Source organism: Paraburkholderia nodosa (assembly GCF_001718195.1).
GTDB lineage: Bacteria > Pseudomonadota > Gammaproteobacteria > Burkholderiales > Burkholderiaceae > Paraburkholderia > Paraburkholderia nodosa_A.
Genome location: NZ_MCNV01000019.1, coordinates 1 through 57,671, shown reverse-complemented (window position 1 = coordinate 57,671; position 57,671 = coordinate 1). Strand labels below are relative to the sequence as shown.

The window sequence follows — 57,671 nt, the reverse complement described above, 5'->3', positions numbered from 1 at the left end:
ACCTTCACAGCCGTTCTACTACCGACTATTGAGCAAGTTCATCGCACACGACAATCCTTTCCTTCAAACTCGAAAGGCAGGCGGACGTGCGGCGACACCGCGATGCGCAACGCATCCGGCCGCGCGCCGCCACTCAGCTTCGACAGGAGCCCGACGATGAGCAAGACGATGCAAGCCGCGGTAGTCCGCGCATTTGGCAAACCCCTCGTGCTGGAGGAAGTGACCGTCCCCACGCCGGGGCCAGGCGAGCTGCTGGTGAAAATCGAAGCCTGCGGCGTGTGCCACACGGACCTGCACGCCGCGCACGGCGACTGGCCCGTGAAGCCGCAGCCGCCGTTCATTCCCGGTCACGAGGGCGTCGGCTATGTGGTGGGTGTGGGCGCGGGCGTCACGCACGTGAAGGAAGGCGATCGCGTGGGCATTCCGTGGCTCTACTCGGCATGCGGCCATTGCGAACATTGCCTCGGCGGTTGGGAAACGCTTTGCGAGCAGCAGCAGAACACCGGTTATTCGGTCAATGGCGGCTTCGCGCAGTACGCCAAGGCCGACGCGAATTACGTTGGCCTGCTGCCGAAAAATATCGACTTCATCGAAATCGCACCCGTGCTCTGCGCCGGCGTGACGGTCTACAAGGGCCTGAAAGTCACCGACACGCGCCCCGGCAACTGGGTCGTGATTTCCGGCGTGGGCGGCCTCGGCCACATGGCCGTGCAATACGCGCGCGCGATGGGGCTCAACGTCGCAGCCGTCGATGTCGACGATACGAAACTCGAACTGGCGAAACGCCTCGGCGCGACCGTGACGGTCAACGCGAAAACCACCGACCCCGCGGCGTATCTGAAGAAGGAGATTGGCGGCGCGCACGGCGTGCTCGTGACCGCGGTCTCGCCCGTTGCGTTTTCGCAGGCGCTTGGCATGGTGCGCCGGGGCGGCACGGTGTCGCTGAACGGCCTGCCGCCCGGTGACTTTCCGCTGCCGATCTTCGACATGGTGCTGGGCGGCGTGACGGTGCGCGGCTCGATCGTCGGCACACGGCTCGATCTCGAAGAGTCGCTGATGTTCGCGCAGGAAGGCAAGGTCAAGGCGACCGTCTCCACGGAAAAACTGGAGAACATCAACGACGTGTTCGCGCGCATGGAGCGCGGCGCGATCGAAGGCCGCGTCGTGCTCGATATGGCGGGCTAGGCGGCGCGCGGCCGCTCAATGAGAAACGCGCCGGACACCGCTGCGAAGCGATATCCGGCGCGTTAATGGATCGCCGCAACGATTGCGGCAAGAAGCGCGGCCTCAGTCCGCGACGTCCACGCCCTTCAGCAGCTTCACTTCGGGCGGCTCCGTCACCCACGCACCGATCTTCGCGCGGTACGCCACGAAATGCGCGCTATCGCGATGCGCCTGCACCGCGGCCTCGTCGACATAGGTCTCGTAAAGGTAAAAGCCCGGTGCGCCATCGGCGCGGCGCAGCAGGTCGTAGCGCAAGTTGCCCGGCTCCTTGCGCGTGTGCGAGACCATGTCGCGCATCAGCGTCTCCACTTCGGCGACATGCTCGGGCTTGGGCGTAATGCTCGCGAATAGATAGACGGTCATCGGTATTCCCTCATCGTCAACGGTTGAACCGGTCGGCACATTTCAGCCGACCTTGTAGCGCTCGAGCCAGTGCGCGTAAGGCGCCGGCAAGGTCCATGCGGCGCGTTCGACACCCAGTTCCTGAGCCGCGAAATACGGCCAGTGCGGATTCGCGAGATGCGCGCGCCCGACCATCACGATATCGAGTTGCTCCTTCGCCACCGAGCGCTCGGCCAGTTCCGGCGTGCCGATCCCCCATGCCGACGACACCGGCAGACCGCTTGCGCGACGCACCTTTTGTGCGATCGGCGCAAGGAACGCGGGCGCCCACGGAATCTGCGCGGCGGGCGTCGAGAAACCGACGCTCACACCCAGCATGTCGAGGCCTTCGCGCTTGAGGCCCTTGGCCAGTTCGATCGATTCGGCGAGCGTCTCCTCGTCGCGGCCATCGTACTCGATCACGCCAAAGCGCGCCGTCAGCGGCAGATGCTCCGGCCAGACCTTGCGCACCGCGGCCAGCGTTTCCAGCAGGAAACGGCTGCGGTTCTCGAGGCTGCCGCCATAGATATCGTCGCGCTGGTTCGAATGCGTCGAGAAAAAGCTCTGGCCGAGATAGCCGTGCGCAAAGTGCAGTTCGAGCCATTCGAAGCCGGCTTCGAGCGCGCGCTTCGCCGCGGCCACGAAGTCCTCGCGCACGCGCGCGATGTCGTCGATCGTCATCGCCATCGGCACCTTCGGCAGATGCGCGCCGAACGCCGTTGCCGAGGGCGCGATGGTCTGCCAGCCGCGCGCGTCGCCTTCGGCGATGTGGTCGTCGCCTTCCCACGGGCGGTTCGCGCTCGCTTTGCGCCCCGCGTGCGCAATCTGGATGCCGGGCACGGCGCCCGCTGCCTTGATCGCCGCGACGGTGGGCTTGAACGCCTCCGTCTGCGCGTCGTTCCACAGGCCCGTGCAGCCCGGCGTGATGCGGCCTTCGGGCGAAACCGCCGTCGCCTCGACGATCACGAGACCCGCGCCGCCGCGCGCGATTTGCGCGTAGTGGACGTGGTGCCAGTCGTTGATCACGCCATCGACGGCCATGTACTGGCACATCGGCGGCACGGCGATGCGGTTGCGCAGGGACACGCCCTTGAGCTTGAACGGTTCGAACAATGCGGACATCTACAGCTCCTTTCTTGGCACGGGTCGCGCGTCGCGCGGCACCTGCGCCGGTTGGCAAAAACGCGATTTCCTTGCGGCAACGCGCAGCCGCGCACGCGCTGCGAGCGCGCCTCGCAGCGTTGCCGAAAGGAAATCGAGGGAAGCGAACGCGCTCGCCAAAGACGCGCGCGTTCGCGCAACATCAAGCGCGTCGCAGCGCCGCGAGCAGGGCTTCGGCAACCGGCTCCGACGAAGCCGGGTTCTGGCCCGTGATGAGCAGGCCGTCGGTTGCGACATGCGGCTGCCAGTCGGCGGCCTTCGAGTACTGGCCGCCGTTGGCCTTCAGCATGTCCTCGACGAGGAACGGCACGACGTCCGTCAACTGCACGGCGGCTTCTTCGTCATTCGAAAACCCGGTGACCGACTTGCCGGCCACGAGCGGCTTGCCGTCTGCCCCCTTCACGTGACGCAGCACGCCCGGTGCATGGCAAACGGCAGCGACAGGCTTGCCCGCGGCGATCGTCTTTTCGATCAGCGCGATCGAAACCGGATCTTCGGCCAGGTCCCAGAGCGGGCCGTGGCCGCCCGGATAGAAGACGGCGTCGAACGCGCTCGCGTCGATCTCGGCGAGACGTTTCGTATTGGCTAGCGCCGTTTGCGCTGCGGTATCGGATGCGAAACGCCGTGTCGCATCGGTCTGCGCAGAGGGATCGCTGCTCTTCGGATCGAGCGGCGGCTGGCCGCCCTTGGGCGACGCGAGCGTGAGCTCAGCGCCCGCGTCGCGCAGCGCGTAGTACGGCGCGGCGAACTCCTCGAGCCAGAAACCCGTCTTCTTGCCCGTGTTGCCGAGGTCCTCGTGCGAGGTCAAAACGATCAGTACCTTCATCGGCGTTCCTTTTTTGCGTTAGGTTCGGGCGCTCGCACGCCCTTCGGAAACCGGTCTCTTCATGCTCTATTAGACCGGTCGTCTAGTACTTCTGCGCAAAACGCGACAATCGCGCGCACTTCACACGCCGCCGCGGCTTCGCGTTCGGTTAGTTGCCCGGAGGCAGGTTCAACAGGATGCGCGTGGTCGCCATAGCCGCGTCGAGCGGCTTGCGGTCGCGGTGGATCTTCTCGAGCAGCGTCGCGCCGAGCCAGAGTTCGTAGAGCGTCACCGCCATGGTCGCGGCGTCGTTTACACCTGCGAGCGAGCCATCCACGCGCCCTGCTTCGAGGCACGCAGCAATGCGCGAGATCGTCGCATCGGTGCCAAGACGCAGCGCCTCGCGCATCGCCTCGGAAAGGTCGCTCACCTCCGCGCCCAGCTTCACCGCGAGACATTTGCCTACGGGATCGTCGGCGCACTGGATCAGGCGCCACTCGTCCCAGTAGCGCATCAGCTTCTCGGCCGCAGTGCCCGGCGCCCGCACCAGCAGATCGTCGAGACGCTCCGCATACTCGTCGAAATACGACGTGAGCAAGGCTTCGCCGAACGCTTCCTTCGAGCCGAAATAGTGATAGAACGACCCTTTAGGCACACCGGCGGCCGCGAGGATCTCATTGAGACCGACTGCGGAAAAGCCCTTGCCCAGCAGAATGGGCATGGCGGTATCGAGGATGTGTTGCCGCACTTCGACGGCTGCCGCTGCATTCATGAGGTGACATGGTACAGAGCGATTAGACCAGTCGTCTAGTAATCTCCCACGATGAGTAATGGCATTGCATCGCACCCCGCAACCAGCTAACCAGTAACCAGGAAGAGGCAACCCATGACGTCACGCACCCTGCTCTGTTACGGCGATTCCAATACGCACGGCACGAAGCCGCTGACCGTGCCCGGTGTGTCCGAGCGATTCGGCCCCGCCGACCGCTGGCCCGGCGTGCTGCGCGAGGCGCTGGGGCCGGGCTGGGCGATCATCGAGGAAGGCCTGCCCGCGCGCACCACGGTTCACGACGATCCCATCGAAGGCCGGCACAAGAACGGTCTCGCCTATCTGCGCCCATGCCTCGAAAGCCAGTTGCCCATCGATGTGGTCGCGCTGATGCTCGGCACCAATGACCTCAAGACACGCTTTTCCGTCACGCCCACCGACATTGCGAACTCGGTCGATGTGCTGCTCGAAACGCTCGTCGCGTGCCGCGCGGGTCCGGGCGGCTCGACGCCGCATGTGCTGCTCATGTCGCCGGTGCCGATCGAAGAGATTGGCTTTCTCGGCGATATCTTCACGGGGGGCGCCGCGAAATCGCGCCTGCTTGCGCCGCTCTATGAGCGCGTAGCCGTCAAATACGGCTCGGCGTTTCTCGACGCCGGCGAATTCGCCACTGTTAGCCCCACCGACGGCATTCACTACGAAGCCTCGCAACACCACCGGCTCGGCAAAGCCGTCGCGGAAGTCGTGCGTCAGCGCTTCGGCGCATAAGCGCACATCGGGCCGCAAAAATAGAAACGCCGCCGGCCTGAAGGCCTGGCGGCGTTTTTCTTTTGCGCTTCACCCGCAGCGGGCGAAGCGCATGCCCAGCAACGATGAACGCTTAACGCGACATCATGTTCATGCTGACGTTGTGCATGACCCACAGCGTGCCGACGACCACGATCAGGACCGTCAACACCGTGAAGCCAAATGCCGTCACGTTCCAGCGCTGGCCCGACGACGTGTTCATGTGCAGGAAGAACACGAGGTGAACCAGGATCTGCACGACTGCCAGCACGGCGAGGCCGAGCAGCGCGGTTTCGCGCGAAAAGCCGCCATGCAGCACGAGCCAGAACGAAGCGGCCGTGAGCACCACCGCCAGGACGAAACCAACCAGGTAGCTGCCTACGCTGCCGTGGCTTTCTTCTTCATGGATAGGATGAGCACTCATTTAGATCACGCTCGCAAGATAGACAAAGGAGAACACGCAGATCCAGACGATGTCCAGAAAGTGCCAGAAAAGGCTCAGGCAGGTCAGGCGGCGAATTTCACGCTCGCCCAGAACCGGCGCCTTCAAGGCCTGAACCATCAGGACGACCATCCAGATCATGCCCATCGTCACGTGGATACCGTGGGTGGCAACCAGCGTGAAGAACGACGAGAGAAACGCGCTGCGTTGCGGACCGTTGCCCTCCGCGATCATGTTCGCGAATTCGTGCAGTTCGAAATACAGGAACGTTGCGCCGAGCAGGAACGTGATCGCCAGCCAGACGAACACTTGACCCTTGCGCTGCTTGTGCGCGCCGATCATCGCGAAACCGTACGTGATGGACGACAGCAGCAGCACTGCCGTTTCCATCGCGACGCCCTGAATGTCGAACAGGTCCTTGCCCGTCGGGCCGCCTGCGAACTGGTTCTGCATCACGGCGAACACTGCGAACAGCGAGCCGAACAGAATACAGTCCGTCATCAGGTACAGCCAGAAGCCGAACACCGAGTGTGACGGCGGGTGATCGTGGTGATCGTGCTCCGCGTGTGCGGCCGCACTAGTATGCGTCGACATCAGTTGGCCTCCAGTGCTGCTTCAACCTTGCCATTGCGTTGCTTGTCGGCGAACGCCTTGACCAGTGCGCGCTCGCGCGCTTCTTCGTCTGCCCGAACCTTGGCGGCCGGGATGTAATAGCCTTCGTTCTTCTGGAAGCTGTAGCCAATAGCCGTCGCGAGAATGCCGACGAAGCCAGCGATCATGAGCCACCAGATGTGCCAGATGCCAGCGAAGCCGAGCACCAGGCTGAAGAGACCGATGAACAGACCCGCGCTCGTGTTCGAGGGCATGTGGATGTCGGTGTACTTCGTGTTCGCGACGTCCACGGTTTCGCGGCCGGTGTCCTTCAGGTGCTGGAACTCGTCGAGTTCGCTCACGTGCGGAATGATCGCGAAGTTATACGACGGCGGCGGCGACGAGATCGCCCACTCCAGCGTACGGCCACCCCACGGATCGCCCGTCAAGTCGCGGTTTTCCGGCAGGTTGCGGTCGCGGATCGAGACGTACAGCTGCAGCAGCTGATGTGCGATACCGATTGCCACGAGCACGGCGCCAACCCACGCGATGATCATCCACGGATGCCATGCCGGATTGTCGTAGTGGTTCAGACGGCGGGTTGCGCCCATGAAGCCCAGCACGTACAGCGGCGTGAAGGCGACATAGAAGCCCGAGAGCCAGAACCAGAACGCGCGCTTGCCGAGCTTTTCGTTGAGCTTGAAGCCGAACGCCTTCGGGAACCAGTAGTTCATGCCGGCGAGATAGCCGAACACCACACCGCCGATGATCACGTTGTGGAAGTGCGCGATCAGGAACAGCGAGTTGTGGAGCACGAAGTCCGCACCCGGGATCGCCATCATCACGCCGGTCATGCCGCCGATGGTGAAGGTGACCATGAAGCCGATCGTCCACAGCACCGCCGAGTTGAACTCGAGGCGGCCGCGGTAGATCGTGAACAGCCAGTTGAAGATCTTCACGCCCGTCGGGATCGAAATGATCATCGTGGCGATACCGAAGAACGCGTTCACATCGGCGCCCGAACCCATCGTGAAGAAGTGGTGCAGCCACACGACGAACGCCAGAACCATGATCGCGCAGGTCGCGTAGACCATTGCCTTGTAGCCGAACAGCGGCTTCCTGGCATACGTCGCGACAACTTCCGAGAAGATACCGAACGCCGGCAGGATCAGGATGTACACCTCGGGGTGACCCCAGGCCCAGATCAGGTTCAGGTACAGCATGGCGTTGCCGCCGCCGTCATTCGTGAAGAAGTGCGTGCCGATGTAGCGGTCGAGGCCGAGCAGCGCGAGCGTCACCGTCAGGATCGGGAACGCGGCCATGATCAGCACGTTCGTGCACAGTGCCGTCCACGTGAACACCGGCATCTTCATCATCGTCATGCCGGGGGCACGCATCTTGATGATGGTGACGAAGAAGTTCACGCCGGTCAGCAGCGTGCCGACACCGGAGATCTGCAGCGCCCACAGGTAGTAATCCACCCCTACCCCCGGACTGTACGCAAGCTCCGAAAGCGGCGGATACGCGAGCCAACCCGTCATTGCGAACTCACCCACGACGAGCGAGATCATCAGCAGGATGGCGCCGACTGCGGTCATCCAGAACGACAGCGAGTTCAGGAACGGGAACGCGACGTCGCGTGCGCCGATCTGCAGCGGAACGATGATGTTCATCAGGCCAACCATGAAAGCCATGGCCATGAAGAAGATCATGATCACGCCGTGAGCCGTGAAGATCTGGTCGTAGTGGTGCGGCGGGAGGTAGCCCGGCGCGTTGTACGCAAGCGCAAGCTGGGTACGCATCATGATCGCGTCGGCGAAGCCGCGCAGCAGCATGATGAGGGCGAGCACGATGTACATCACGCCCAGACGCTTGTGGTCGACGCTCGTCAGCCACTCCGTCCAAAGATATTTCCACTTACCGAGGTAAGTGATGCCACCGAGCACGAATGCGCCGATGACGGCCATACCGATCATCGTGCCGAGAATAATCGGCTCGTGATACGGAATGGCGTCCAGTGTAAGTTTTCCGAACATGCCTGGTTTACCCCTTGGTCACGCACGACGGGTCACTGAAATTCGTGACGTGGCCGTTGTTGTACTTCGCGATGATGTTGTTGAAGAGCTTCGGGTCGACCGTCGAGAAGTACTCCACCGGAGCCTTCTCGCTCGGCTGTGCGACCGTCGCGTATTGATCCATCGAAAGCTGCGTCTGCGACGCCTTCACCTTCTGGACCCACGCGTCGAAGTCTTGCTGGCTGGTGGCGAGGGTGCGGAACTTCATGTCCGAGAAGCCCTTGCCGCTGAAGTTCGCCGAGAGGCCGGCGTAGTCGCCAGCGTGGTCGGCGATCAGGTGCAGACGCGTCTGCATGCCGGCCATCGCGTAAACCTGGGTGCCAAGCTGCGGGATGAAGAACGAGTTCATCACCGAATCCGACGTGATGCTGAAGTTCACCGGCGTGCCAACGGGCACGGCCAGCTGGTTCACCGTCGCGATACCGAGATCGGGGTAGATGAACAGCCACTTCCAGTCGAGCGCGACAACTTCGACGTTGATCGGCTTGACGTTCGATTCGAGCGGCTTGTAGGGGTCGAGCTCATGCGTGGTCTTCCACGTGAGCACGGCGAGGAACAGAATGATCAGCGTCGGAATGGTCCAGACGACGACTTCGATCGCCGTCGAGTGCGACCACTTCGGGTCGTACGTGGCGCTACGGTTCGACGCGCGGTAGCGGTACGCAAACCACAGCGTCAGGACGATCACGGGGATCACAACAATCAGCATGGCCCATGTGGAGGTCGCAATCAGCTGCTTTTCCGCCACGCCCACACTTCCCTTGGGGTCAAGGAGCTCCATGTTGCATCCGGAAAGACACAAGGCCAATCCGGCGCTGATGGGAAGCAGTAACCTTTGAAAGGTCGTTCTTTTCATCACGTTTGCCTGAAATTCATTCATTGAATAGTTCCGGACGCGTCCCCTGACATCCGACAAAGGAAGCGCGCCCGCATCATACAGCCGCTTTGATATTTCGCAATCAATGAATGTGGAAAATGACCTTTGTCAAAAGAAGATTGAGACACTTTGTCGCATGTGTTCGCGAGGTTTGTCGCGCCTCGGAAACACACGCACGTCGCGCCCTGCTCTGCCCTTGACAGCGGCCCGCCGCGGCTACTTCTCGAATCTCAAAATTCGAAAACCCTTGGACGCAACAACGCGCCGCAGCGCCCGGAGGCGATGCGGCGCGTTGGTTGCGCCGTCAATCTTCAGCGATCACGTCGGCGAGTGCTGAGCACGAACGTCCGTGCCTGCACGCACTGCGTCAGCAGGCGCTGCTTCGTCGACGGGTTGCTTGTTGCGACCGGCCTGGGTGACGAGGTTCGCCGCCGACAGTTCGATCGCGTCGGTCATCGGCTTCGGGTAGAGGCCGATTGCCAGCACGAACGCTGCGAGCGAAGCGAAGATCAGCGTTTCGCGGCGGCCGATGTCGGCCAGCTTCGCAACGCCCTTGTTCGCCACAGCGCCGAAGATCACGCGCTTGTACATCCACAGGGTGTACGCCGCGCTCAGAATGACGGTCGTCGCGGCGATCGCGCCGACCCAGAAGTTCACGCGGATCGCGCCCATGATGACCATGAACTCGCCCACGAAGCCCGACGTGCCCGGCAGGCCGAGGTTGGCCATGCAGAACAGCATCATGAAGGTGGCGTAGCGCGGCATCACGTTGACGACGCCGCCGTAAGCCGAGATCGTGCGCGTTTTCGTGCGGTCGAACAGCACGCCAATCGAGAGCAGCATCGCGCCCGAAACGAAACCGTACGAGATCATCTGCACGATCGCGCCTTCGGTGCCGATCTGGTTGAAGAGGAAGAGGCCCAGCGTGACGAGACCCATGTGGGCGACCGTCGAGTACGCGAGCAGCTTGGTCATGTCGGTCTGCGCGAGCGCGAGCAGGCTCGAGTAGACCACGGCCACGAGCGAGAGCGTGATGATCGCCGGCGCGAAGAAGTGCGCAGCGTCGGGCGTGATCGGCAGCGTGAAACGCAGGAAGCCGTAGCCGCCGAGCTTCAGCATGGCCAGCATCACGGTCGCGCCGGTCGGCGCTTCGAGGTGGACGTCGGGCAGCCACGTGTGAAACGGCCACATCGGGACCTTCACCGCGAAGGCCGCGAAGAAGCCGATGAACACGAGGATCTGCGGGATGAAGCCGAGCGTGAGGTTGTGCCACACCGACATGTCGAAGGTGTGCGACTGGCTGTAGAGGTACAGCATCGACACCAGCATCAAGAGCGAGCCGGCGAGCGAGAAGAAGAAGAACTTGACCGCGGCGTAGGTGCGGCGGGCATTGCCCCACGTGCCGATCAACAGGTACAGCGGGATCAGCGTGGCTTCGAAGAACACGAAGAACAGCATGCCGTCGGTCGCGGCGAAGGTGCCGACCATCAGGCCCGAGAGAATCAGGAACGCGCCGAAGTACTGGGCGACGCGCACCGTGATCGATTCCCACGAAGCGATCACGATCACGAGCGTCGTGAACGCGGTGAGCACCACGAGCCACATCGAAATACCATCGATCCCGAGTCGCCACGCCACGCCGAACTCAGGCAGCCAGTCGCGGAATTCGACGAACTGCATGCCGGCCGCGTGGTTGTCGAAGCCGGCGATGAGCGGGAGGGTCAGCAGCAGACCGACGACGGCGCCAACCAGCGACAGCCAACGGGCACGCTGCGGATGACGATCCGACCCGAGGCGCAGCACGGCCACGCCGAACAGGATGGGAATCCAGATCGCCAGACTCAGGAATGGAACGGATTGCATTTCAACAGGACCTCAAAAATGCGGAGCAAATAGCTTCCACGGCGCACGCTCAGGTACGCAAGCAACTTGAAAGATTGACGCGGGGTGAAAATCGAACCAGGCTGGCTGTAATGTATTTGTCAGCGACGAGGCGAAATGCAACACACGTTCAAGGGTTAACGAGGGTAAACGGAATACGGAAGTTTTGCAGCGCAACAACACGGGCCGGATCTAAGATTGACGCAAGTCATTGTTTTTATTCAAGAACGTACTAAGAGAAAAAACAACAAACGGGCTGTTACCACCCATTTTTGATCGCGAAAGCAGCGCTTTCGACCTTCTGGGCGCCATGACGCGCGGCACGCTGTCACGCTGCGCGGCCGAAATAATACCTTACTTGTTTCTTTCGGTTCAATGACTTATGCATCGAACTCAGGTCCCCGGCGCCCTCCACAACGCGTGCCAGGCCCGCCCCGCGCGCCCTTGCGCGGTGCAAAAAAAAGCCCCGGCCTTCATGGGGCCGGGGCCAACTCTCACGTTGCGCCAGAACACTGGAACACGCATGGCCGGCACTTTAACGGCTTGTGTCCCCGCAATTAAGGGCGCTGGATGGAACAGCCCCTTACTGGGTGTGCGAGGCCGCCTTTGCGCAGCGGCTCATTTTTACAAATGAGAATCATTTGCATTTAGCCACCATTTGTCCCAGAATACAGCCCATGCCGGACGACCCGGCACCACCCGAATGATTTGTGCGGGACCGGAGGCTCCATGAACTACACCACCCCTTTCGCGAGAAATGACACGCTGATCGACGACACCTTCGTCCATCATCCCGACACCGCCGAGCAGACCGTCCTGCGGGCCGTGCGCACCTGGCTGCGACCGCATTGCGACGCCTACGGCAAGGCCGAAAGCTGGCGCGGCGTGCTCGCCGACGCGGGGCTCGGCGGCGAAGGCTTCGGCTACTTCGATCTGCTGATGGGCACCCTGTGCCGCGCCTCGTGCCGCCCGCTCGATACGCGCTGCCGCTGCGCCTCCGAACTCGCGAAGGACGAAGGCTCGCTGCTGCAGGTGATCGCGCTCCTGCAGTCCACGCGCAGCGAGGCCGCCGTGCAACTGCTCAACGACTGGCTGCCGATGCCGAGCGTGAGCGGCATGCTCAAGACCGCGCGCTGGTTCGCCATCGCGCTGCTCGACGCGGGCGTGCGGTTGAGCGACCGCTCGCGCCGCGTCACCTACATGCACTGACACAGGCACTGACTGGGCCGCACGGCATGAATCAGTCCCGCTTGCCTGAACGCTCACGCAGATAACGCCGCACGGCACGCGCCATCTTCGGATACTGCTCGCCGGGTACGGCGAACAGCACCAGCGCGCACAGCGCGAGCGCGCCGCAAACAAGAAACGTGCCGCGATAGCCGAACGCCTGCACGAGCATGCCGGAAAGCACGCCCGACAGTATCGAGCCGAGCCGCGACGCGTTGAAGAACAGCGCCGTTGCGCGCCCCGGCGACGACGGCATCAGATCCTGCACGAACGTCATGCCGAGACACGACGTAACGGCCACCACGAAGGCGTTGAGGATCTGCATCGGGATCAGCGCGTGCACGCCCGGCGCCAGCGACATCGCGACGAAGTAGACGGCATGCACCACGGCGCAGGCGGCCAGCCACCATGACTTGTCCAGCACCGAGGCGCGCGCGCCGAGCGCGAGCATCATCGGTATCTCCATGAGCGCGCCGAGGCCGAGCATGATCGACACGTCGATGCGCGTGCCCTGCAGGCCATGGACGATGTAGAGCGGCAGCACGATCATCGTCGCATTGGCGGCCAGGCCGATGAGTGTGAGCGCAACGATCGCGCGCATGATGTCTTTCTGCGAACCCTCGGCGGCGGGCACCGGCGCGCGCGCCGCTCTGACCTTCGCTTTTGCCGTTGCCTTAGCCGCCGGAAGCGTTGCGGGGTCGCGTGGTGCACCCGGCTGCACTTCGGCCTGCGTGAGCGGTTGGCCCTCGTACTGCGCCTCGCTCTGAGCATCGATCTCCTGCGCGACTTCGCCGGCGGTGGGACGCGCCATCAGATGCTGCGTGGCGTGTTCGTCAGGGCGCGGCTCGCGCATGCGCCAGACGATCGTGCCGCAAGCCGCGAAGCTCGCCGCCGCGAACAGGAAGAGCCCGTAGAAGTTCGTGGCCGCCAGCACGAGCGCGCCGACCGCGGGCCCGAACACCCACGCGGCGGAGAGGATCGTGCGCAGCGTCGCGCTCGCGAAGGTCCGCTCGGCGTCGTCGCTCGCGGGCAGCGCCGCACGGCTGAACGAGAACACGAGCGAGAGCGCGCAACCGCCCGCGCCGATGAACGCAATGCCCACGAGCAGCAGAAGCCGGTAATCGCGCACGACGCACAGGCAGAGATAGCCGAGCGTGGCCGCACACAGCGAGACGAGCAGCAGGGTTCGGTGCTTGCCGGTGGCGTCGCTCCAGCGGCCCGCCGCGGTGCTCGCGATCACGCCGCTCGTGGCAATGGCGGTCATGAACACACCGAGCCGGAACGGCGTCATGCCGGCGCGCTCGACGCCGAAGAGCGAGAGATAAGGCGCGGTGAAGGACATCGCCACGCCGAGCATCAGGGTGGCGCCGGCGAGTGGCAGAAAACCAGGAATACGCAGAAGACCGGCAAAGCGCGAGTTTTTGAGCACGGCGCGGCGGGTAGTGGCGAGAAGAGAGTTGCCCGTGCACGCGCGGTCACGCGACGGCCATATCGACGGCGATTATCGGGCCGAACTCCCACACTGTGCAAGGTTGAGCCCGCAGCGATCAACATCTGGGTGCGCTATCCACAACTTTGGGGGACAGCCTTGTGCGTAACCCTGGGACGACTGCACCAAGTGCTTGATGCGATTCGGATTGTGCGCAGCGTTGCCGTTTGTTGCAGCGGCGGCGTTTTGGGGGGAAACGCGCGGAGGGTTTTCCACAGATTTTGTTGAGAGCCCTGTTAGCAAGTTCTGGACATCCGCATCAACTCCTTGAATGGAAACGGGAAGCTCGCAAACGACATGAAAAATGCATGTTTTTTGCGCAGCAAAGTTGTCCACAGTTTTTGGTGACAAACCTGTTGATAACCGCCTGGCGAGCGCGCCAACTCATTGATCGGATAGAGAGTTCGTCGCTTGTGTCGCGGATGCATCAAATTGCGTTCCGGATGGGCAACCCGGGCGGCGGCGCAAACGTTTCGCGACGGCCGCCGCCCGTTCTCCCTCGATGCATCCGTGCGTGCAGCACTCAGGCCAGATCGAGTGCCGCCGTGAGATCGCCGGGCGGAGTCTGCTCCCGCGAGAGGAACGTCTGATCGCGCGCGGCCACGCCGTCGAGCGGCGCGAGGCCATGCACGCGGCTGATGAAGCGCAGGATCGAGACCGTGTCGTAGAACGTGTGATCGACATAGCCCTTCTTCGCGAACGGCGCGATCACGAGCGCCGGGATGCGCGAGCCCGGACCCCAGCGGTCGCCCAAGGGCGGCACGACCGGGTCCCACCAGCCGCCGTTCTCGTCGTGCGTCACGACGATCATCGTGTTCGCCCATTGCGGGCCGCGCTGGATGTGCTCGATCACGGTCGTGATGTGGCGGTCGCCCGACTCGACGTCCGCATAGCCGGCGTGCATGTTCAGGTTGCCCTGCGGCTTGTAGAACGTCACGGCAGGCAAGCGCCCTGCGTCGATATCCGCGAGCAGACGGTTGGTCGACGGATCGTCGCCGAGGCCCGCATCGCGCAGGTGGCGCGCGCGTGCGGACGTGCCCGGCGCGAAGTTGGCAAAGTAGTTGAACGGCTGGTGGTGATACTGGAAGTCGGGCACCGCGCCCGTGTCCTGATGGTCCAGCGCAAACTGCCAGGCGCCGCTGTACCAGGCCCAGTCGACGCCCTTCGCCGATAGCCGGTCGCCGATCGTCGCGTACGTCTGCGGGCGCAGCACGCGCGGATTGGCCGGATCGGCGAGCGCCGGGTTGCCGTCTTCCGACGGGCGCACGTTGCTCGGCTGATACGGCGGCGCCATCGTGTTGACGGCGTAGCCGTCGGGCGTGAAGAGGCCGTCGTTCACGAACTTCGGCGGCCCGTCGAGCGCCGAGGCCGGCGAGTTCGGCGCGACCTTCAGGCGCGTACCGGTGGGATCGTCGCCCTCCACGACGGAGGCGAGATGCCTGGCGGCGCTCGTCTGGATATCGGCGTATTGCGGCACCTGCGCGGAGATCAGGAAGATGTGGTTGAGCCACGAGCCGCCGAACGCGGCCATGAAGAAGTTGTCGCAGAGCGTGTACTGCTGCGCGATATTCCAGAGCCGCAGCGTCTGCGCGGAGTTCTCGTAGAAGCCCATGACGAGGCCGCCCGAGTCGCCCCACGCGGCGAACTGGTCGTTGCGCCCCGCATTGATCTGCATCTGGTTCTGATAGAAGCGATGGATCAGGTCGCGCGTGATGATGCCGTTCGGCAACGGATTGCCGTGCGTATCCACAATCCGGAACGGACGGTTGGACAGACCCGTGATCTGATGCTCCGCGATCATGTAGCGCTTGCCATCCAGCTCCTGCGCCTGGGGCACGAGGCCGCCCCAGATCTTCGGCAACTGCGGCAACGGGGTCTTGCCGTCGCGATCGAGCTGCGCGTAGCGCTCGGCGCTCACATTCGCGAGCGGCGTCTGCACGCCGGGATAGTTGCCGTACAGATTGACGAAGCTGCGATTCTCGGCGTAGATCACGACGATCTGGCGCACCTGGTCGCGCAACGCGGCATCGACGCGCGCGTCGGCAGCGCTGCGCGGCGCGCCCGCCGCACTCTGCGCCGGCGTCTCGCAGCCGCCCAGCGCGAGGCCCACGCCAACCGCCGCCAGCCCGCCGAGCACACGGCGGCGCGCGGGATCGTCCGGACCGGCGGGAATGGAAGGTTCTTCGGGACGCCCGTTCCTGGGTTCGTCGTTCTGCTTCATCAGCCTGCCTCCAGTGTCGAGGGGACGCGCATTGCGCGCGGCGTACCGCGAATATTACGCAGCAGGATACCGGTTCCGCAGTTGGCCAGGCAAAAAGGAAGCGCGCTCGAGCCGCCCTTTTAACCGTCGCGCGGCATACGCGGCGCGCTTGCGGCGCCTTGCGGCTGGGCTTGCGCGAGCGTTTGTGCGGGACGCGGTTCGCTCGCGTGCCCCTCATGCGCGGCGCGCGGGGCGCTGGGCAACGTCGTGCGCTCGCGGCGCGGCACATCGCCTTCGTCGGTCCAGAGCGGATCGGGAATCTCACCGAAGACCTGGCGCAGCCGCTCGCCCCACGTCGAATGGATCATCTGGAAATACGCATTCGACTGGTCGAGCGCCGCGTATCGCGTGACACGGAGCGCGTCGCGCTCGTACACGAGCAGGTCGAGCGGCAGGCCGACCGAGAGGTTCGAGCGCAGTGTCGAGTCCATGGAGATGAGCGCGCACTTCGCGGCCTCGTCGAGCGGCGTGTCCGGTGTCAGCACGCGGTCGATGATCGGCTTGCCGTACTTCGATTCGCCGATCTGGAAATACGGATTGACGCTCGACGTCTCGATGAAATTGCCGGCCGCGTAGATCTGGAACAGCCGCATGGCATGGCCGCCGATCTGGCCGCCGAGAATGAAACTGCAGTTGAAGTCGACGTTGAAAGTCTTGAGCGCTTCCGCGTCGCGCCGGTGCACCTCGCGTACGGCTTCGCCCACCACGCGCGCAGCCTCGACCATGGAAGGCGCGTTCCAGAGCGTGGCGCGCCCCGCGTCCTGCGGCTCGGTCAGCACCTGCAGCGTCGCCTGCGTGATGGCCAGATTGCCCGCGACGAGCAGCACGAGCACACGCTCGCCGGGCTCTTCGAACACGGCCATCTTGCGCGACGTGCTGACGTGATCGACACCCGCATTCGTGCGCGTGTCCGCGAGAAACACGATCCCCTCATCCACTGCCATTGCCACACAGTACGTCATGCGCCTCCCTGACCTCGCCGCTCTTTTTGTTATAGCGGCAAAACTATTGCTGCGACTGTTGCGCGCTCACGTGCACGCTGACATCGAGCGTTTCACCGGCGCCGCCCACGCGGCGGCCGCGAACCGGCGCGGCTGCGTCATAGTCGCGCCCCACCGCGATCCGGCAATATTTTTCGCTTGCGAAACATGCGTGCGTGACGTCCACCGTCACCCAGCCGTTGTCGAGCCACACGTCGACCCATGCATGGCTCGCCATTTCGGGCACGTCGCCGGGGTCGATATATCCGCTCACGTAACGCGCCGGTACGCCGCGCGCGCGGCAAACCGCCAGCATCACATGCGCATGGTCCTGACACACACCACGGCCGAGCGCCAGCGCGTCCGCCGCGGTGTGTGTCACATCCGTGACGCCGGATTCGTAGCGCACGCGCTCCGTGATGCGCGACGCCGCGTCGAGTACGGCCGCGGTGTCGTCCAGCGACGGCAGGCTAAACGCGAATTCCGTGAGTGCCTCGTCGGCTTCGGTGAGGCGTGTCGGCGAAGTGAAATGGTGCATCGGCACCATGCCCTCGCCTTCGGGCAGCCGGCCATCGGGCAATGCCACGGTCTCGACTTCGCCGCGCACGCGCAGACGAATTTCCTTGTGCGGACGCGTGAGCACCAGCGTCATCAGCGCGTTGCCGTAGGCGTCGCGGCACGCATCGAGCTTGCCCGGCGCTTCGACCTGCCATTGCTTGACAATCTGCGTGGGCGTGGTGAGCGGCGACAGCCGCAACTGCTGGATCGAATAATGCACGGGCGCTTCGTAGCGGTACACCGTGTCGTGCCGGACCGCGAGTTGCATGACGTCAATCCTCCATCGAGGCGATTGGGAGTTCGATGAGCGCGGGATCGCGCTAACCGACCGGCAACATCAGATAGGTGCGCGCCACCTGATTGCCCAGCTCGTACACGCGCGCGAGAAACTGCGTAAGAAACGTATGCACGCCAAGGGAGAAGATCTGCCGCAGGTCCGCATAAAGCAGCTCGGCGCGCAGCTTGCCCGCAGTACGCTCCACTTCGCGAGAGCCATCGGTGCGCAGCATCGCGAGATTCGTGCAGACGCCATCCAGCGACGCCAGCAGCGAGCGCGGCATTTGCTGGTTGAGGATGAGCAGCTCCACCACGCGCGCGGGCGTCACCACGTCGCGGTAAACCTTGCGATAGATTTCGAGCGCGGAAACCGAGCCGAGAATCGAGGTCCAGTAGTAGAAGTCCTCGAGCTGACGCGCGGCCGAGCGCGAGTCGGCGTTTTCCACGTCGACGAAACGCACGTCGAGAATGCGGGCCGTGTTGTCCGCGCGCTCGAGGAATGTGCCGAGCTGCGTGAAGAAGAGCGCGTCGTCCTGCAGCGCCGTGCCAAGGCGCACGCCGCGCGACAGATGCGAGCGGAACTTCACCCACTCGAACAGCGCATCGGGACGCGCTTCCAGCTCACCGCCGCGCAACAGCTCGACGAATTGCAACCACGTGTCGTTGATTGTTTCCCACCATTCCGTGGTGAGCGTGCCGCGCACCGCGCGCGCGTTCTCGCGCGTCGCCTGCAGGCACGAGTAGATGCTCGACGGGTTCGTTGGGTCCGCGACGAGAAATTTGAGCACGTTGCTGCTGGTCGTTTCCTCGTGTCGCGCATCGAAGGCGGGCTCCAGTTCCGAGATCCGCAGCATCGCGCGATGCGTGCGCGCCTCGGCGTCCGCGCTGCCGGGCAGCAGGAGCGCCTTCAGATTGATGTCCAGCATGCGCGCGGTATTCTCCGCGCGCTCCATGTAGCGGGCCATCCAGAACAGATGATCGGCGGTGCGGCTCAGCATGGTCGAACCTCTTGGTGTGCGTGTGGTAGGGCCAGTGGAATCATTCGAGCACCCATGTGTCCTTGGTCCCGCCGCCCTGCGACGAGTTGACGACGAGCGAGCCCTCCTTGAGCGCCACGCGCGTGAGACCGCCGGCCGCCATCTGGATCGTCTTGCCGGAGAGCACGAAGGGCCGCAAATCGATATGGCGCGGCGCGATGCCCGCTTCGACGAAGGTTGGGCAAGCGGAGAGCGACAGCGTGGGCTGCGCGATGTAATTGCCAGGCCGCGCAAGCAGCCGGGTGCGAAACGCCTCGATTTCCTCGCGCGTGGCAGCGGGACCGACCAGCATGCCGTAGCCGCCGGCGCCGTGCACCTCTTTCACGACGAGATCCGGCAGATGTTCGAGCGTCCAGGCGAGATCGTCGGGCCGGCGGCATTGCCACGTCGGCACGTTCTTCAGGATCGGCTTTTCGCCGAGATAGAACTCGATCATGTCGGGCACATACGGATAGATCGACTTGTCGTCTGCCACGCCCGTGCCCATCGCATTGGCGAGTACGACGCGGCCCGCGCGGTAGGCCGTGAGCAGCCCCGGCACGCCGAGCGCGGAGTCGGGGCGAAACGCCAGGGGATCGAGAAAATCGTCGTCCACACGCCGGTAGATCACGTCTACGCGACGCGGCCCTTGCGTCGTGCGCATGAATACGTAGTTATCCTCTACGAATAGATCCTTGCCCTCCACCAGCTCGACGCCCATTTGCTGCGCGAGAAACGTATGCTCGAAATACGCGGAGTTGTACATGCCGGGCGTGAGCAGCACGACGGTCGGATCGTCCACGCCTTCGGGAGCCACCGAGCGCAGCGTATCGAGCAGAAGATCGGGATAATGCGCGACCGGCGCCACCTTGTGCTGAACGAACAACTCAGGAAAGAGCCGCATCATCATCTTGCGGTTCTCGAGCATGTACGAGACGCCGGAGGGCACGCGCAAATTGTCTTCGAGCACGTAGAACGCGCCGTCGCGCCCATCGCGCACGATGTCGATGCCCGCGATATGCGCATACACGCCCAGCGGCAGGTCGATGCCCTGCATCTCCGGCCGGTACTGCGCATTGGTGTAGACCTGCTCGGCCGGAATCACGCCGGCGCGCACGATGTTGCGCTCGTGATAGACGTCGTGCAGGAACAGATTTAGCGCCTGCACGCGCTGGCGCAGTCCGCGCTCGAGCAGAACCCATTCGTCTGCGGGAATGATGCGTGGAATGAGGTCGAAGGGAATGAGCCGTTCGGTGCCGGAGAGGTCGCCGTTCACCGCGAACGTGATGCCGACCCGCCTGAACAACAGGTCCGCCTCGGCGCGCTTGCGCGCCATCGTCTCGCCAGTCTGCCTCTCCAGCCACTGCTGGAAGCGTTCGTAGTGCGGGCGCACCGCGCCCTCGTCGCGCATTTCGTCATGGACTTGCATCGGTTCGTTCTCGCGCGTGAGTGCAACTCGGTCAGCGGGCGCCGCCGCGTTTCGTCTCATGAATGAGGCGAGACGATGCGTTGCGCGCTGCGGTACAGGAAAAAGCAAGGCGTATGCCATCGGCCCTGGAGCGCGTTTCATGCGCTCGATTGGTGCAACGCGGGGCGGTTCGGCGGCGTCGAAACGGGGCATGCCAATGCGGCGCCGATTTTGCGCTTCAAGGTGGTGCAATGCGCTCGCGCGGCACGCTATATGCAGACGCGGCACGCAACTGGAGGGCCTTGAGTTCCAATGACCGAAGCGACCTGCGTGAACGAGCGTCGTACGAAAATTGCTGCGTGGCAAGCGCTTTGCGCAATCGTGCCCGCGCTCGCACTCGGCGCATGTACGAACATGGCCGGTCCCTTGCCTGCCGCGCTCGAACCGGCGGCCGGCGACGGCCCAACGCGCACGTCTGTTGCCGTCGTGCAGCGCGACTGGCACACCGATATCTGCCTGCGGGTGCGCGACGCCGATGCCTGGGTCGACACACTCGCGCGCGGCTTCGACGACGCAACCGTCCTGTGTTTCGGCTTTGGAGAGAGACAGTTCGTGGTGGAACGCCGCCACGATCCGCTGACGATGATCGGCGCACTCATACCGAGCCAGGCTACCGTTCTGATGACAGTACTGCGCGCGGCCCCGGAGGCGGCCTTCGGCCCGCAGAACGTCGTGGAGGTGCCGGTGGGCGACGCCGGACTTGCCAGCGTTCAGCGCTATCTGCGCACTTCGCTGGAAACCGACGCGGATGGCGCGCCGCGCCGCCTCGCCGACGGACCCTATACGGGCAGCGTCTATTTCGCGGCGTCAGGGACTTACGATGCCTTGCATACCTGCAACACGTGGACCGCGCGAGCGTTGCGCTCGGCGGGTCTCGACGATGTACCGGACGTGCTGTTCGCGGGCAGCCTGATGCGCGAAGTGCGGCACGCGCTGGAGGCGAAAGCGCCGGACGGCGCAATGCACAACGCTGCCGCAGGTCAGTGAATCGATCAGCAAGGCGCAACACAAGCCGCACCCGGCGGGGGTGGCGGCGCCTCGGTGGCCGGCTGCTGCGGCACGACGACGGTACGCGGCGGTGGCGGGTTGGGATCGCTGCTGCTGAACGACAGGCAGCCTGAGAGTGCGAGCGGCAATAGTAAAGCGAGGACGCTGATTCGATGCATTTGATTCTCCCTGACCGGTTAAAGGCCGGAACCGCGCGCGTGGCGCGGCCCTTTTAACCTGGGAGCAAGTCGAATGCCACGGAAATCAGATCATTGAGACGTCGCGCTCTCGCGGTTGCGCGCCGCCGCCAGCCCGGTGCGGCTCTGCACGCCCCACTTGCGCCGCCCGAGCAGGAAATGCAGCCATCCGAGCGCCGCGCCTCCGTGGCGCATCAACTGGAACGAAAACGGCTCGAAGATGGCGGCAAGAAACGCCATGCCGAAACTCGAGTGCGTGCGGTCGCCGCTCCAGCGCCGGTAAAGATGTACGGAGTACAAATGAAACGCGAGGTCGATCGCGATCTTGCCGACGATTACGCCCAGCACCGGCAGCACGATCGTAAAGCGGCCGTCGAACAAAAAGGCGATCAACAACGCGAACGCCGTCAGTCCATAAATGGGCTGCACGGTGTCGAACGCCTTCACGGGCAGCATCACGAGGCCGAGCTTGCCGTACTTGCGGTTGCCCGTCATGTCGCGATACCAGTACTGCGTTTGCAGGAAGCCCGCGAACCAGCGGCGGCGCTGACGCAGGAAGGTCGTCAGCGTACCGGGCGCATCGGTACGCGCGCGGGCGGTGCCCAGCACACGCACATCCCAGCCCAGGCCCTTGCGCGCCGAATAACGGCGCAAGCGGTGAATCAGTTCGTAGTCCTCCACGAGACAATCCGCATCGAAGCCGCCCACGGCCATCACCGCATCGCGGCGAAAGCCCGCAAACGCGCCCGAGATGAGCAGCAGGCTGTCGGCGCGCATCCACGCGAAGCGCGAGATGAAATTGCGGATGTACTCGTAGGTCTGGAACCACTGGAAAAAACGGCCGCTCAACGTATGGTCGCAAACCGGCGTGAGCAGGCCCGCCGCCGCGACGAGGGCCGGCTCGCGGCCAAACGCGCTCGCCATCTCAGCGCATGCGTCGGGTTCGAGCAGCGTATCGGCGTCCACGGTCATGACCGTTTCCGTTGCGATCGCAAGCAAGGCCGCATTGAGCGCGCGCGCCTTGCCGCCGTGCGCGAGCTTCAGCCAGCGCAGATTCGGATACTGCGGCGAAGGCGCGCTCAGCTTGCCGACGCCTGGGTCGGCCAGGCCGTAGCGCTGCGCGAGCAAGGCAGCCGTGCCGTCGGTCGAGCCGTCGTCGGCAATTAAGATCTGCTGCGGCGCGCGGGTTTGCGCGAACAGCGCGTCGAGCGTGATCGGCAGCACGGCCGCTTCGTTGTGCGCGGCGACGATCACGCCGAGCGTCGGCAGCTTCGCCGCGCCTGCGTCCGCGGGTGCTGCCGCAGGCGCAAGCAGCACGCGCGCCTTCCAGGCGACGAACAGCAGCAACACCGTGTCGTAGACGACATAGGCAATGCCCGTGGACCACGCGACCACGCCTTGCAGGAAGAACGCGCGCGCGAACAGCACGAACCAGAGCGCCATGACACCGAGGTGGATGGCGATGCTCGCGAATGGCGTGGGAGGCGGCACGAGGCGCGGCGACGTGCGTGCGAGCGCATCTTCAAGCGTGTTTTTCAAGTCGTACCCTTACCTGTTGCTCACGGCATCATCCGGCGCAGCACCGAATGACGGTCGATCCATTGATGCTTGAGCGCGCCCGCAATATGCAGCGCGAGCACGCCATAAAGCGCATAGCTGCACGCCGTGTGCAGCGCACCGAACTGGCTGTGCAACTGTTCCTTCGTGGCCGCATCGAGATTCATGATGAAGCCGATGCGCGGCCATTGCACGAGGCCGAAGAGATACATCGGATGCGAGGCGGCGGCGACCCAGGCGGAGTCGTGCAGCCAGCCGGAAAGCGGCATCGCGAAGATCAGCACGTAGAGCGCAACGTGCGCGGCGTGGGCCGACGCGCGCTCCCAGCCCGGAAATTCGGCGGGCAGCGCCGGCGGCCGATGCGTAAGACGCCACAGCACGCGCAGGATGGCCAGTCCGAGCACGGTAATGCCGATCGATTTGTGCGTATCGATCACGAAGCGGATGGCGGTGTCCGAAAGCGCGCCGTCGGGCAGCAGCGCGGCAGTCAGGCCGAGGGCGACGTTCGTGAGGATCAGTAGCGCGATCAACCAGTGCAATAGCACGGCAACGCGCGTGTATTTCTGCGCGCCGGCGTCGGCACCGACAAACGGGGATTCGGCGGAAAGGGAAGTTTTCACGTGGACTTGGCCGTTGCGGATCAGTAGGGATAACGCCCGGCGCGGCATTTTTATTCCCGCCGCACGCGGTCCGCCGGCGGGATTGCGCGATGCTGCCACACGGCGACTCGCGCATTATGCCCCGTCGTCCCTGACGCTGCAGAATCCACCAGATGGCGGTTCTGCCAGTTTGGCGGCGGCCGGCCGCCATGCGGCGCCTCGCAAACGGCCGCGCACAAAAGAAAAACCGGAACGGGCCGTGCAACCCGTTCCGGCTCTCTCGTGGCTTCGACGGCTTACTTGCCGCTGCCCGCCTGCTGTTCGATCTGCGAGCCCACTTCGGCGTCGATCTTCTTCCAGTAGTCGAACACGCGCTCGCGCACGGGGCTGCCCACGCCGCTCAGGCTCGCCACCACCTGCTGGATCACCGCCTCGCGCTGCTTGTCGTTGTACACGTTGCGCACGAGAGCGTGCGCCTGGCCGAAATCGTCGTCTTCCGCATGCAGCGAGTAGGCGCTGCGCACCATGTCGCCGTCGGCTTCCCAGCCGTCGTCCGCCGCGCCCGTCGTATCCGCCCACGGACGGCCGAAGCTGTTCGGCACGTAAGTCGGCGCGTTGCCGCTATGTTCGTAGGCCATGTTGCCGTCGAACATATAGGTCTGCACCGGAACCTTCGGACGATTCACCGGCAACTGATTGAAGTTCGTGCCGATACGCGCGCGCTGCGCGTCGTTATAGGCGAACGCGCGGCCCAGCAGCATCTTGTCCGGCGAGAGGCCGATGCCCGGCACCGTGTTGCCCGGCGAGAACGCGGCCTGCTCGATCTGCGCGAAGAAGTTCTCCGGGTTGCGGTTGAGCGTCATCGTGCCGACCTTGATGAGCGGATAGTCCTTGTGCGACCACGTCTTCGTGAGATCGAACGGATTGAAGCGGTACTTCTTCGCCTCCGCGTACGGCATGACCTGCACGGAGAGCGTCCACGACGGAAACTCGCCGCGCTTGATCGCATCGAACAGATCGCGCCGGTGGAAGTCGGCGTCCTCGCCCGCCATCGCCGCGGCTTCGGCGTTGGTGAAGAACTGCATGCCCTGGTTCGTATGGAAGTGATACTTGACCCAGAACTTCTCGCCCTTCGCGTTCACCCACATATAGGTGTGCGAGCCGTAGCCGTTCATGTGGCGCCACGTTTTCGGCAGGCCGCGCTCGCCCATCAGATAGGCGACCTGGTGCGCGGACTCGGGATTGTTGGTCCAGAAGTCCCACTGCATCTGGCCATTGCGCAGGCCCGAGTCGGGTAGACGCTTCTGGCTGCGGATGAAGTGCGGAAACTTCATCGGGTCGCGCACGAAGAAAACCGGCGTGTTGTTGCCGACGAGGTCGTAGTTGCCCTCGGTCGTGTAGAACTTCAGCGAAAAGCCGCGCACGTCGCGCCAGGTGTCGGGGCTGCCCATTTCGCCCGCAACGGTCGAAAAGCGCGCCAGCATTTCCGTGGCCGCGCCCTTCTGGAACAGCGCGGCCTTCGTGTAGCGCGACACATCCTCGGTGGTCTTGAATTCGCCGAACGCGCCGGCGCCCTTCGCGTGCGGCTGGCGCTCGGGCACCTTCTCGCGGTTGAAATGCGCCATCTGCTCGAGGAAATGCACGTCGTGCAGCACGATCGGGCCGTCAGGACCGACCGTGAGCGAGTTACGGTCGCTGACAGCCGGCGCGCCCGTGCTCGTCGTGGAATGACCGGGAGACTTGTCGTTCGATGCACCCATTACCGCTCTCCTGATGGATTCGCGCATGGCGGCTGCGCGCACCGCGCCCGTTCGACTGCGAAAGCAGGTTCGAGCCGCAGTCGGGGCCGCCATTGCTAGATTGGGGGACCAACCCGGGTTGCGCGCCGGTGCCAGCCTTCGGCACCCCGCGCTCGCCCGAGGGAACGGCCATTTTGCGCGCAGACGCAAAGCGCTGCGCTCAAGCGGTTCACGCGCCGCGCCGCCCAGCTTAGGGGCCTCCCGCCATGTTGGAAATTTCCACCCAAAATCAGGCGTTTACATAATTGTTGCGACGCACAAAAAAGTTCTTGACACGTTTTATGGATGGGTTACCATGAACTCGATTGCTGCATCGCACAAAACTTTGTCTGCGCGAACCGGTGATCGAACCGAAAGTTTGTTTTCGTAACCGAAACCGACGCGTAGCGTCCCCAAAGGAAAGAGACATGAACCTGCCGACCCCCGAACAATTCGCCGCCAACCAGAAAGCCGGTCTCGAGGCCCTCTTCGGCCTGACGAGCAAGGCATTCGAAGGCGCGATCAAGCTCGCCGAACTCAACATCGAAACGGCCCGCTCGGCGTTCGCCGAAGGTCAGGAACAAGCTCAGCGCGCGCTCTCCGCCAAGGACCCGCAAGGCTTCTTCGCCGTGCAAGCCGGCTTCGCCCAGCCCGCCGCTGAAAAAGCGCTGGCCTATGGCCGCAGCGTCTACGGCATCGTTTCGACTACGCAAGCCGAATTCGCCACCGCCGCGCAGTCGCAGTACGAAACGCAGCAGCGCGCGCTCGAAACGCTCGTGGACAACGCCGTGAAGAACGCCCCGGCCGGCTCGGAAGCCGCTGTCGCCGCGATCAAGTCGGCGCTGAACGCCGCCAACAACGCGTACACGTCGGTGAACAAGGCTGCGAAGCAGGCTGTGGAATTCGCGGAAAGCAACTTCGACGCCGCCGGCAAGGCCGCGACGAAGGCCGTCGCGCAAGCTTCGGCGCGCGCCACCAAGCAGGCTGCCTAAGCGTTACGCTTCACTTTCCGCTGGCGGAGGCAACCGCTGCCGCCAGCCGGACTGAAGACGGGCGTGGATCTCGTGCAATGCGAGTTCCACGCCCGTCTGCCATTGGAGGGTCCGGCGCAACGCAGCGTGAGCCGTCAAGGCGCGCAGCCAGGCGTATCGAACATCGTCGCCAATGCGCAACTCGACGTGAGCATGCGTGCGCCGTCGTGTCCCACGCCGGGGACGATATGAAACGTCTGGTTCAGGCCATCCGGGTGGCGAGTTTGCAGGTAGCGGTAGAAGCCTTGCGCGCGGGCCACGCGCTGCGCGCCCTGCGCCCGTGCAGCACAACGCTTGTCGAGCGAGGCCGAGGCCGGGTCGTCGTCGTTACCGCCCGCCAGGTAGACGATGCGCCGCTTCACATAGTCCGCTTCGAGCTGTGCGGGCGTGCGCCCGGCGATGGATGCCGGCCGGTTCTCCATCCCGTATTTCCAGTGGTCAAAATCTGCGCAGCGCGAGGCGTCGAATGGCCCCGGCGCGCCGTTCGCGCCGGGGCGCTGCGCGTCGAAATACGCGTACGACGACGGACTCGCCACCACGAAACGCACGTCGATTCCCGCGGCGGCGAGCGCATCCGTATGCGAAGCGATCGCGTAGCGCTGCAGCACCTGGGCGCCGCCCGAATGCCCCGCGAACACGATCGTTTTCAGATTGGGAAACAGACGCCGGTCGGCGAGATGCCGCGCAATGTCGTCGAGCACGGCGTAGGAACTCACCGGCACGCCGCTCGCGGCGTCCGCGCCGCCCATCCACGCGTTGCCGCGCCAGCTCAGAAGGTCGCCCGGTGCGTGGTGCGCGCTCACGTCGGCGGTGGCGAGAAACTGTGGGGCGACGAGCAGCGTGGCCGCCGGATCGACGCCCGCCAGCTCGCGCGCATGCTGCGCGGTGCGAAAGTAGGTATCGGCGTTACGCAGCCGTCCGTGCACGATGACCACCGCGCGCTGGACGGCGGGCCGCGGCACGTTCCAGTCCGCGCTCACATAGAGCGGGAATTGTGCGTGGCCTTGCGGGGTATCGACGGTCATGCGCGCGTCGGCGATCACACTGACGGGTCGCACGGCGCGAGCCTGTGCGGGTGCCGGCGCAACGATCAGCGCGCTCGCCGCGATCGTCGCAGTCACAACAGCCAGCCGGCGCAGAACGTTTGAACCCATGAAGGCACACGCCGCGCAGGTGCGCTCAGGAGCCGAACATCCGGTTTACGGCGCGCTCGAGATGCGCGCGCATAGCGGTCGATGCGCGCTCGGGGTCGCGCGCCTGGATCGCTTCGAGCACTTCGAGGTGCTCCTGCTGCACGAGGCGCTGCCGCTCGATCGACTTCACGAGCGAGAGGTTGCGCGACAGGTTCATGCTGAACACCATCTGCTCCTGGATGCCCGAGAGCGCCGTGATGAAGAACTGGTTCTTCGAGGCGCGCGCCACGGCCATATGGAACGCGAAGTCGTCTTTCGCGCCGATGCCCGAAGTCTCGATGATGGTCTGCAGGTTGTCCCACTCGCGCTGGATCGCGGCGATGTCTTCATCTTCGGCCTTTTGCGCGGCGAGCGAGGCCGCCCCGGCTTCGACCACCACGCGGTATTCGTAGCAGCGGCGAATGTCCGACAGCGTTTCGAGCGGCGCGAAACGGCGCACGTCCGGGTCGGGACGCCGCATGACCGTCGTGCCCGAGCCGTGGCGCGTGGCGATGATGCCGTCTGCGCGCAGCTGGGCAAGCGCCTCGCGCACCGTGGGGCGCGAGGTCGCGAAGCGTTCCGCGAGCATGTGCTCGGTCGGCAGGCGCTCCCCTTCCTTGTATTCGCCCTCGATGATGCGATTGAGGATGTCGCTGTAAATCCGCGCCGGCATATTCGGCGCTTTCTGCTCAGACATGATCGGACGGTGCACTTTGGGTTGTCAGGAGTGTCGTCAATTGTAAGTCATATGGCACGCCGATAGCGTGCACCTGCCCCGGCCAGCCCCCATTTTGCGGGTGTTTGCGCGCTTTCCGTCCCGCTTTACCAATTTGCAGCCAATTTACGGGCGCTTACGCTTTTGCGCTGTCCCGCTTTATCGCAGCGCACTCGCGCGGATGCGCAGTTGCGCTTTCTGCGTTTCTCCCGGCTCCAGCCAGCGCAGGCCGAGGCCGGTGTGAATCGCATCGGGCAGGCCGAGCCACGGTCCTGAAACGGCGGCATATCGTCAACGCGTTAAGGGCATAGGGCAAAGGTCAGTCGGTCGCGCGCAGCGGACCCGCGAAAGCGGGCTCGGGCAGGCCACGCACACCGGCATCGATGGCGAACACGAGGCCGTCCAGCTCGCCGGTCTGCGGCGGGCAGATCGTCGTGACGTAAAGCATGTCGAGGTTGGCTCCGCCGAACGCGCACATCGAAGGCTTGGCCACCGGCACCGCCACGCTGCGCTCGAGCCGCCCTGCGGGCGTGAAGCGCAGCAAGCGGCCCGCGTCGTTCGCGCAGGTCCAGTAGCAGCCGTCGGCGTCCACGGCCGCGCCGTCGGGGCGCCCCGTGTAGTCGTGCAGATCGGTGAACACGCGGCGATTCGTGGGCACGCCATCGTCGATGTCGTAGTCGAAGGCCCAGATCAGGCGGCTCGACGCATGCGAATCGGAGAGATACATCGTGCGGCCGTCCGGCGACCAGGCGAGGCCGTTCTGCGTGCACAACCCCTCGACCACGGGCGCCGACAAGCCGTCTTGCGCCGTGTAGCGATAGAGCTTGCCCGCCGGGTCGGGCGCCGCCGCGTCCTGCACCATCGTGCCGGACCAGAAACGGCCCTGACGATCGCAGCGGCCGTCGTTGAACCGCATGCGCGCGGCCTCGTGCGCCACGCTCGCGAGCGGCCGCACACTTGCCTCGCCTGCCCGCGCGTTCGCGGCCGGTTCGTGCAGCGTCACGGCAAAAAGTCCCGTCTCCAACGCCGCCAGCACACCGCCATCGCGCGCGAACGCGAAGCAGCCGATGCGCTCCGGCAGCGTCCACTCCGTGCGGCGCGCCGTATCGACCGCATAGCGAACGAGCGTTTGAGCGGGAATATCGACCCAGTAAAGCGCGCTTTCCTCAGCACGCCACACGGGGCACTCGCCGACCGACGAGCGCCGCGCATCGTGTGCCTCGAGCGGCCTCACCGGGGGCGTCGACACCGCATCGAGCGTCACGTCGTGCTGCGCGCTCAACGCTGCTCCTTCTTCCAGGCGTCGTACGCAGCGAGTGTTGCCTCGTTCGGCGGATAGGTGCCCGGCAGCGCCGCGCCCGCCTCGATGCGCTCGGTGATGAAGCGCTCGAGCGTTTCCTGCTCCGTGGCGTCGCGCGCGACTTCCTCGGCCAGATGACGCGGAATCACGACCACGCCATCCGCATCGCCGACGATGATGTCGCCCGGAAACACGGCCACGCCGCCGCAGCCGATCGGCACGTTCAGGTCGACCGTGTGGTGCCTGCAGAGATTGAGCGGCGCCGAAGCACCCGCGCAGAACACCGGAATGCCGAGCGCCGCGATGGTCGCGCTGTCGCGCACCGGGCCGTCCGAGACCATGCCCGCCACGCCGCGCACCTTCATGCGCGTGGCGAGGATCGAGCCCATCGAGGCAGCGTCAGTCACGCCGCGGCAGTCCTGCACGAGCACCGCGCCCGCGGGCACGGTCTCGACGCCCTTACGCTGCGGATGCTCGGGGTTCTGGAACGCGCTCAACTGGTCGAGGTCCTCGCGCGCCGGGATATTGCGCATCGTGAAGGCCGGACCGACCAGGTTGGGAGCGCCCGGCGCCGGTGCGGCGAGCGGCTTTACGCCCTGCAGGAACACGTTGCGCAGGCCGCGTTTGAAAAGTTGCGTGGTGAGCGTGGCGTTGGAAACGTGGCGCAGTTGTTCGAGCGCGGCATCGCTCACGGGCATGGCGGGGGAAGTCATCGTGTCTCGTCCGTTGTCGTGTTTCGTGGTGCGCGTGGCGCGGGCGGTGGCTCGAAAAACTATCGAGCGGATGGGTCGCATTGTTGTAATACAACACGATAATTGTCAACCCGCCATTGCGCTGCGGGCCACCCCAGGATGTATGACGACCAGTCATCGGACTGGCGCGAAATACCCGTGAGATCGGCGTGCGCGGCTCCAGAAATGATGGTCAAAGTCAACAAATGGCCGGGCAGACGTCGCGCCGGTCGTCCGACCCCGACCCTGCATCAGGGAAATCCCCATCACATCAATATTTGCTTTACAACTTTGCCGCAAATAGAATGATGTCTTACATGAAGGGCCCGATGCGAACAGCAGCGCCCTTGATCCCGGCAAGGCACAGCTTGGTGCCAGAGCCCGCCAACAGCAGGAGACGCGCAGTGCAACGCAAGACAATCAAGGGGGTGCGGTGGTGGATCATCGGCCTCGTCATGATCGGCACCATCTTCAACTACCTCGCGCGTAGTTCGCTCGCGGTAGCCGCACCCACGCTGACTGAAACGCTTCACATGACCACGCAGCAGTACTCGTACGTGGTCACGGCCTTCCAGGCCTGCTATGCCCTCGCGCAACCGATCGCCGGTTTCGTGCTCGACTCCGTGGGCATCAAGATCGGCTTCGCGATCTTCGCGTTCGGCTGGGCCGTCGCCAACATGCTGCACGGCCTCGCCGGCAGCTGGCCCGCACTCGCGGCTTTCCGCGGCATGCTCGGCATGACCGAAGCCGCCATCTTCCCGGCCGGCATGAAGGCCATCAGCGCATGGTTCCCCGCGAAGGAGCGCTCGGTTGCGACCGGCTGGCTCAACACCGGCACCTCGATCGGCGCGATGCTCGCTCCGCCGCTCGTCGTGTGGTGCATTCTCAAGTTCAACTGGCAGTTCGCATTCGTGGTCACCGGCAGCGGCGCGCTGATCTGGGTGGCGCTGTGGCTCGTGTTCTTCAAGATGCCTGCGGAGCACCCGCGGCTCTCGCAGGAAGAGGCCGACTACATCCGCGCAGGCCAGACCGAAGCGCAGAAGTCGACCCGCGGCCGCCGCGCCTCGTTCAAGGAAGTGCTCAAGACGCGCCGCTTCTGGGGCATCGGCATTCCGCGCATGCTCGCGGAACCGGCATGGCAGACCTTCGGCGCGTGGATTCCGCTGTACATGGTCACCGTGCGTCACATGAACCTGAAGGAAATTGCGCTGTTCGCATGGATGCCGTTCCTCGCCGCCGACCTCGGCTGCCTCGTGGGCGGCTACCTCGCGCCGCTCTTCATCCGCTGGTTCGGCTGCTCGCTCATCACTTCGCGCAAGCTCGTCATCACGACCGGCGCGCTGCTGATGGTCGGTCCGGCCTGCGTGGGCCTCGTTGCGAGCCCCTACGCCGCGATCGCCCTCTTCTGTGTCGGCACCTTCGCACACCAGACGATTTCGGGCGCGCTGTTCACGCTGGCTTCGGACGTGTTCGGCCAGCACGAAGTCGCCACGGCCACGGGTCTCTCGGGCATGTTCGGCTACCTCGGCGCGACGGTGTTCTCGCTCATCGTCGGCGCAGTGGCCAGCACGATCGGTTATAACCCGTTGTTCGTGTGCCTGATGCTGTTCGACATCATCGGCGCCTGTGTGGCATGGCGACTGATCTCGAACGAGCAGAAGGACAACGCGGGCAGCCCTGCGCTCCAGCCCTCGCACAAAGTGCAGGCCTGATCGCCCTGTTCACCGGCCGGCGCCCGCGAGGGTGCCGGCTTTCGGCATTTCTACGTGAGGACAATCACAGTGAAGAAAGTTGCATTGACCGGTGCGGGCGGCCAGCTCGGCACCGTGTTGCGCAAGGGCCTGCTCGAACGCGGCGTGAACCTGCGTTCCGCGGCCGGCTCGAAGCCGCTCGAACCGCTCGTCGCGGGCGAAGACGTGATGCACGGCGATCTGCGCGACCCCGCCGTGGTCGACCGCCTGCTCGACGGCGTGGACGTGCTGATCCATATGGCCGGCACGAGCGTCGAGCGTCCCCTGCCCGAGATCATCGAGAACAACCTGCGCGGTCTCGTCGAAGTCTACGAGGGCATGCGCCGCCACGGCACGAAGCGCATGCTGTTCGCGAGCTCGAATCACGCGATCGGCATGTACCCCGTGGAAGAGAAGCTCACGCTCGACTGCGCGTTTCGCCCGGACGGCTTCTACGGTCTTTCCAAGGCATGGGGCGAATCGCTCGCGCGCCTGTACTGGGACAAGCATGGCATCGAAACCGTGAACGTGCGCATCGGCAGCTGCCTGCCGAGGCCCACCGAGTTCCGTCAATTGAGCACGTGGTTCGGCCACGAGGACCTGTTCCATCTCGTCGATCGTGTGATCAATGTGGATGAAATCGGCTTTGCCGTGGTGTGGGGCGTGTCGAACAACACGCGCAGCTACTGGATTCAGGAAGGCGCGCACGACGACGCGAAACGGCTTGGCTATGAGCCGAAGCAGAACTCGGAAGATTGGGCGGCTGAAATTCTGGCGCAGAAGAATCCGCTCGACGCGACGGCGCAGCGGTATCAGGGCGGCAGTTTCGCCAGCTTCGATTTCACGCCGGTGGAGCAGCGCGGCAAGCGGTCTTGATTCGCGGCTTTTCCGGTGTTTGCGTTTGGGCGCCCCTTGCGTCGGCAAGCCTGAACACCGCAACCGTACCCGTAAGACTCATTGCCTGCTCTTCGAGCGAATGCGCCGCTGCCGCGGCCTCTTCAACGAGCGCGGCGTTTTGCTGGGTCACGTCGTCCATCTGCATGACGGCCTGATTGACTTGCTCGATGCCGCGGCTCTGCTCTTCAGATGCCGCCGCAATTTCGCCCACGATGTCGGACACCTGCTTGATCGCCTGCTTGACCTCACCCATCGTCGCACCCACGTCGCCCGCCTGCTGTGCCCCGTCCCGAATCATCGCCACAGACGAACCGATCAGTTCCTTGATCTCCTTGGCAGCCGCCGCGGAGCGCTGTGCCAGGCTGCGAACCTCACTGGCGACCACCGCGAATCCCCGACCCTGTTCACCCGCCCGCGCTGCCTCCACTGCGGCATTGAGCGCGAGAATGTTGGTCTGAAACGCTATGCCCTCGATCACGCCGGTGATCTCCGAAATCTTCGTCGAACTGCCGCTGATCCGCTCGATCGTGCCGACCATACCCTGTACGGCTTCGTTGCCTGAATCGGCCATCTCGGTGGCTCGGGTTGCAAGCGCATTGGCTTGCCGGGCGTTCTCGGCGTTCTGCTTCACGGTTTCGGTCAACTCAGTCATGCTTGATGCTGTTTCTTCGAGCGACGCCGCCTGCTCTTCGGTGCGGGCCGACAGGTCCGTGTTGCCGGCGGCAATTTCCTGCGCTGCCACGGTGACCGACTCGGCGCCCGACTTGATGCCCCGCACGGTGTCGCTCAACTGCTGGTCCATTTTATTCAACGCTTCGAGCAGTTGGCCAAATTCGTCGCGTGTGCGCACCGTGATGCGGTTTTCGAGTTCGCCGACGGCGATCCGGTTCGCGATGCCCACCGCTTCGCCGAGCGGCTTCGTAACAGCCCGGGAAAGATAGACCATGGCTCCCGTGGCACCTACGAGACCGAGGCCAATCAGCGCAATGGATACCCAGCGAATCGTGCCAAAAGTGCCTTCGCTGTCGTCGACAGACTGCTTTGCCTGGCGCCGATTTTCGGCAACGTCGTCGTCGAGCGATTTGCTGGTCGCATTGGCCACTTCGCCATACTTGTCGACGAGTGTCGATACGGCGTCGTAGTTGCCAGCTTCCAGCGCCGAGACCTCCGCATCAATGCCTGCCTCGAACTGCGGCAACAAATTCTTGATGGTGTCGGCGAGTTCGCGCTCCTTGTCACTGGAGACGCGGTTTGGGTAGTAGTCGCTCCAGCCCTTGCTGAGGCGATCCTGAGCCGCGCGAATCCTGCCGATGCTGGCTTTCGTCTGTGCTACATCGTGAAGAGACTGGGCGCGACGAACCTGAAGGCGCATTTCGAGCAGTGCGGCTCGCGTGTCCTCGAGATCAAGAATCGGAAGCAGGTTCCCCTCATAGGAATCGCTTACATTCGAATTCAGCCGCGACAGCCCAAACTGACCAAAGGCACCCACTGCAGCGATGAGTACCAGACATACACTGAATGCAAGAACGATCTTGAATTTGATGCTTTGTGTGAAGCTGTGCATGCTGACTTCCTGATAGTTCGCGCGGCCGGCGCTCGCGTGCTTCGCCGTTGCGACTTGTTTCGTAGCCGGTGGTACCACCATGTTTACGGTGTTTCGCCGCAACGACTGAAACGGAACAGCTGTCAGGTTTTCCTGAATTTGCGGTAGGCAAATCGGGACTGCCCGCGTGGCGTCGCGCGAAACGCACCTGCGTGCTCGTGATGCATTCCCCGCAGAAGCCAGCACGCACCGATCTGGTGAATATCCCCGACATCGAGCCAAAACCGGCGCAGTCATTTCATCTGCCTGGAGGATCACGGGCTTGGCGCGCCGGCATTGGCGCGGTCCTTGCTTGGAGCATGGCACGCTCGCGCTTGATACCCATGGCGAGCGGCAAATCTCCTCGGAAATCCAGCATGGAATACAAGTCCAATTCATTTCGCCGTGGCTGCTGGCTCGCTGCGCTGCTGGCAGTGCCAGCCTTGGCCCTCGTTACGGTACAGGCCGCCAACGCCGATGCGCTCGACGCCATCGCCAAGCGCGGCACGCTGCGTGTAGCCGTCCCGGAGGACTATCCTCCGTTTGGCGCTATCGGTCCCGACATGCAGCCGCAAGGCTATGACATCGACATGGCGGCACTGCTCGCAAAATCGATGAAGGTCAAGCTTCAACTCGTGCCCGTCAACAGCGCGAACCGGATTCCCTACCTGCAGACCGACAAGGTCGACCTCGTGATCTCCTCGCTCGGCAGAACGCCGGAACGCGAGAAGGTCATCGATTTTTCGCAGGCCTATGCTCCGTACTTCCAGGGCGTTTTCGGGCCAGTCGACATCAAGGTCAACACAGCGGCGGACCTCACTGGCAAAACGGTTGGCGCTACGCGCGGTGCACTCGAAGAAGTCGCGCTCACCAACATGGCGCCCAACGCCACCATCCGACGCTTCGACGACAACAACGCGACCATCCAGGCATTTCTCTCGGGCCAGGTGCAGTTGATCGCGGCGGGCAACATCGTCGCCGCGGCGATCCTCGCAAAACACCCGCCGCGCGAACCGCAGATGAAGTTCGTCATCAAGGACTCGCCGTGTTTCGTGGGCCTCAACAAGAACGAGCCGCAACTGCTCACGAGGGTCAACACAACCATCGAGCAAGCGAAGAAAGACGGTTCACTTCAGGCGATGTCGAAAAAGTGGTTCGGTCAACCATTGCCCGCCAATCTGTGACGCCCGCGTTGCCACCACGCGCGGCTGGCAATTTCCGCTACGCAACCCTCATTTCCTCATGAGCTATCAGCTTCAGTTCGGCGACCTCGCCGCCTATGCCACCATGTTCGCGAGCGGCGCCGCAGTCACGCTTGCGCTCACGGCGAGTTCAACGCTGCTGGGCATCAGCCTCGGCGTTGCGGGCGCCGCCGCATATCAGAGCCCCCGCGCGACGCCGCGCGCAGTCGTTCACGCCTACGTGGAGGCGATTCGCAACACGCCGTTTCTCGTCCAGCTTTTCTTCGTGTTCTTCGGTCTGCCCGCCCTCGGCGTGCACATCGGCGAATACACCGCGGCCGTGCTCGCCATGACGCTGAACCTCGGTGCGTATGCCGTGGAAATCCTGCGCGCAGGCATTGAAGCGGTGCCGCGCGGACATCACGAGGCCGCTGCGGCACTCGCGATGTCGCGCCGCGAAACGTTTGTGCACGTGCTGCTTCCACAAGCATTCGCGAAGGTGTTCCCGGCGCTGGCGAGCCAGATCGTCATCACGATGCTTGGCTCGGCCGTCGTCTCGCAGATCTCGGTCGCGGATCTCACGTATGCGGCTAGCTACGTGCAGTCGCGCAATTTCCGCGCTTTCGAAACGTATTTCCTCATCGCCGGGATCTATCTTGGGATGGCGCTACTCCTGCGCGCCGCGCTCACCGCCGCCGGCCGACGACTGTTCACGCGCAACATGCGAGGTGCGCGATGATCGAGTTCACATTCGCGCAGATCGTCGCAGGATTGCTCCTGGCCGCGCGATGGACTGTCCTGCTCTCACTCGTTTCGTTCGTTACCGGTGGCATGGTCGGTTTGCTGCTGCTCGTGATGCGCGTATCGAGCTCGCGCGTGCTGCGCGCTCTCGTGCGTGTCTATATCGAAGTGTTCCAGGGCACGCCGTTGCTGCTGCAACTGTTTATCGTGTACTTCGGCCTGCCGCTGCTAGGTGTCGACGTCTCGGCCTGGATGGCGGCCACGCTTGGCCTTACCTTCTTCACCAGTGCCTATCTGGCAGAAATCTGGCGCGGCTGCGTGGAGGCGGTGCCCAAAGGTCAATGGGAAGCATCCGCCAGTCTCGCCATGAACTATTTCGAGCAGTTACGTCACGTGATCCTGCCGCAAGCCGCGCGTATCGCCATCGGTCCCACCGTGGGTTTCGGTGTGCAGGCCATCAAGGATACGGCGCTCGTGTCGATTATCGGCTTTGCCGAACTCACGAAGGCTGGCACCCAAATTTCGAACGCGACGTTTCGCCCGTTTCTCGTCTACGGACTCGTTGCGCTGGTCTATTTCGCCCTGTGCTACCCGCTTACGCGGTATGCGCGGGCCCTGCAAAGGAAATGGCATGCCGCTTGTTAAGACCGAGGGCGTCGAAAAGCAGTTCGGCGCCCATCATGTACTGAAGGGAATCGACCTTACGGTCGAACGCGGCCAGGTCGTCAGCATCATTGGGCGCAGCGGCTCCGGCAAGAGCACATTGCTGCGGACGCTGAACGGGCTCGAAAGTATCGACGCGGGATCGATCGAAATCGACGGCGAACACGTCGATGCACGGCACGCGGACCTGCGGGCACTGCGGCTGAAGGTCGGCATGGTCTTCCAGCAATACAACCTGTTTCCGCATCTCACGGCCAGCGAAAACGTGATGCTTGCACAGACGGTTGTCAAGAAGGCGCCGCGCAAGGAAGCGCGCGCCAACGCGCATCAAATGCTGGAGCGCGTTGGTCTGGGCGACAAATTCGACGCATATCCCAATCAACTCTCGGGTGGACAGCAGCAGCGCGTCGCCATTGCGCGCGCACTCGCCATGAAGCCGAGCGTACTCCTCTGCGACGAAATCACATCCGCGCTCGACCCCGAACTGGTGGGCGAGGTGTTGGGCGTCGTGGAAAGCCTCGCGCGCGAGAACATGACTCTCATCATGGTTACCCACGAAATGCGCTTCGCGCGCGCGGTCAGTGACAACGTGGTGTTCATGCACGAAGGCCGCGTATGGGAAAGCGGACCGCCCGAGGACATCTTCGGCCGCCCGTCCACGGTAGAGCTACGACGTTTCATCCAGTGATGCCTAGACGCCGCCGTACTTCGCAACATCTTTTCTGTTGCCAACTTCAGGCCTGATCCCGCAATCAGAGCACGCATCGCCACGACTACCTCCTCCGATCTTCGAGCGGTGCCAGCGTCAAAGCGTTCGACCATGCGATGGACGCCGCCCCCTGCAATGCTCCCGCGTCTTCGCAGCCTGTAATGCATTTCCGAGCGCCAGCAGAGATATCTCTGCTGGCGATGACCACGGCGCGCATGACAGGCGATCGACATTCAATGGACTGCGATGCCCTCGAGGACTTCGTCGTGCTCCTGGCGTTCCGCGAGGTACGGCGAGCGGTAGCCCGAATTCACGCCCCAGTAATAGAACACGAGCGAGACCAGCGCGACGACCAGCATGTCCCAGCCGTATGGAAGCAGACCGGCGCCGCCGAACTGCTTGCTGCCGACGAGCGAGAGCAGCGCCATGATCGGCAGGTACGCGCACAGCCACCATGCGGCCTTCAGATCCTGGCCCCAGCCGTCAAAACCCTGCTTGCTCTGGAAGTAGAAGTACACCGGCAGCGCGACAACCATCAGCAGAATGATTTCGCCGGTCAGCGGCCACTTCGCCCAGTACAGGATCATCGATGCGCACACGAATGCGAACGGCGCGATCACTTTCATGAACGGCACGGAGAGCGGGCGCTCGATGTCCGTGGCGGCGCGCTTGAGCGCCATCAGGCTGATCGGACCCGTGAGGTACGAAATCACCGTTGCCACCGAGATCACCGCCGCGAGCGAACTCCAACCGCGGAAGAAGAACATGAAGATGAACGACACGAGCAGGTTGAACCACATCGCGTTGCGCGGCACGCCGTAGAACGGGTGCACGTTGCCGAACATCTTCGGCATCGTGTTGTTGCGCTCCATCGCGTAGATCATGCGCGAGGTCGTCGCCATGTAGGTCGTACCGGTGCCGCTCGGGCTCACGAATGCATCGACGTAGAGCAGGATCGCGAGCCAGTTCAGGTTCAGCGCGATCGCGAGTTCCGCGAACGGCGACTTGAAGTTGAACGTGTTCCAGCCCTTCGCGACGTCGGCCGGATTGACCGCGCCGATATAGGCGACCTGCAGCAGCACGTAGATCACGAGTGCGCAGAGAATCGAGCCGATGACTGCGAACGGCACGCTCTTCGCCGGATTGCGCGCTTCACCCGCGAGGTTGATCGGGCTCTGGAAGCCGTTGAACGCGAACACGATGCCGCTCGTGGCGACTGCCGTGAACACCGCCGACCAGCCATACGGGGCGAACGAGGTCGTCTGGCCGAAGTTTTCCTGGTGGAAGCTACCCGCCATCAGGCCGATGATCGTCAGACCCGGGATGATGAACTTGAAGATCGTGATCGCGCTGTTGGCACGCGCGAACAGTTTCACGCCCCAATAGTTGAGCATGAAGTAAATGATCACGAGAATCGCGGAGAGCCCGAGCCCTGAATGCGTCAACGACCCGTCGACGAACAGCGCGTGCGCCCAGGCATAGGGCCAGGTGCTCATGTACTGGATCGAGGCTTCGGCTTCGATCGGGATCACCGAGACAATGGCGATCCAGTTCGCCCACGCGCTGATGAAGCCCACCAGTGCGCCGTGCGAGTAGCGGGCGTAGCGGACCATACCGCCCGACTCCGGGAACATCGCACCGAGTTCGGCGTAGGTGAGCGCGATGGCCAGAATGACCACGGCGCCGATGATCCAGGCGCAAACCGCCGCCGGACCTGCAATTTTCGCCGCCTTCCACGCGCCGAACAGCCAGCCCGAACCGATGATCGACCCGAGGCCGGTGAACATCAGCGCGAACGGGCCGATGTTCCGTTGTATCGATTGCTTCACATTGTCTCCTACGTGATGGACAGCGCGAGCGAGCCATACCGGGAGTACGGCATCCATGTACCGTACCGAGCCTGTCTACACGGCCGGCCGGCCCTGATAACGCATGTCCTTGTTGTAATGCCTTGTGACCACTGGGATGTAGAGGCAACCGCAATTGCTGCGGAGACGCGATGATGAAGTGGCCCGACGTGCTCGTCTAATGCTGTGTCGGCATGGACATATGCAAACTTTGCATAAGGAGGGGCTGCGGCTTAGCGAAGAGCCTGGACATTTCACCTTGTTGTTATGCCCGCCAGTTGCCGACGCTGGCCACCGTTCTCACGCTGACATTCGTACGTCGGCTCTCCAGCAGGCAACGGACGTTCCGAAACCGTCAAGGCTTCGAAGGGCCTGACTACTGCGCGGGTGCCTGGTGAGGGTGATCCGTGCAGCGCCTCCGGGAAGCGTCTTCTGGTCTGGCATCAGCGGATCACCTGTCATCGACACTACTCCTTCACCTCGGCATTCTTTGTTTCATCTCCGGCCATGCCGTCATGGTTCATCGCATCTTCTTTCATCGCGTCTTTGGCCGCGCTGTCGGCGCTCATCGCGTCTGATTCTGTTGCGCTCTTTGCGGTTATCTCCTGACTCGGCGCGTCGTTGGCAGTCGCGTCGGTCGGTACACTATCATCGGCGAAGGCGCCCGCGGTCGCGAACGAGAAGCAGCTGGCGAGAATGGTGGCAGTGAGCTTGTTCATGATGTGATCCCTCGGCGAACCGACAGTGAGTCGGAATATCGATAGGACAGTAGCCCGATGGCGGGAGCCTGGTCTTGCCGCGAATCAGTGACGGGCATGACAACTTCACGGCCCCCCGTCGGCGATGGTCATGTCATTCTTGCGCGGATGGATATGACAGGAAGTCGGCAACCACTCCAAAGGGCATGGGTAAAGACCCGATATGCGTTAGCCGAATCGCTGGGGAATGACTACAGGTAAGGTGTGAAAGGCGTCTGGATGGTTCAACGATCGCAGCGTTATGGCAATGGCCGCTGTACCCTCGAGAAGGGTCTTCCACGCAGCAGATGATCGAACGACGGCAGTGGGTCGATCTCTGTTCACCTTCCCGAAGTAACAGCGAGCGACTTGACCGCGCTTACGCGACAAAGCCTTGCAGACCTTCAAGGACATAGGGCCGGAAACACATCGAACCCGTTTGCCACATCATGACCACAACAAGAAGCCTGGCGCTCATTCTGGCGTGCGTGTTTGCCTCTTCCCAGCAAGGTCACGCGCAATGTGTCGACCTGGTCGCCAGTCTTGATGACGGTCAGTTGATGCAGTCGCGGATTGCGCTGGTCGACCGTGCCGCGCCTACCGAACAGATCCGCATCCTCGCCTACATCTTCGAAATCGATCAGACCGGCGGCCTGCTTTTGCGTCATCTGGTCGAGGCTGCGCGCCGAGGCGTGCCGGTCAAGCTGCTGATCGACGGCATCGGCCCCGAGCCGCACTACCCGTTCGAGGACGAACTCATCGTCGCCCTGCACGAGGTGGCGCCCGGCATTGAACTCCGAATCTTCCATCCACGATCCGATCTCGTCGAGATTTCGCATCGCATGCACGACAAACTGTTCCTGGTTGGCGACACGGCCGTGATCGGCAGTACCTCGATCTGGGATGAGAGCTTCCGCAACTGGCTCAGCGAGCGCGATTTGATGGTGTCGGGCGACGCCGGCCAGGAGGCTTCCTCCCTGCACGCCATGTACCAGCATTTCGCGTTGTTCTGGAATAGCCCGGAAGTAGTTCGCCCCGAGCCGGAAAAATTCCTCAACGTCGAAAGTCCTTATCGAGACTCGCAGGGTTATCCGACGCTGGACCCGGCTCGCATCCATTATTGGCGCGAATGGCTGCAGGCTCCGCTCGATGCTGCTGCCCTGGCGACAGACCTGGCCGCTACCGATACACCCACTGCCTCCGATACGCCCAATGATCCCGCCGCTCCGCCCGCTCGCGGGGCGTATTTTGATCCCGCCTGGATGCCGATCGCCTGCGAGCGACTGCACTATGTCCACGACTGGCCCGACAAGCGCTCGCCAGGCACGTTGCAGGACATGCTGGAAGCATTCGATAAGGCGCAGCACGAAATCCTGATCATCAACCCCTACCTGATCCTGGTTCCGGAACTGCGCGAGGCGCTTGAGCGCAGGCAGCGCGAAGGTGTCCACGTGATCCTGGTGAGCGCCTCGCTGGCGAGCATCACGCAGGAATTCCCCGCGGTCGGGCGCGCCTATGCCGACGATCTGCCCGGCTTGGTGAATGCGGGGATCGAGGTGCGCGAATATTCCGACCGAGAGAACCGCATGATGCACGCCAAGCTGGTCCTCATCGACGGCCATCGATATTATCTTGGCAGTTTCAATTTCGATTCGCTGTCGGCCCGCTTGAATACCGAAAACGGCCTGTGGATAGATATCCCTGAGGACGGGCTCGATCCCTTGCAAGACAGCGTGGCGTACTTCCTGAGCAACTCAAGTTCGGTGAGCGACGCCAATGGCCGCCTTCTGGCGGATCCCGATGCGCGCTGCCGGGCCGCCGGCTGCGGCGGTGCCTGGCGGTGGGTGACGATGCTAATCAGGAACTTCCTCTGAGCGCGGCGTGCCCTGTCGCTAAACTACGTGGCCAGTTCGGGTCGCCGTCCGCACCGTGTCGCGCAGCAGTCGGCCATCAAGAGCCAATGCTCTTTGCCCTCGACGGCCAATCAGCGTCGCGTTCCGGCCGTTCGGCGCTCAAGGTAGGCCCTCCCCGAGACACGAGGAATGACCGGTTCTGACACATCGGTCGACGTCACCTGTCAGCTTACCGGATTGCGTGCCATGACGATCCACGCCGCGCCGTTGATCATCACCGACCGCTCGCCGGGAAGGCCCGCGAAGGCGGCACGAACTGCGGCCGAGGCGCGGGCGCGGATGTCGTCGGGCTGATCAGCGAGCGCACGCGACAACGGGCCGACCTCGAGTGTCATCTTCACCGCGTCGTCGATCGCAGCGTCCCGCGTCCCGCCCTCGCCGAACGGGACGGAAGCGTCGAAGGGGGCGATAGCAATATCGGTGAAGCCGGCCGCCGTCAGGATGCGTGCCACGCGCCCCCGGTCGCCGAACGAAAACGGGCCGGGCGCTTCGGGATCGGGCAGCACGCTCGGCGGGACGATGCCCTTGAGCGCGCCCATCGGCAGGCGCACCCAATCGTTCTCGGCCGCGCCGCGCCAGCAGACGAAAGCGACCCGGCCGCCGGGCCGGAGCGCGCGTCGCATGTGGGCGAACGCCGCTATCGGATTGTCGAAGAACATCACACCGAAACGCGAGAACAGGATGTCGAACGCGCCCTCGGGCAGCTCTGCGCTGCTGGCGTCGGCCACCAGAAACAGGGCCGGCGTATCCCGTTGCGCAAGCGCGCGCGCCCGGCCGATCAGCGGTTCGGATATGTCCACGCCCAGCACTTGGCCCCCTGCGCCGACGCGGGCTGCGAGAGCCAGACTCGACGCGCCCGCGCCGCAGCCGATGTCCAGCACGCGCTCACCCGTCGCGGGCGCGGCGGCTTCTATCGCGGCCTCGCCAAAGACCGCCACCATAGCGTCGAGCCGGGCCTGGTTCGCGACCCAGCGCTCCCCGCTTTGACCTTTCCAGTCACCGGCCCGATCGGCACTTTGCTCTGCCATGTCATCTCCTTGACTCGACGATCCGTCCTTCACCGCGCCGATCTACGCCGCCCTTTTCGAAGGCGACGACGCAACGGGAGAAAGGAATCTGTGCTCTCAAACAACCATCGACTGCTGGGCGAAGATACCCGCCATAGCGCCCTGCGATGATGCCTGGGTGACCGAGGGCAAGAAGGGCGTGGCGAGGTCGCCGGCGGCGTAGATGCCGGGCATGCTGGTTTGGCGGCGCTCGTCGACCTTGAGGACGATGCCGGTGGGCGTATCGACCGTGGCGAGGCCCAGCGATTCATGCAGGCTTGCGGACGGCCTGTTGCGCGGTTGGGCGAACAGGATATCGACCGCGACATTGCGGCCGGTATCGAGATTGACGGTGGCGATATCGCCCATGTGATGGGCGATCTCGACGATCCGGCCATCGACGAGAGGTATGTTGCGGCGCGCCAGATCGGCCTGGATATCGGCCGCAATGTCATGACCATCGGCGAAGACAGTCAACTTGTCAGTCCAATCGCGGAACAGCCTGGCAGACTGGTGCGATTGCGGGCTGGACCAGACGAGGCCCCAATGCTGGCCGGCGACTTCAAAGCCGTCGCAATAGGGGCAGGGCACGATGGACGTGCCCCAGCTTTCGGCAAAGCCCGGAACATCAGGCATCTGGTCGGCGACGCCATAGCTCAGGATCAGGCGTCGCGCCCTCAGGCTTTCGTGATCGTCAGTGACGACGCAGAAATCGTCGATGGCGCCAGACACGCTCTCGGCCCGCGCATCGACCAGCCTGATCGTTGGATAGCGCACCAGCTGCTGCCGCGCCTCGACCAGGATGTCCAGCGGCGGCTTGTGATCGTGGCCGAGCAGGCCATGCGAGTGGCCGGCAAAGCGATTGCGCGGCCTGCCGGTATCGAGAACGGTGACCTTGCGGCGGGCACGGCCGAGCTGCAGGGCGGCGGCGAGGCCGGCAAAGCTGCCGCCGATGATGATGACGTCATTCATGGTGTTGGGCTCCGTGTTGTGGATGGAGGGGTCGGCTGGGCGTGGTGTGCAATATCGGCGGGCGATACGCGCTTGAGAGGGTCAGCGAGTAGGTGACCGGCCGGACAATGCCCCATTCGATGTCGCCGGGCGCCCCGGGGAACCCTGATTTGGACAACCGGTGAAACCACCCTTGGCTTGCACATTACGATACTTAATGGTATCGTAATACATGAATTTGAATACTGTCAAGTACTGGAATTGACGTGACCGAAAACAGCCAGGGCCGGCGCGGCCGGCCCGCCAACGAGGCGCTTCGCCAAACGATCGTCGACGCCGCCTGCGAACTCTTTGTGGAATTGGGTTTTCAAGCGACGACCATGGACAAGGTCGCCCAGCGCGCGAAGATATCCAAGCTCAGCATCTATCGGCACTTCGAGAACAAGGAGGCGCTGTTCAGCGCGGCCATGGTGGCCCGCTGCGATCGGTTTGCACCGCAGGCCCTTTCTGAAGGCGTCGACGGTTCGGCCGAAGATCAGCTCATGGCGGTGGGATCATCCCTGCTTCGCACGCTGTTGAGCCCGGACGTCCGCAGTGTCGAAGCCATGGTGTTGGCCGACAAGACGAATCAACCGTCGTTAAGCAAGCTCCATTACGATGCCGGGCCCGCGCATGTCATCGCCCAAATCGAGGCCGTGTTGAGTCAGTTGCACGCGAAAGCGATTCTGAACGTACCCGACGCTCTCCAGTCGGCCCGCTTGTTTGCCGCGCTGTTCAAAGGATCCGATCTCCTGCTCATCGCCCGCTTCGACGAGGCGAGAGCAGAGGACGACAACGAAATCGAATCCTATTGCCGGTCGGCAGTCGCCATGTTCATCGCCGCGCACGGTGGCATCTAACGATGCCACCGCGGCCGATGAAGAACACGCAGCAGTTGCATACGCTGTTCTAAGTGGAACGACAGAGAAGGGTCGAACCGAGCCCTGACCTGGCAATCTGCGAAGCGCTTTTTGGCGGACCGAACGCGCCGCCGTGCTGCATGTCCCACCGATCACTTACACGATCCACTCCCCATCACGCACGACGACACATCCATTCGCGACAACCAGCTTGCGCTTGGGCCGCGCGACGACGGCCTGCGCGACGCTCTCCGCCTCGACGACCACGAGGTCCGCACGCGCCCCAACCTGCAGACCGTAGTCGGCGAAACCGCAGCCACGCGCGGCGGCCACGCTCACGCAGTCGAATGCGATAGCGATATCGTCGTCGCGCCGCAAGTCGTAGCGCAAGCCGATCAACATGGCACGCTCGAGCATGTCGGGCACGCCATACGGCGACCACGTGTCGCGAATGCCGTCGTTGCCGCCAAACACCGTCACGCCCCTGTCGCGGCAGACCTTGAGCGGCGGAACCGGGCACGAAGGCGGCGCGCTCGTCAGCAGCGCCACGCGCAGTTGCGCAATCCGGTCGATCAATGCGTCGCGCACACGCTCCGGCAACGCGCCCAGACAAAACGCGTGACTCACGACCACCTGACCTTGCATGCCGAGCGCCTGCACGCGATCGAGCAGCAGTTTCAGCGTGAACGCCCCGACCTCGCCGGGTTCGTGCAGATGAATATCGATCGGCTTGCGATGGCGCTCCGCCAGTGCGAACGTGGCATCGAGCGAGGCCACGGGATCGCCGTCGATCAGCGCCGGGTCGAGCGCACCGAGCACGTCGGCGCCGGCCGCCAGTGCGCTGTCGAGCAGTTCGACCGTACCGGGCCGGATCAGCATGCCCGACTGCGGAAACGCGACGATCTGCAGGTCGAGGACATCGCGCAGCGTCTGCCGCGTGGCGAGCACGCCTTCGAGGTAGCGCAACCGCGCGTCGGTGTCGATGTCGACATGGGTCCGCAGGCGCGTCGTACCGGCCTGCACGAATGCACGCGCCAGCGCGAGCGACTGGGCGGCGGCATCGTGGCCCGAGGTCCTGCGCCATTCGCGCTCGTTGGCGATGCGGTCGGTGAGCAGCGGCCCTACCTCGTTGCGATACCACGGGCGGCCCCAGTTGCTCTTGTCGAGGTGCGTGTGGCCTTCGACGAATCCGGGCAGCAGCAGCCCTGCGCCGCCGTCGACGACTGGTACGCCCGGCTGTGCCGCGACGTGGGGTCCGATTGCCTCGATGCGGCCATCGGCGAGCGCGACGCCAACGCGCTGGCCGTCGGCCAGCCTGACGTTGGAGAGATGAAGCGCGGAAGTCGTGAATGTCATGCCGATTCTCCGTGAAACATCGCAGGATCTTATCGATTCGGCCGGATATTCGAAGATTAGATGTTCTACTACCTCTGCCCGCAAAAAAAACGGCGGCGCCGGTTATCGACCCGGCACCGCCGAACATACTGCTTTCGGAGCGTGAAGACTTAGAAGCGGTGAATGATACCGATCGCGCCCGCCACCTGGCTGCGCGACGAGGACGGCGCGCTGTTCTGGCCATCGCCGATGTCGGCAGTCGCGTTGATGATGTTGCCCGCGCCGTTCGTGCCAAGCGTCTGACCGCCTGCGCGCTGGTACGCCTCGACGAAGTACAGACCCGTGCGCTTCGACAGCGTGTAGTACTGCGACAGGTTGTACTGTGCGTACGAAGCCGAGCTCTGGATGCCGTTGGCCTTGGTCGCGCGCGTGTAGGAGAACCCAGCCGCGAGGTCGAGCACGGTGATCGGCTTGTAGTGCAGCACGACGCCGCCCGTGTTCCAGATCTGCGTGTCGTGGAAGGACGAACCCGTGCCCGGAATGTACTGGACGTTCGAGTAAGCCACCGAAATGTCCCACTGCGAGGTGAACTGGTAGCCAGCTGTCACAGCCAGGCGCTGCTGCGACTGTGTCGTCTGGAAGCCGTTCGTGAGAGCCGACACGCCCGGCTCGCCGTTGCTGTAAGCCGTCGAGTTCGCGCTCCATGCGCCGCCGTTAGGCGTCGCGTTGTGCAGGCGCTCGAAGCCTACGGCGATGCCTGCCGGACCGTGCAGGTATTGCGCGGCAAGGCTCCACGTCTGGCCTGCGCCGGTGCTGCCCGCCACGCCGCCCAGTGCATACATGCCGCTCACGGTCAGGCCCGCGATGTTCGGCGAGGTATAGACCAGCGCGTTGTTGATGCGATAGATGGTGTCCATCGAGTCGATGTCGCCCGGGTGCGCGCCGTATGCGCCGGTCAGCCACGTGGTCGGGCTGTACGGCGAAAGCAGCGTGTAGTACGGGGCGTACTGGCGGCCGGCCGTCAGCGTGCCGTAGTTCGCGTTCGTGACACCCACGAACGCCTGGCGGCTGAACATCAGGTTCGTGGTTTGCTGTGCGCCCGTTGCCGAATTGAAGCCTTCTTCAAGGGTGAAGATCGCGCGCGTGCCGCCGCCCAGATCTTCGCCGCCCTTCAAGCCGAAGCGCGAACCGGCCCAGATGCCCTGCGCCATCTTGACGAGCGAACGTCCGCCAGAAGTCTTGCCCAGCGAGGTGGAGCTGCTTTGATAACCAATACCGTTATCGACGATACCGTACAGCGTGACGCTGCTTTGCGCGTGAGCGCCCAGCGCGGCGAGTCCAAGCGCGGAAGCGAGGATAGTCTTTTTCATCAGTCGTCCTATCTTTAGTCGTTGTGGTTTGATACTCGTTAAAACCCTGGTTGCTACATTGCCTCCTGTCCGGCAAGGAGCGCATCACCCCTGAAGCGCTCCCGGCCGAATTCGTCTCCTTAGTGAATCTCGGGTTCGCCGCCGGCGCTGGCGCACGAGCCGCCCACGCCGTCACGCTGCATGAAGTCGAACTCGCAGCCGTTGTTGGCCTGCATCACGTGCATCTGGTACATCGCGCCATATCCGCGCCTGAAGCGCGGTTCCGGTGCGACCCACGCGGCCTTGCGGCGCGCCATTTCCTCGTCCGAAATCAGCACGTTCAGGCGGCGCTCCGGCACGTTCAGCTCGATCAGGTCGCCGTCCTGCACGAGGGCGAGCGGACCGCCGATGAACGATTCCGGCGCCACGTGCAAAACGCATGCGCCGTAGCTCGTGCCGCTCATGCGCGCGTCGGAAATACGCAACATGTCGCGCACGCCCTTCTGCAGAATCTTTTGCGGAATCGGCAGCTGGCCCCACTCCGGCATGCCCGGCGCGCCGACAGGACCCGCGTGCTGGAGCACGATCACGCTGTTCTCGTCGCAGTCGAGCTCTTCACTGTCGATGCGCGCAGCCATGTCGTTGTAATCCTTGAACACTACGGCCTTGCCCGTGTGCACGTGCAGGCGCTTTTCCGCCGCACCGGGCTTGATGACGGCGCCGTCCGGCGCGAGATTGCCGCGCAGCACGGCGAGGCCCGTATCCGGCATGAGCGGCTTCGCGCGGCGATAGATCACCTCTTCGCTGTAGATTTGCGCATCGGCGATGTTTTCGCCGAGCGTCTTGCCGTTCACGGTCATCTGCGTGCCGTCGATCAGCTCGCCGAGTTCCTTGAGCATCGCGCGCAGGCCGCCGGCGTAGTAGAAGTCCTCCATGAGGTACTTGCCGGTCGGGCGGATGTTCGCGAGCACCGGCGTGCGGCGCGCGATTTCATCGTACTGCGCGAGCGTGAGATCGACACCGGCGCGGCGCGCAAGCGCGATCATGTGGACGATCGCGTTGGTCGAGCCCGAAAGCGCGAGACACGTGGTCACGGCGTTGTCGACCGACTTGCGCGTGATGATGTCCGACGGCTTCAGGTCTTCCCACACCATCTCGACGATGCGCATGCCCGTCTTCGCCGACATCTGCGCGTGGCGCGAGTCCGGCGCGGGAATCGAGGCGAAGCCTGGCAGCGTGAAGCCCAAGGCTTCCGCGGCGCTCGTCATCGTCGATGCCGTGCCCATCGTCATGCAGTGGCCCGGCGAGCGTGCAATGCCGCCTTCCACGCCCTTCCAGTCCTCTTCGGTGATCTTGCCCGCGCGCAGGTCGGCCCAGTGCTTCCAGGTGTCCGAACCCGAACCGAGCGTCACGCCGTTCCAGTTGCCGTTGAGCATCGGACCCGCGGGCAGGAAGATGGTCGGCAGGTCCATCGAGATCGCGCCCATCAGCAGCGCGGGCGTGGTCTTGTCGCAGCCGCCCATCAGCACGACGCCGTCGGCCGGGTACGAACGGATCGTCTCTTCCGCCTCCATGGCGAGGAAGTTGCGATAGAGCATCGTGGTGGGCTTCTGGAACGGCTCGGAAAGCGTCTGCACCGGCAGTTCGATCGGGAAACCACCCGCCTGCCAGATGCCGCGCTTGACCTCTTCCACGCGCTGCTTGAAGTGCGTATGGCAAGGGTTGATCTCGCTCCAGGTATTGAGGATGGCGATCACCGGTTTGCCCGCGTACTCCTCGCGGCTGTAGCCCATCTGCGCGGTGCGCGAGCGATGGCCGAACGACCGCAGGTCGTTCACGCCATACCAGCGGTGGCTGCGCAGTTCTTCGGGGGTCTTTCGCTTCTTGCTCATCTTGCGTTGCTCCAGGTGTTTCCAGTAAAGCCGCCGGCCCTAGCGCTGCTCCTTCACGCGCGACACGAGCTGTGTCGGGCTGACGAACTGCAGTGCCACCAGCACCCACGCGAGCGTGATGGCCATGTAGATCATGGCCATCGCGTCGATGGATTGCGGCGCACGCACGCCCGTCGAGAAGACGGCGTAGTACAGCGCAACCACCAGCGTTTGCGTGTCGGGCCCGGCGGTAAAGAAAGTGAGTTCAAACATGCCGATCGTGCGCACCAGCACGAGCAGCCCGGCCGCCAGCATCCCCGGCACGAGGAGCGGCAGCAATACATAACGGAAATAGCGGAACGTGTTCGCGCCGAAAATGCGCGCGGCCGACTCGAGGTTCGGATCGATCTGCTCGATGAACGGCGTCATCACGAGGATCACGAACGGCAGCGCGGGCACCAGGTTCGCGAGGATCACGCCGGGCAACGTGCCCGCGAGGCCGATCTGGTACATGGCGGTCGCCATCGGAATACCGTACGTGACGGGCGGCACCATGAGCGGCAGCAGGAACACGAGCATGGCAATGCGCTTGCCTGGGAACTGCGCGCGCGCTAGAGCGTAGGCCGCGGGCACGCCCAGCGCGATGGAGAGCAGCACGACCGAGCCGACCACTTCGAACGTCACCCACAGCACGCTCGAAAGCTGGAAGTCGCGCCACGCCTGCGCATACCAGTGCAGCGTGAAGCCCTGCGGCAGCGGCGTGCCGAACCAGCGCGTGGCGATCGAGTTCACGCCTACCGTGGCGATCAGCAGCACCACGTTGAGCAGGAAGAACACCACGCCGCCCCAGACGAACACTTTCCAGAGCACGTCGGGCAGGCGCGAAGCGGGCCTGGCCTGCGCAACGTTAGCGGCAGGAGCGCTACGCTCCTCGCCCGCCTGCGCACCCGCGCCGAGGCCGGCCGCGTTACGTTGATGGGCGCTCATCAGCCTTTCCCCCCGCTCACCGGGCCCGAGTAGAAGAAGCGCTTGGCGCTCAACATCGCGGCCACGACGATCAACTGCACGAAGCCCATCACGATGGCGATGGTCGAGGCGAGCGAGTAGTCATAGCTCTCGAACGCCGCCTCCGCTGCCGCAATGGAGATCACGCGCGTGGGACCCGCGGGCGCACCGAGCAGCACCGCCGAAGGAAACACCGAATACGCCTGCACGAACGACAGGCACGCGGCCATCGTGAGACCGGGCGCGAGCAGCGGCAAATAGATTTGCCGGAACTGCTGCCACGGGCCTGCGCCAAGCGTGGCCGCCGCCCGCGCGAGCGTCGGGTCAATGCCGGTGACGTACGAGAGCGTGAGCAGAAACGCGAACGGGAAACCCGAAACGATCAGCGAGATCAGCACGCCCCAATAGTTGTGCGTGAGCCGGATCTCTTCGTTCGTATACAGATGCAGCGCGTGCAGCGCCTGCGGGAACCAGCCGTTCGGGCCGAAGTAGCTAAGCATGCCGTCGGCGATCAGCACAGTGCCGAGCGTGACGGGGATGACGAGCAGCGTGGTCACGAGCTTCTGGTACGGCGACTTGTGGCGCAGCGCGAAGGCCACCGGCAGGGAGAGCCCGACATTGATGATCGTCGCGGGCACCGCCAGCTTGAGCGTGACGAACACCGTGGGCCAGAGTGAAAGGTCGTGAACGAACTGCAGGTAATTCGCGAACATGCCCCCGCCGTTCATCGGCCTGAACGACAGGACGAGACCGTAGGCGAACGGATAGAGGAACATCGCGATGATGAAGCCGAGCGCGGGCGTGACGAGCCAGCCGCGAGAATCGCGCGGCGCCTTGACCAGCGACGGAAGGAGCGTGCTCATGACGCACGCTCCGCGTAGGCCAGCACGTGCGAAGGCGCGACGCGCAGCGTCGCGCGCTCGCCCGCTTCGAATTCGCCTTCCACGCGCGCCCACAGCTTGCCGAACGGCGCGTTGGCGAGCAGCAGCGAATCGCGGCCGCCGTATTCGACCATTTCCACTTCGACGTCGAAGGCGTTCGCATCGCCCGCGTTGGCGCGCTCGAAATCTTCGGGGCGCATGGCCACGGAAATTTCGCCGCCGTTCAGCTCGCCCATCGGCACGCCTGTGAGCGTGATGCCCGAAGACGACATCGCAACATGCGCGCCCTGCTCGCCCGTCATGGCGAACGGCAGCACATTGCGAAAGCCCATGAAGCGCGCAACGTGCAGATTCGAGGGGCGGCTATACACTTCCTTCGGCGTCGCGACCTGCTGCACGACGCCCTCTTTCATCACGACGATGCGGTCCGCCATCGAAAGCGCTTCGTCCTGATCGTGGGTCACGTAAATCGTGGCGCGTTCGAGCTGCCCGTGAATGCGGCGGATTTCCGCGCGCATTTCGATGCGCAGCTTGGTGTCGAGGTTAGAGAGCGGCTCGTCCATCAGCACGAGCGGCGGCTCGATGACGATGGCGCGGGCAATCGCCACGCGCTGCTGCTGGCCGCCCGAAAGCTGGCCCGGCAGCTTGTTTTCATGGCCGACGAGCTGCACGAGCTGCAGCGCCTCGCGCGCGCGGCGCTTCGCCTCTTCGCGCGGCACGCCCTGCATTTTCAGGCCGAAGCCGACGTTTTCCAGCACCGTCATGTGCGGGAACAACGCGTAATTCTGGAACACCATGCCGAAGCCGCGTTTCTCGGGCGGCAGCACGTCGATGCGCTGGTCATCAAGCCAGATGCTGCCGCTCGTGAGCGGCTGCAGACCGGCGATGCAATTGAGCGCCGTGGATTTGCCGCAGCCCGACGGCCCTAGCAGCGCGATGAATTCGCCGCGGCGAATGTCGAGGTCGAGACCGCGCAGCGCGGCGAGCTGCGTCCCCTCTGCGCTAGTGAAGCTACGACACACCGAGTCGAGGCGCAGGCGATCGAAAGAATGCTTCATGACACGTTCCTGATCAACAAGATCAACTACGTACGAATGGAACGCGGACGGCACTCAACCCGAATGAGCGACTCGAATACGGTCCGTCCATTGCTGATTCTTCCTCTCGTTACTGCGACTTCTGCGAACCGACTTCGCGGTCCCATTTCTGGAACGCCGCGACCATCGCCTGCGCCGAAAGCGGCTGGACATGCGGATAGGCCGTGAGCCACTTCGCGTACTCGGGGCGGCCGTATTTCGCGATCACGTCCTGGCTTTCCTTCGGCGCCATCTGCAGCGTGACGTCCTTCACTGCCGGGCCCGGATAGAAGTAGCCGTCGTCATACGTCATGGCCTGCTGCTGCGGCTCGAGCATGAAGTTCATGAGCTTGAGCAGCACCGCGAGCTTCTCTTTCGAAACGCCCTTCGGCACGACCATGTAGTGGGCGTCGTTCACCCACGTCATGTTGTTGAACGCTTGCACCTTGAAGTCCGCCGGCACGATGCCGAGCGCGCGCGGGTTGATGTCCCAGCCCGTCACCGTCACGGTCATGTCGCGCGTGCCTTCGCCCAATTCCTTCATCACCGCCGAGGTGCCGCCCGGGTAGTACGGCACGCACGAGTTCAGCTCCTTCAGGAACGCCCAGGTCTTGTCCCAGCCGTTGATCGGGTCTTGCGGGTTCTTGTCGCCGAGCAGGTAAGGCAGGCCCATCAGGAACGTGCGGCCCGGACCCGAGTTGGCCGGACGCGCATAGATCAGCTTGCCGGGGTTCGCCTTGCACCACGTCAGCAGTTCCTGCGGCGTTTGCGGCGGCCTGGCGACCTTGGCCGGGTTGTATTCGATCAGCGGACCGGCCGGCATGTACGCCACTTCGAGGCCATAGCCTTGCGCCAGGTCCTGCATCTTGCGCGGGCCCGGCGCGTACTTGTCGAGCACGCCCGGCAGCGCGGCCTGCTGGTCGGGCAGCAGCTTCATCCAGAGATTCTGTTCGATGCCGGCGGCGAGCGCGTCGGTCCCCGTCAGCACGAGATCGATGTCGGCGCGACCGGCGGCCTGCATGGCCTTGATCTTGCCAGGCAACTGCGGCGCGGGCGCGTTGGTGTAAGTGATGTTGGAGACGAGATTCGGGTTTTTCGCCTTGAACGCTTCGAAAGCCTTCTGCGTGAGCTGCAGGTTACCGGCCACGTCGACTATGTTCAGCGAAACGGGATCGGCCTTTGCCGCGCTCATGCCGAGCGCCGCGGCGGCCGCCACACACACGGCCAGCACCCTGGCCTTCAAACGTCCATCGAACATCGCATCTCCTCACATCTCTGTTTATGGAATTTGTTCTACGCGACCCGTCGATTCTTGTATTTTCAAAGCCGGACACAGGATGCCGAACCACGCATCAAGTTGTCAAGCAACGTCAGGCTCTTTGTGAGACTACTGTGAGCCTCTTGTCGGGCTCCTTTTGGAGAAAGCGCCTGCAAGGCTTCTGCAGGCGCTTTTCTGACCGCTTTCGCGGGATTACTGCTTCACCAGCTCGCCGTCGCGCAAACGCCACAGCGCGAGCGGATTGTCGTTCTGCAGTGTGACCGGCAAAAGTTCGGCCGGCAGGTCCTGGTAGCAGACCGGACGCAGGAAGCGCTCGATCGCCATCGCGCCCACCGAAGTCGAGCGCGCGTCCGAAGTGGCGGGGAACGGGCCGCCGTGAACCATCGCATACGAGACTTCGACGCCCGTCGGGAAGCCGTTGGCGAGAATGCGGCCGGCCTTGCGCTCGAGAATCGGCAAGAGGCGCGCGGCCATCGCGTAGTCGTCGCGGTCAATGTGCAGCGTCGCCGTGAGCTGGCCTTCGAGGTGCTCCGCCACGCGCGCGAGTTCCGCTTCGTCGCGGCACGCCACGACGACCGAGGTCGGCCCGAAGATCTCGTCCGACAACGCGTGCTGGGCGAGGAACTGCTCGGCGCTCGCCTTGAAGAGGACCGGCAGCGCGTCGCAATGCGCTTCTGTCTTCGTGCCTTCGGCGAGATTCTCGATGCCCGGCAGCTGCTTGCGCGCCGCAATCGCTTCACCATACGTCGAGGCGATGCCGGGAGTCAGCATGCTTTGCGAGGGCTTCTGCGTGAGCGCGGCGCTTGCCGCCTTCACGAAGCGGTCGAGTTCCGCCGAGTCGATCGCGAACACGAGGCCCGGGTTCGTGCAGAACTGGCCCACGCCCAGCGTGAGCGAGTCGACGAAGCCCCGCGCGAGCGCATCGCCGCGGGCGGCCAGCGCCGCGGGCAGCACGAACATCGGGTTGATGCTGCTCATTTCGGCGTAGACCGGAATCGGCTCGGGACGCGCGGCCGCGATGTGCGAAAGCGCGAGACCGCCGCGGCGCGAGCCCGTGAAGCCCACGGCCTTGATAGCCGCGTGCGCCACGAGCGTTTCGCCCGCTTCGTTGCCGCCGCCGAACACGAGCGAGAACACGCCTTCGGGCAGGCCGACGTCAGCCACGGCCTGCTGGATCGCGCGGCCCACGAGTTCCGAGGTGCCCGGATGCGCGAGGTGCGCCTTCACGACGACCGGGCAGCCGGCAGCCAGCGCCGAAGCCGTGTCGCCGCCCGCCACCGAAAACGCCAGCGGGAAGTTGCTCGCGCCGAACACGGCCACCGGGCCGAGCGGGATGCGATGCGCGCGCAGGTCCGAGCGCGGCAGCGGCTTGCGCTCGGGCAGCGCCGAGTCGAGCACGGCGCCGCACCAGCGGCCGTCGCGCACGAGCGACGCGAAAAGGCGCAGCTGCCCGACCGTGCGGCCGCGCTCGCCTTCGAGGCGCGCCTTGGGCAGCGCCGATTCGAGATGCGCGCGCTCGATCAGCGCGTCGCCGGTGCCGAGAATGCGCTCGGCGATCGCTTCGAGCAGGCGCGCACGCGTTTCGTGCGGCGCGGCGCGGAAGGCGTCGAACGCCTGCGCCGCGAGTTCGCAGGCGCGCGCGACTTCGGCCTTGCCGCCGAGGCCGAAAGAAGGCTCGATCTCCTGGCCGAGCGCGGGCGCGAAGGCGCGCATCTCGCCCGCCTCGCCGCGCACCGCTTGCGCGCCCAACAACATGGCTCCAGTAATCTGCATGTTCGCTCCGTTCAAATGCTATCTGCCATTTATGCGCTGGCGGTCTGGGCCGTTGCGGCCAGCTTCTGCTCGAACGCGAGCAGCGCCCTGGCCGCGTCGCCGATCGCCGGCAGCGCCTCAGCGGGCGACTGCGAGAGCAGCGGCAGGATCGGACCCATGTCGGCAATGCCCGAGAGCGTCACGGCGTCATGCAGCACGCGGATGAGCGAGATGTTGTCGCGCAGCGTTTCGAGCGGCATGAAGGCATCGTAGAGGCGCTGGGCTTCTTCCGCACGGCCTTCCTTCGCGGCCTTCAGGAGCGCCATGATGGCGCTCGAAGCGATACAGCCCGAGCCCGTGGTCCAGGCAGCCAGACCGAAGTCGCGCACGTGGACCAGCGCCGGACGCTCGCCCATGCCCGACACGACCTTCGAGGCCGGCACGCGTTCCAGCAGGCGGCGCAGATACGGATCGTTCGCCGGGTCCTTGCGCACGATGGCGTACTTCACCGCAATGAGCGTGCCGCGGTCGATCAGGCGCACGAGCGTGTCGACGTCGACATAGTCTTCGCTCTTGATATAGAGCGTGAGCGGAATGCCGGCGGTGTCGGCGATACGCGCGAGACCGGCTTCGACGCCTGCGGGCGTGGTGAAGCCGGAGAGCGGCAGCACCATGGCCGTCTTGTACTGCGTTTGCGCGAGGATGCGCGCCTGGTCGAGCATCTTGCCGTAGTCGGGGCCGATGGCCGGAATCACGCGCGTTTCGGGCGCGGTGAGGCCGGCGAGCATGTCAAGCAACTCGCGGAATTCGCTCACGGCGACGTGGTACAGATTCGCATTGCCGCCGTACAGCAGCGAGCGAATACCGCCCGCTTCCATATGGCGGATCAGCTTGCGGTTCTGTTCGACGTCGAGGGAGAAGTCGGGGCGGCGTGCGAGCGGCGGCACTGCCATCACAGTCGAGGCGAATTCGCTCTCGACAATCGGGGACACGTTCATGAGGCCTCGTGCTGGGATGTGGGTTGTCAATACCGGGCACAGTAGCACCGGCCCACCTTAGTTGTCAAACAACTTGTTGCATTTGTTGGGGTTTGTTCGGAGGGTCTGACAACCGTGGTCCGCTCGCCCTTGCGCGGTCGGTACCGGCCCCGTAAAGGTATATTGTAGAATTGCGCTCCAATCGTGGAACCGGTTCCATTTAACATCTCCGTTCCGTGGCCGCCGCGGCGGATGTCACGCGCAACAACTCAGGATGGCTACGCGGACGCGGTCGAACCACACCGCGCCGAACTCATACAGAATCCCACCATGTCTGAATCTCCTCTCACGACACGCCGCGGCTTCCTGCGCACGGCAGCGGTGCTCGTACCCGCCAGCGCACTGGCGGGCTGCGAGGGCGGCAAGCAGCCGTCGAGCGAAACCGCCGCGGCGGGCAGCGCCGCCTCTGCGCCCAACGCCAGGCCTGAAGCCGGTCAGGCCGTCGCCTATAAGCCGCGCTTCTTCGACGCGCGCGAGTGGGCCTTTGTCGAAGCCGCCACCGACCGTCTGATTCCCGCCGACGCCGAAGGCCCCGGCGCGCTGGAAGCCGGCGTGCCCGAATTCATCGACCGGCAGATGGACACGCCTTACGCGCACGGCGCACTCTGGTACATGCAGGGGCCGTTCCAGCAAGGCGTGCCCGAACTCGGCTACCAGCTGAAGCTCGTGCCGCGCGACATCTACCGGCTCGGCATCAAGGCCGTGAACGCGTACTGCACGAAGGCCTACGGCAAGGACTTCGACGCGCTCGACGCGAGCACGCGCGACAGCGTGCTCGGCGCGCTCGAGGCGGGCAAGGTCGAACTGGACGGCGTGCCGGCCTCCGTGTTCTTCGGGCAGTTGCTGCAGAACACGCG

50 protein-coding genes and 1 pseudogene are annotated in these 57,671 nt (G+C 64.1%); 14 read left to right on the top strand and 37 right to left on the bottom strand.

What is annotated here, in order from left to right:
* The first annotated feature begins 156 nt into the window (after positions 1-156).
* Positions 157-1,185: an alcohol dehydrogenase AdhP gene (adhP, locus tag BFD71_RS26880; RefSeq protein ID WP_069267483.1), complete on the top strand. Its 1,029-nt coding sequence runs from the start codon at positions 157-159 to the stop codon at positions 1,183-1,185.
* A gap of 102 nt (positions 1,186-1,287) precedes the next feature.
* Here adhP and BFD71_RS26875 read toward each other — a convergent pair whose 3' ends face one another.
* The 4 genes from BFD71_RS26875 to BFD71_RS26860 form a co-directional block, all read right to left on the bottom strand.
* Positions 1,288-1,587 carry a putative quinol monooxygenase gene (locus BFD71_RS26875; RefSeq protein WP_069267363.1) on the bottom strand — a complete coding sequence of 100 codons (300 nt, stop codon included), beginning with the start codon at positions 1,585-1,587 and terminating at the stop codon, positions 1,288-1,290.
* 42 nt (positions 1,588-1,629) lie between these two features.
* Complete coding sequence (locus tag BFD71_RS26870; RefSeq protein WP_069267362.1) at positions 1,630-2,727, bottom strand: NADH:flavin oxidoreductase/NADH oxidase; 1,098 nt, start codon at positions 2,725-2,727, stop codon at positions 1,630-1,632.
* 181 nt (positions 2,728-2,908) lie between these two features.
* Positions 2,909-3,592, bottom strand: a complete 684-nt coding sequence (locus BFD71_RS26865) for a type 1 glutamine amidotransferase domain-containing protein (RefSeq protein WP_069267361.1) — start codon at positions 3,590-3,592, stop codon at positions 2,909-2,911.
* 148 nt (positions 3,593-3,740) lie between these two features.
* Positions 3,741-4,343, bottom strand: coding sequence for a TetR/AcrR family transcriptional regulator (locus BFD71_RS26860; protein WP_069267360.1), 603 nt, complete (start codon positions 4,341-4,343; stop codon positions 3,741-3,743).
* Positions 4,344-4,457: 114 nt separating this feature from the next.
* On the opposite strand from BFD71_RS26860, the gene BFD71_RS26855 reads away from it, so the two are divergent.
* Entirely contained in the window at positions 4,458-5,108 is a 651-nt protein-coding gene (locus BFD71_RS26855; protein WP_069267359.1) for an SGNH/GDSL hydrolase family protein, read from the top strand.
* Positions 5,109-5,220: 112 nt separating this feature from the next.
* On the opposite strand, the gene cyoD is transcribed toward BFD71_RS26855, so the two are convergent.
* The 5 genes from cyoD to BFD71_RS26830 form a co-directional block, all read right to left on the bottom strand.
* Entirely contained in the window at positions 5,221-5,550 is a 330-nt protein-coding gene (cyoD, locus tag BFD71_RS26850; RefSeq protein WP_069267358.1) for a cytochrome o ubiquinol oxidase subunit IV, read from the bottom strand.
* Positions 5,551-6,162 (bottom strand): cytochrome o ubiquinol oxidase subunit III, encoded by a 612-nt coding sequence (cyoC, locus tag BFD71_RS26845; RefSeq protein WP_069267357.1) that lies wholly within the window; start codon positions 6,160-6,162, stop codon positions 5,551-5,553.
* Entirely contained in the window at positions 6,162-8,195 is a 2,034-nt protein-coding gene (gene cyoB, locus BFD71_RS26840) for a cytochrome o ubiquinol oxidase subunit I (RefSeq protein ID WP_069267356.1), read from the bottom strand. The genes cyoC and cyoB overlap by 1 nt, the downstream gene beginning before the upstream one ends.
* Before the next feature lie 7 nt (positions 8,196-8,202).
* The gene (gene cyoA / locus BFD71_RS26835) at positions 8,203-9,090 is read right to left on the bottom strand and encodes a ubiquinol oxidase subunit II (protein ID WP_069267482.1); all 888 of its coding nucleotides are present in this window, start codon (positions 9,088-9,090) and stop codon (positions 8,203-8,205) included.
* A 339-nt stretch (positions 9,091-9,429) separates the two neighbouring features.
* Entirely contained in the window at positions 9,430-10,974 is a 1,545-nt protein-coding gene (locus BFD71_RS26830; RefSeq protein ID WP_069267355.1) for an NADH-quinone oxidoreductase subunit M, read from the bottom strand.
* A 747-nt stretch (positions 10,975-11,721) separates the two neighbouring features.
* Between BFD71_RS26830 and BFD71_RS26825 the strand changes: the two genes are divergently transcribed.
* On the top strand, positions 11,722-12,201 hold the full coding sequence (locus BFD71_RS26825; protein ID WP_069267354.1) for a hypothetical protein: 480 nt from the start codon (positions 11,722-11,724) through the stop codon (positions 12,199-12,201).
* A gap of 31 nt (positions 12,202-12,232) precedes the next feature.
* On the opposite strand, the gene BFD71_RS26820 is transcribed toward BFD71_RS26825, so the two are convergent.
* The 6 genes from BFD71_RS26820 to BFD71_RS26795 all read right to left on the bottom strand — a co-directional run bounded on the left by BFD71_RS26820 (position 12,233) and on the right by BFD71_RS26795 (position 20,227).
* Positions 12,233-13,648, bottom strand: a complete 1,416-nt coding sequence (locus BFD71_RS26820) for a sugar efflux transporter (protein ID WP_069267353.1) — start codon at positions 13,646-13,648, stop codon at positions 12,233-12,235.
* A gap of 583 nt (positions 13,649-14,231) precedes the next feature.
* Positions 14,232-15,929 carry an acid phosphatase gene (locus BFD71_RS26815; RefSeq protein WP_069267352.1) on the bottom strand — a complete coding sequence of 566 codons (1,698 nt, stop codon included), beginning with the start codon at positions 15,927-15,929 and terminating at the stop codon, positions 14,232-14,234.
* Between the two features lie 119 nt (positions 15,930-16,048).
* Positions 16,049-16,930, bottom strand: a complete 882-nt coding sequence (locus BFD71_RS26810) for a proteasome-type protease (protein ID WP_069267351.1) — start codon at positions 16,928-16,930, stop codon at positions 16,049-16,051.
* 43 nt (positions 16,931-16,973) lie between these two features.
* Complete coding sequence (locus tag BFD71_RS26805; RefSeq protein ID WP_069267350.1) at positions 16,974-17,774, bottom strand: transglutaminase family protein; 801 nt, start codon at positions 17,772-17,774, stop codon at positions 16,974-16,976.
* Between the two features lie 52 nt (positions 17,775-17,826).
* A complete protein-coding gene (locus tag BFD71_RS26800; protein ID WP_069267349.1) occupies positions 17,827-18,780 on the bottom strand; it encodes an alpha-E domain-containing protein in 954 nt (317 codons plus the stop codon).
* Between the two features lie 40 nt (positions 18,781-18,820).
* Positions 18,821-20,227 carry a circularly permuted type 2 ATP-grasp protein gene (locus BFD71_RS26795; protein WP_069267481.1) on the bottom strand — a complete coding sequence of 469 codons (1,407 nt, stop codon included), beginning with the start codon at positions 20,225-20,227 and terminating at the stop codon, positions 18,821-18,823.
* A 291-nt stretch (positions 20,228-20,518) separates the two neighbouring features.
* Between BFD71_RS26795 and BFD71_RS26790 the strand changes: the two genes are divergently transcribed.
* On the top strand, positions 20,519-21,253 hold the full coding sequence (locus tag BFD71_RS26790; RefSeq protein ID WP_069267348.1) for a DUF2459 domain-containing protein: 735 nt from the start codon (positions 20,519-20,521) through the stop codon (positions 21,251-21,253).
* A 269-nt stretch (positions 21,254-21,522) separates the two neighbouring features.
* Here BFD71_RS26790 and BFD71_RS26785 read toward each other — a convergent pair whose 3' ends face one another.
* The 3 genes from BFD71_RS26785 to BFD71_RS26775 form a co-directional block, all read right to left on the bottom strand.
* Positions 21,523-22,989: a glycosyltransferase family 2 protein gene (locus BFD71_RS26785; protein ID WP_069267347.1), complete on the bottom strand. Its 1,467-nt coding sequence runs from the start codon at positions 22,987-22,989 to the stop codon at positions 21,523-21,525.
* 20 nt (positions 22,990-23,009) lie between these two features.
* On the bottom strand, positions 23,010-23,627 hold the full coding sequence (locus BFD71_RS26780; RefSeq protein WP_069267480.1) for a cytochrome b: 618 nt from the start codon (positions 23,625-23,627) through the stop codon (positions 23,010-23,012).
* A gap of 275 nt (positions 23,628-23,902) precedes the next feature.
* Entirely contained in the window at positions 23,903-25,366 is a 1,464-nt protein-coding gene (locus BFD71_RS26775) for a catalase (protein WP_069267346.1), read from the bottom strand.
* Between the two features lie 446 nt (positions 25,367-25,812).
* Here BFD71_RS26775 and phaP point away from each other — a divergent pair, with 446 nt between their 5' ends.
* Positions 25,813-26,376 (top strand): TIGR01841 family phasin, encoded by a 564-nt coding sequence (gene phaP, locus BFD71_RS26770; RefSeq protein WP_069267345.1) that lies wholly within the window; start codon positions 25,813-25,815, stop codon positions 26,374-26,376.
* Between the two features lie 134 nt (positions 26,377-26,510).
* On the opposite strand, the gene BFD71_RS26765 is transcribed toward phaP, so the two are convergent.
* The 5 genes and pseudogenes from BFD71_RS26765 to BFD71_RS26750 all read right to left on the bottom strand — a co-directional run bounded on the left by BFD71_RS26765 (position 26,511) and on the right by BFD71_RS26750 (position 30,315).
* Complete coding sequence (locus tag BFD71_RS26765) at positions 26,511-27,569, bottom strand: hypothetical protein (RefSeq protein WP_069267344.1); 1,059 nt, start codon at positions 27,567-27,569, stop codon at positions 26,511-26,513.
* 25 nt (positions 27,570-27,594) lie between these two features.
* Positions 27,595-28,284: a FadR/GntR family transcriptional regulator gene (locus BFD71_RS26760; protein ID WP_069267343.1), complete on the bottom strand. Its 690-nt coding sequence runs from the start codon at positions 28,282-28,284 to the stop codon at positions 27,595-27,597.
* A gap of 177 nt (positions 28,285-28,461) precedes the next feature.
* Positions 28,462-28,572, bottom strand: a pseudogene (locus BFD71_RS42310) (aldose epimerase); the annotation flags it as partial.
* Between the two features lie 49 nt (positions 28,573-28,621).
* Positions 28,622-29,584 carry an SMP-30/gluconolactonase/LRE family protein gene (locus BFD71_RS26755; protein ID WP_370684319.1) on the bottom strand — a complete coding sequence of 321 codons (963 nt, stop codon included), beginning with the start codon at positions 29,582-29,584 and terminating at the stop codon, positions 28,622-28,624.
* A complete protein-coding gene (locus BFD71_RS26750) occupies positions 29,581-30,315 on the bottom strand; it encodes a ribonuclease activity regulator RraA (RefSeq protein WP_069267342.1) in 735 nt (244 codons plus the stop codon). Before BFD71_RS26750 ends, BFD71_RS26755 begins: the two co-directional genes overlap by 4 nt.
* Before the next feature lie 422 nt (positions 30,316-30,737).
* Here BFD71_RS26750 and BFD71_RS26745 point away from each other — a divergent pair, with 422 nt between their 5' ends.
* Positions 30,738-32,045, top strand: coding sequence for an MFS transporter (locus tag BFD71_RS26745; protein WP_370684318.1), 1,308 nt, complete (start codon positions 30,738-30,740; stop codon positions 32,043-32,045).
* Positions 32,046-32,114: 69 nt separating this feature from the next.
* Positions 32,115-32,939, top strand: coding sequence for an NAD-dependent epimerase/dehydratase family protein (locus BFD71_RS26740; protein WP_069267341.1), 825 nt, complete (start codon positions 32,115-32,117; stop codon positions 32,937-32,939).
* Here the strand turns inward: BFD71_RS26740 and BFD71_RS26735 are convergent.
* Complete coding sequence (locus BFD71_RS26735) at positions 32,905-34,524, bottom strand: methyl-accepting chemotaxis protein (protein WP_083245501.1); 1,620 nt, start codon at positions 34,522-34,524, stop codon at positions 32,905-32,907. The two genes, BFD71_RS26740 and BFD71_RS26735, sit on opposite strands and share 35 nt — an antisense overlap.
* A 395-nt stretch (positions 34,525-34,919) precedes the next feature.
* Here BFD71_RS26735 and BFD71_RS26730 point away from each other — a divergent pair, with 395 nt between their 5' ends.
* The 4 genes from BFD71_RS26730 to BFD71_RS26715 are packed head-to-tail and all read left to right on the top strand — an operon-like array spanning position 34,920 to position 37,815.
* The gene (locus tag BFD71_RS26730) at positions 34,920-35,726 is read left to right on the top strand and encodes a transporter substrate-binding domain-containing protein (RefSeq protein WP_069267340.1); all 807 of its coding nucleotides are present in this window, start codon (positions 34,920-34,922) and stop codon (positions 35,724-35,726) included.
* A 58-nt stretch (positions 35,727-35,784) separates the two neighbouring features.
* On the top strand, positions 35,785-36,462 hold the full coding sequence (locus BFD71_RS26725) for an amino acid ABC transporter permease (protein ID WP_069267339.1): 678 nt from the start codon (positions 35,785-35,787) through the stop codon (positions 36,460-36,462).
* Positions 36,459-37,109 (top strand): amino acid ABC transporter permease, encoded by a 651-nt coding sequence (locus BFD71_RS26720; protein WP_069267338.1) that lies wholly within the window; start codon positions 36,459-36,461, stop codon positions 37,107-37,109. The genes BFD71_RS26725 and BFD71_RS26720 overlap by 4 nt, the downstream gene beginning before the upstream one ends.
* A complete protein-coding gene (locus tag BFD71_RS26715; RefSeq protein ID WP_069267337.1) occupies positions 37,096-37,815 on the top strand; it encodes an amino acid ABC transporter ATP-binding protein in 720 nt (239 codons plus the stop codon). The genes BFD71_RS26720 and BFD71_RS26715 overlap by 14 nt, the downstream gene beginning before the upstream one ends.
* A 254-nt stretch (positions 37,816-38,069) precedes the next feature.
* Here the strand turns inward: BFD71_RS26715 and BFD71_RS26710 are convergent, their stop codons facing one another.
* Together BFD71_RS26710 and BFD71_RS26705 are read right to left on the bottom strand one after the other, a co-directional pair.
* Positions 38,070-39,665, bottom strand: coding sequence for an APC family permease (locus tag BFD71_RS26710; RefSeq protein ID WP_069267336.1), 1,596 nt, complete (start codon positions 39,663-39,665; stop codon positions 38,070-38,072).
* A gap of 485 nt (positions 39,666-40,150) precedes the next feature.
* Complete coding sequence (locus BFD71_RS26705; RefSeq protein ID WP_069267335.1) at positions 40,151-40,402, bottom strand: pentapeptide MXKDX repeat protein; 252 nt, start codon at positions 40,400-40,402, stop codon at positions 40,151-40,153.
* Between the two features lie 467 nt (positions 40,403-40,869).
* Here BFD71_RS26705 and BFD71_RS26700 point away from each other — a divergent pair, with 467 nt between their 5' ends.
* Complete coding sequence (locus BFD71_RS26700) at positions 40,870-42,294, top strand: phospholipase D-like domain-containing protein (RefSeq protein ID WP_256094940.1); 1,425 nt, start codon at positions 40,870-40,872, stop codon at positions 42,292-42,294.
* 203 nt (positions 42,295-42,497) lie between these two features.
* On the opposite strand, the gene BFD71_RS26695 is transcribed toward BFD71_RS26700, so the two are convergent.
* Together BFD71_RS26695 and BFD71_RS26690 are read right to left on the bottom strand one after the other, a co-directional pair.
* On the bottom strand, positions 42,498-43,361 hold the full coding sequence (locus BFD71_RS26695) for a class I SAM-dependent methyltransferase (protein ID WP_069267333.1): 864 nt from the start codon (positions 43,359-43,361) through the stop codon (positions 42,498-42,500).
* A gap of 96 nt (positions 43,362-43,457) precedes the next feature.
* Positions 43,458-44,351, bottom strand: coding sequence for an NAD(P)/FAD-dependent oxidoreductase (locus BFD71_RS26690; protein WP_069267332.1), 894 nt, complete (start codon positions 44,349-44,351; stop codon positions 43,458-43,460).
* A 245-nt stretch (positions 44,352-44,596) separates the two neighbouring features.
* Between BFD71_RS26690 and BFD71_RS26685 the strand changes: the two genes are divergently transcribed.
* The gene (locus tag BFD71_RS26685) at positions 44,597-45,229 is read left to right on the top strand and encodes a TetR/AcrR family transcriptional regulator (protein WP_069267331.1); all 633 of its coding nucleotides are present in this window, start codon (positions 44,597-44,599) and stop codon (positions 45,227-45,229) included.
* Positions 45,230-45,385: 156 nt separating this feature from the next.
* Here BFD71_RS26685 and BFD71_RS26680 read toward each other — a convergent pair whose 3' ends face one another.
* The 9 genes from BFD71_RS26680 to BFD71_RS26640 all read right to left on the bottom strand — a co-directional run bounded on the left by BFD71_RS26680 (position 45,386) and on the right by BFD71_RS26640 (position 56,775).
* Positions 45,386-46,585: an amidohydrolase family protein gene (locus BFD71_RS26680; RefSeq protein WP_069267330.1), complete on the bottom strand. Its 1,200-nt coding sequence runs from the start codon at positions 46,583-46,585 to the stop codon at positions 45,386-45,388.
* Positions 46,586-46,734: 149 nt separating this feature from the next.
* A complete protein-coding gene (locus BFD71_RS26675) occupies positions 46,735-47,934 on the bottom strand; it encodes a porin (RefSeq protein WP_069267329.1) in 1,200 nt (399 codons plus the stop codon).
* Positions 47,935-48,053: 119 nt separating this feature from the next.
* A complete protein-coding gene (araD, locus tag BFD71_RS26670) occupies positions 48,054-49,805 on the bottom strand; it encodes an L-arabinonate dehydratase (protein WP_069267328.1) in 1,752 nt (583 codons plus the stop codon).
* Positions 49,806-49,844: 39 nt separating this feature from the next.
* A complete protein-coding gene (locus BFD71_RS26665; RefSeq protein ID WP_083245494.1) occupies positions 49,845-50,771 on the bottom strand; it encodes an ABC transporter permease in 927 nt (308 codons plus the stop codon).
* Complete coding sequence (locus BFD71_RS26660) at positions 50,771-51,652, bottom strand: ABC transporter permease (RefSeq protein WP_069267327.1); 882 nt, start codon at positions 51,650-51,652, stop codon at positions 50,771-50,773. The genes BFD71_RS26665 and BFD71_RS26660 overlap by 1 nt, the downstream gene beginning before the upstream one ends.
* Complete coding sequence (locus BFD71_RS26655) at positions 51,649-52,728, bottom strand: ABC transporter ATP-binding protein (protein ID WP_069267326.1); 1,080 nt, start codon at positions 52,726-52,728, stop codon at positions 51,649-51,651. Before BFD71_RS26655 ends, BFD71_RS26660 begins: the two co-directional genes overlap by 4 nt.
* A gap of 109 nt (positions 52,729-52,837) precedes the next feature.
* Entirely contained in the window at positions 52,838-53,938 is a 1,101-nt protein-coding gene (locus BFD71_RS26650; RefSeq protein ID WP_256094948.1) for an ABC transporter substrate-binding protein, read from the bottom strand.
* Between the two features lie 279 nt (positions 53,939-54,217).
* On the bottom strand, positions 54,218-55,798 hold the full coding sequence (locus BFD71_RS26645; protein ID WP_069267324.1) for an aldehyde dehydrogenase (NADP(+)): 1,581 nt from the start codon (positions 55,796-55,798) through the stop codon (positions 54,218-54,220).
* Between the two features lie 29 nt (positions 55,799-55,827).
* Positions 55,828-56,775 carry a dihydrodipicolinate synthase family protein gene (locus BFD71_RS26640; protein ID WP_069267323.1) on the bottom strand — a complete coding sequence of 316 codons (948 nt, stop codon included), beginning with the start codon at positions 56,773-56,775 and terminating at the stop codon, positions 55,828-55,830.
* A gap of 309 nt (positions 56,776-57,084) precedes the next feature.
* On the opposite strand from BFD71_RS26640, the gene BFD71_RS26635 reads away from it, so the two are divergent.
* On the top strand, positions 57,085-57,671 hold a 587-nt coding region (locus BFD71_RS26635; protein WP_069267322.1), incomplete at its 3' end, for a gluconate 2-dehydrogenase subunit 3 family protein.

Excerpts from the sequence above, each read along its gene's own strand:
- BFD71_RS26795 (WP_069267481.1), bottom strand. The coding sequence starts at position 20,227 with ATGCAAGTCCATGACGAAATGCGCGACGAGGGCGCGGTGCGCCCGCAC.
- BFD71_RS26675 (WP_069267329.1), bottom strand. The coding sequence starts at position 47,934 with ATGAAAAAGACTATCCTCGCTTCCGCGCTTGGACTCGCCGCGCTGGGC.
- BFD71_RS26680 (WP_069267330.1), bottom strand. The coding sequence starts at position 46,585 with ATGACATTCACGACTTCCGCGCTTCATCTCTCCAACGTCAGGCTGGCC.
- cyoD (WP_069267358.1), bottom strand. The coding sequence starts at position 5,550 with ATGAGTGCTCATCCTATCCATGAAGAAGAAAGCCACGGCAGCGTAGGC.
- BFD71_RS26750 (WP_069267342.1), bottom strand. The coding sequence starts at position 30,315 with ATGACTTCCCCCGCCATGCCCGTGAGCGATGCCGCGCTCGAACAACTG.
- BFD71_RS26665 (WP_083245494.1), bottom strand. The coding sequence starts at position 50,771 with ATGAGCGCCCATCAACGTAACGCGGCCGGCCTCGGCGCGGGTGCGCAG.
- BFD71_RS26695 (WP_069267333.1), bottom strand. The coding sequence starts at position 43,361 with ATGGCAGAGCAAAGTGCCGATCGGGCCGGTGACTGGAAAGGTCAAAGC.
- cyoC (WP_069267357.1), bottom strand. The coding sequence starts at position 6,162 with ATGTCGACGCATACTAGTGCGGCCGCACACGCGGAGCACGATCACCAC.
- BFD71_RS26830 (WP_069267355.1), bottom strand. The coding sequence starts at position 10,974 with ATGCAATCCGTTCCATTCCTGAGTCTGGCGATCTGGATTCCCATCCTG.
- BFD71_RS26730 (WP_069267340.1), top strand. The coding sequence starts at position 34,920 with ATGGAATACAAGTCCAATTCATTTCGCCGTGGCTGCTGGCTCGCTGCG.
- BFD71_RS26855 (WP_069267359.1), top strand. The coding sequence starts at position 4,458 with ATGACGTCACGCACCCTGCTCTGTTACGGCGATTCCAATACGCACGGC.
- BFD71_RS26805 (WP_069267350.1), bottom strand. The coding sequence starts at position 17,774 with ATGCAACTCGCGGTCCGGCACGACACGGTGTACCGCTACGAAGCGCCC.
- cyoB (WP_069267356.1), bottom strand. The coding sequence starts at position 8,195 with ATGTTCGGAAAACTTACACTGGACGCCATTCCGTATCACGAGCCGATT.
- BFD71_RS26660 (WP_069267327.1), bottom strand. The coding sequence starts at position 51,652 with ATGAGCACGCTCCTTCCGTCGCTGGTCAAGGCGCCGCGCGATTCTCGC.
- BFD71_RS26705 (WP_069267335.1), bottom strand. The coding sequence starts at position 40,402 with ATGAACAAGCTCACTGCCACCATTCTCGCCAGCTGCTTCTCGTTCGCG.
- BFD71_RS26810 (WP_069267351.1), bottom strand. The coding sequence starts at position 16,930 with ATGACGTACTGTGTGGCAATGGCAGTGGATGAGGGGATCGTGTTTCTC.
- BFD71_RS26700 (WP_256094940.1), top strand. The coding sequence starts at position 40,870 with ATGACCACAACAAGAAGCCTGGCGCTCATTCTGGCGTGCGTGTTTGCC.
- BFD71_RS26765 (WP_069267344.1), bottom strand. The coding sequence starts at position 27,569 with ATGGGTTCAAACGTTCTGCGCCGGCTGGCTGTTGTGACTGCGACGATC.
- BFD71_RS26860 (WP_069267360.1), bottom strand. The coding sequence starts at position 4,343 with ATGAATGCAGCGGCAGCCGTCGAAGTGCGGCAACACATCCTCGATACC.
- BFD71_RS26775 (WP_069267346.1), bottom strand. The coding sequence starts at position 25,366 with ATGGGTGCATCGAACGACAAGTCTCCCGGTCATTCCACGACGAGCACG.
- BFD71_RS26645 (WP_069267324.1), bottom strand. The coding sequence starts at position 55,798 with ATGCAGATTACTGGAGCCATGTTGTTGGGCGCGCAAGCGGTGCGCGGC.
- BFD71_RS26760 (WP_069267343.1), bottom strand. The coding sequence starts at position 28,284 with ATGTCTGAGCAGAAAGCGCCGAATATGCCGGCGCGGATTTACAGCGAC.
- phaP (WP_069267345.1), top strand. The coding sequence starts at position 25,813 with ATGAACCTGCCGACCCCCGAACAATTCGCCGCCAACCAGAAAGCCGGT.
- BFD71_RS26640 (WP_069267323.1), bottom strand. The coding sequence starts at position 56,775 with ATGAACGTGTCCCCGATTGTCGAGAGCGAATTCGCCTCGACTGTGATG.
- BFD71_RS26825 (WP_069267354.1), top strand. The coding sequence starts at position 11,722 with ATGAACTACACCACCCCTTTCGCGAGAAATGACACGCTGATCGACGAC.
- araD (WP_069267328.1), bottom strand. The coding sequence starts at position 49,805 with ATGAGCAAGAAGCGAAAGACCCCCGAAGAACTGCGCAGCCACCGCTGG.
- BFD71_RS26865 (WP_069267361.1), bottom strand. The coding sequence starts at position 3,592 with ATGAAGGTACTGATCGTTTTGACCTCGCACGAGGACCTCGGCAACACG.
- BFD71_RS26715 (WP_069267337.1), top strand. The coding sequence starts at position 37,096 with ATGCCGCTTGTTAAGACCGAGGGCGTCGAAAAGCAGTTCGGCGCCCAT.
- BFD71_RS26655 (WP_069267326.1), bottom strand. The coding sequence starts at position 52,728 with ATGAAGCATTCTTTCGATCGCCTGCGCCTCGACTCGGTGTGTCGTAGC.
- BFD71_RS26870 (WP_069267362.1), bottom strand. The coding sequence starts at position 2,727 with ATGTCCGCATTGTTCGAACCGTTCAAGCTCAAGGGCGTGTCCCTGCGC.
- BFD71_RS26875 (WP_069267363.1), bottom strand. The coding sequence starts at position 1,587 with ATGACCGTCTATCTATTCGCGAGCATTACGCCCAAGCCCGAGCATGTC.
- BFD71_RS26815 (WP_069267352.1), bottom strand. The coding sequence starts at position 15,929 with ATGAAGCAGAACGACGAACCCAGGAACGGGCGTCCCGAAGAACCTTCC.
- BFD71_RS26650 (WP_256094948.1), bottom strand. The coding sequence starts at position 53,938 with ATGAGCGCGGCAAAGGCCGATCCCGTTTCGCTGAACATAGTCGACGTG.
- BFD71_RS26800 (WP_069267349.1), bottom strand. The coding sequence starts at position 18,780 with ATGCTGAGCCGCACCGCCGATCATCTGTTCTGGATGGCCCGCTACATG.
- adhP (WP_069267483.1), top strand. The coding sequence starts at position 157 with ATGAGCAAGACGATGCAAGCCGCGGTAGTCCGCGCATTTGGCAAACCC.
- BFD71_RS26725 (WP_069267339.1), top strand. The coding sequence starts at position 35,785 with ATGAGCTATCAGCTTCAGTTCGGCGACCTCGCCGCCTATGCCACCATG.
- BFD71_RS26790 (WP_069267348.1), top strand. The coding sequence starts at position 20,519 with ATGACCGAAGCGACCTGCGTGAACGAGCGTCGTACGAAAATTGCTGCG.
- BFD71_RS26720 (WP_069267338.1), top strand. The coding sequence starts at position 36,459 with ATGATCGAGTTCACATTCGCGCAGATCGTCGCAGGATTGCTCCTGGCC.
- BFD71_RS26735 (WP_083245501.1), bottom strand. The coding sequence starts at position 34,524 with ATGCACAGCTTCACACAAAGCATCAAATTCAAGATCGTTCTTGCATTC.
- BFD71_RS26690 (WP_069267332.1), bottom strand. The coding sequence starts at position 44,351 with ATGAATGACGTCATCATCATCGGCGGCAGCTTTGCCGGCCTCGCCGCC.
- cyoA (WP_069267482.1), bottom strand. The coding sequence starts at position 9,090 with ATGAAAAGAACGACCTTTCAAAGGTTACTGCTTCCCATCAGCGCCGGA.